This window comes from Phenylobacterium sp., from assembly GCF_030646615.1.
Classification (GTDB): Bacteria; Pseudomonadota; Alphaproteobacteria; order Caulobacterales; family Caulobacteraceae; genus Phenylobacterium.
In genome coordinates, this window is sequence record NZ_JAUSLG010000046.1 from 1 (window position 1) to 52,700 (window position 52,700).

The 52,700-nt window shown below is 68.8% G+C and carries 61 protein-coding genes and 1 pseudogene (1 of these 62 running past the window's edge); 33 read left to right on the top strand and 29 right to left on the bottom strand.

What is annotated here, in order from left to right:
- Positions 1-842, bottom strand: an 842-nt coding sequence (locus Q7S93_RS07315; protein WP_304713166.1) for an aldehyde dehydrogenase family protein, incomplete at its 3' end; no start/stop codon positions are given.
- A 394-nt stretch (positions 843-1,236) separates the two neighbouring features.
- Between Q7S93_RS07315 and Q7S93_RS07320 the strand changes: the two genes are divergently transcribed.
- The 5 genes from Q7S93_RS07320 (at position 1,237) to Q7S93_RS07340 (ending at position 4,576) form a co-directional block, all read left to right on the top strand.
- Positions 1,237-1,971: an SDR family oxidoreductase gene (locus Q7S93_RS07320; RefSeq protein WP_304713168.1), complete on the top strand. Its 735-nt coding sequence runs from the start codon at positions 1,237-1,239 to the stop codon at positions 1,969-1,971.
- Between the two features lie 31 nt (positions 1,972-2,002).
- The gene (gene folB, locus Q7S93_RS07325; RefSeq protein WP_304713170.1) at positions 2,003-2,413 is read left to right on the top strand and encodes a dihydroneopterin aldolase; all 411 of its coding nucleotides are present in this window, start codon (positions 2,003-2,005) and stop codon (positions 2,411-2,413) included.
- Positions 2,414-2,418: 5 nt separating this feature from the next.
- On the top strand, positions 2,419-2,922 hold the full coding sequence (locus tag Q7S93_RS07330) for a hypothetical protein (RefSeq protein ID WP_304713172.1): 504 nt from the start codon (positions 2,419-2,421) through the stop codon (positions 2,920-2,922).
- Between the two features lie 57 nt (positions 2,923-2,979).
- Complete coding sequence (locus tag Q7S93_RS07335) at positions 2,980-3,384, top strand: DUF4870 family protein (protein WP_304713173.1); 405 nt, start codon at positions 2,980-2,982, stop codon at positions 3,382-3,384.
- 136 nt (positions 3,385-3,520) lie between these two features.
- The gene (locus tag Q7S93_RS07340) at positions 3,521-4,576 is read left to right on the top strand and encodes a tetratricopeptide repeat protein (RefSeq protein ID WP_304713175.1); all 1,056 of its coding nucleotides are present in this window, start codon (positions 3,521-3,523) and stop codon (positions 4,574-4,576) included.
- A gap of 70 nt (positions 4,577-4,646) precedes the next feature.
- Here Q7S93_RS07340 and Q7S93_RS07345 read toward each other — a convergent pair whose 3' ends face one another.
- Positions 4,647-5,534: a branched-chain amino acid aminotransferase gene (locus Q7S93_RS07345; protein ID WP_304713176.1), complete on the bottom strand. Its 888-nt coding sequence runs from the start codon at positions 5,532-5,534 to the stop codon at positions 4,647-4,649.
- A 143-nt stretch (positions 5,535-5,677) separates the two neighbouring features.
- Between Q7S93_RS07345 and Q7S93_RS07350 the strand changes: the two genes are divergently transcribed.
- Both Q7S93_RS07350 and Q7S93_RS07355 read left to right on the top strand, forming a co-directional pair.
- Positions 5,678-6,385, top strand: coding sequence for a response regulator (locus tag Q7S93_RS07350; protein ID WP_304713178.1), 708 nt, complete (start codon positions 5,678-5,680; stop codon positions 6,383-6,385).
- Positions 6,385-7,731: an ATP-binding protein gene (locus Q7S93_RS07355; RefSeq protein WP_304713180.1), complete on the top strand. Its 1,347-nt coding sequence runs from the start codon at positions 6,385-6,387 to the stop codon at positions 7,729-7,731. Before Q7S93_RS07350 ends, Q7S93_RS07355 begins: the two co-directional genes overlap by 1 nt.
- Positions 7,732-7,734: 3 nt before the next feature.
- Here Q7S93_RS07355 and proC read toward each other — a convergent pair whose 3' ends face one another.
- The 3 genes from proC to Q7S93_RS07370 form a co-directional block, all read right to left on the bottom strand.
- Complete coding sequence (gene proC / locus Q7S93_RS07360) at positions 7,735-8,529, bottom strand: pyrroline-5-carboxylate reductase (protein ID WP_304713182.1); 795 nt, start codon at positions 8,527-8,529, stop codon at positions 7,735-7,737.
- A gap of 64 nt (positions 8,530-8,593) precedes the next feature.
- On the bottom strand, positions 8,594-9,097 hold the full coding sequence (locus Q7S93_RS07365; protein WP_304713183.1) for a YbjN domain-containing protein: 504 nt from the start codon (positions 9,095-9,097) through the stop codon (positions 8,594-8,596).
- 148 nt (positions 9,098-9,245) lie between these two features.
- Positions 9,246-9,476, bottom strand: coding sequence for an accessory factor UbiK family protein (locus tag Q7S93_RS07370; protein WP_304713185.1), 231 nt, complete (start codon positions 9,474-9,476; stop codon positions 9,246-9,248).
- A gap of 114 nt (positions 9,477-9,590) precedes the next feature.
- Here Q7S93_RS07370 and lgt point away from each other — a divergent pair.
- From lgt to Q7S93_RS07420, 10 genes and pseudogenes are all read left to right on the top strand, one after another.
- Positions 9,591-10,418, top strand: a pseudogene (lgt, locus tag Q7S93_RS07375) (prolipoprotein diacylglyceryl transferase); the annotation flags it as partial.
- A 70-nt stretch (positions 10,419-10,488) separates the two neighbouring features.
- Complete coding sequence (locus tag Q7S93_RS07380; RefSeq protein ID WP_304713274.1) at positions 10,489-11,550, top strand: class I SAM-dependent methyltransferase; 1,062 nt, start codon at positions 10,489-10,491, stop codon at positions 11,548-11,550.
- A gap of 2 nt (positions 11,551-11,552) precedes the next feature.
- Entirely contained in the window at positions 11,553-12,335 is a 783-nt protein-coding gene (gene pgeF / locus Q7S93_RS07385) for a peptidoglycan editing factor PgeF (protein ID WP_304713186.1), read from the top strand.
- 84 nt (positions 12,336-12,419) lie between these two features.
- The gene (locus tag Q7S93_RS07390) at positions 12,420-13,355 is read left to right on the top strand and encodes a ribose-phosphate pyrophosphokinase (protein ID WP_300572532.1); all 936 of its coding nucleotides are present in this window, start codon (positions 12,420-12,422) and stop codon (positions 13,353-13,355) included.
- Positions 13,356-13,492: 137 nt separating this feature from the next.
- Entirely contained in the window at positions 13,493-14,524 is a 1,032-nt protein-coding gene (locus tag Q7S93_RS07395; protein WP_304713188.1) for a hypothetical protein, read from the top strand.
- A 123-nt stretch (positions 14,525-14,647) separates the two neighbouring features.
- Complete coding sequence (locus Q7S93_RS07400; protein WP_304713189.1) at positions 14,648-15,274, top strand: 50S ribosomal protein L25/general stress protein Ctc; 627 nt, start codon at positions 14,648-14,650, stop codon at positions 15,272-15,274.
- 107 nt (positions 15,275-15,381) lie between these two features.
- On the top strand, positions 15,382-16,008 hold the full coding sequence (pth, locus tag Q7S93_RS07405) for an aminoacyl-tRNA hydrolase (RefSeq protein ID WP_304713191.1): 627 nt from the start codon (positions 15,382-15,384) through the stop codon (positions 16,006-16,008).
- A 69-nt stretch (positions 16,009-16,077) separates the two neighbouring features.
- Complete coding sequence (gene ychF / locus Q7S93_RS07410; protein ID WP_304713193.1) at positions 16,078-17,175, top strand: redox-regulated ATPase YchF; 1,098 nt, start codon at positions 16,078-16,080, stop codon at positions 17,173-17,175.
- Between the two features lie 65 nt (positions 17,176-17,240).
- Positions 17,241-17,912, top strand: a complete 672-nt coding sequence (locus tag Q7S93_RS07415; RefSeq protein WP_304713195.1) for a dienelactone hydrolase family protein — start codon at positions 17,241-17,243, stop codon at positions 17,910-17,912.
- Complete coding sequence (locus Q7S93_RS07420) at positions 17,909-18,598, top strand: dienelactone hydrolase family protein (RefSeq protein ID WP_304713196.1); 690 nt, start codon at positions 17,909-17,911, stop codon at positions 18,596-18,598. The genes Q7S93_RS07415 and Q7S93_RS07420 overlap by 4 nt, the downstream gene beginning before the upstream one ends.
- Here Q7S93_RS07420 and Q7S93_RS07425 read toward each other — a convergent pair.
- Positions 18,595-19,083, bottom strand: a complete 489-nt coding sequence (locus Q7S93_RS07425; RefSeq protein WP_304713197.1) for a DNA-deoxyinosine glycosylase — start codon at positions 19,081-19,083, stop codon at positions 18,595-18,597. The two genes, Q7S93_RS07420 and Q7S93_RS07425, sit on opposite strands and share 4 nt — an antisense overlap.
- Positions 19,084-19,086: 3 nt before the next feature.
- A complete protein-coding gene (locus Q7S93_RS07430) occupies positions 19,087-19,614 on the bottom strand; it encodes an adenine phosphoribosyltransferase (protein ID WP_304713199.1) in 528 nt (175 codons plus the stop codon).
- 278 nt (positions 19,615-19,892) lie between these two features.
- Here Q7S93_RS07430 and Q7S93_RS07435 point away from each other — a divergent pair, with 278 nt between their 5' ends.
- A complete protein-coding gene (locus Q7S93_RS07435) occupies positions 19,893-20,621 on the top strand; it encodes a hypothetical protein (RefSeq protein WP_304713201.1) in 729 nt (242 codons plus the stop codon).
- Between the two features lie 52 nt (positions 20,622-20,673).
- Here the strand turns inward: Q7S93_RS07435 and Q7S93_RS07440 are convergent, their stop codons facing one another.
- From Q7S93_RS07440 to petA, 3 genes are read right to left on the bottom strand one after another with little or no spacing between them, the layout of a single operon-like run.
- Entirely contained in the window at positions 20,674-21,516 is an 843-nt protein-coding gene (locus tag Q7S93_RS07440; protein ID WP_304713203.1) for a cytochrome c1, read from the bottom strand.
- Positions 21,517-21,522: 6 nt separating this feature from the next.
- Positions 21,523-22,842: a cytochrome b gene (locus Q7S93_RS07445; RefSeq protein ID WP_304713205.1), complete on the bottom strand. Its 1,320-nt coding sequence runs from the start codon at positions 22,840-22,842 to the stop codon at positions 21,523-21,525.
- A 5-nt stretch (positions 22,843-22,847) separates the two neighbouring features.
- Positions 22,848-23,402, bottom strand: a complete 555-nt coding sequence (gene petA, locus Q7S93_RS07450; RefSeq protein WP_304713207.1) for a ubiquinol-cytochrome c reductase iron-sulfur subunit — start codon at positions 23,400-23,402, stop codon at positions 22,848-22,850.
- 239 nt (positions 23,403-23,641) lie between these two features.
- On the opposite strand from petA, the gene Q7S93_RS07455 reads away from it, so the two are divergent.
- From Q7S93_RS07455 to Q7S93_RS07465, 3 genes are read left to right on the top strand one after another with little or no spacing between them, the layout of a single operon-like run.
- Positions 23,642-24,112, top strand: a complete 471-nt coding sequence (locus Q7S93_RS07455) for a tRNA (cytidine(34)-2'-O)-methyltransferase (RefSeq protein ID WP_304713209.1) — start codon at positions 23,642-23,644, stop codon at positions 24,110-24,112.
- Positions 24,109-24,996 carry an oxygen-dependent coproporphyrinogen oxidase gene (gene hemF, locus Q7S93_RS07460; RefSeq protein ID WP_304713211.1) on the top strand — a complete coding sequence of 296 codons (888 nt, stop codon included), beginning with the start codon at positions 24,109-24,111 and terminating at the stop codon, positions 24,994-24,996. The genes Q7S93_RS07455 and hemF overlap by 4 nt, the downstream gene beginning before the upstream one ends.
- Before the next feature lie 55 nt (positions 24,997-25,051).
- Positions 25,052-25,657, top strand: coding sequence for a DUF1131 family protein (locus Q7S93_RS07465; RefSeq protein ID WP_304713213.1), 606 nt, complete (start codon positions 25,052-25,054; stop codon positions 25,655-25,657).
- A gap of 34 nt (positions 25,658-25,691) precedes the next feature.
- Here the strand turns inward: Q7S93_RS07465 and Q7S93_RS07470 are convergent, their stop codons facing one another.
- The 7 genes from Q7S93_RS07470 to Q7S93_RS07500 are packed head-to-tail and all read right to left on the bottom strand — an operon-like array spanning position 25,692 to position 29,891.
- Positions 25,692-25,829, bottom strand: coding sequence for a hypothetical protein (locus Q7S93_RS07470; RefSeq protein WP_304713215.1), 138 nt, complete (start codon positions 25,827-25,829; stop codon positions 25,692-25,694).
- Between the two features lie 51 nt (positions 25,830-25,880).
- Entirely contained in the window at positions 25,881-26,579 is a 699-nt protein-coding gene (locus Q7S93_RS07475; protein ID WP_304713216.1) for a glutamine amidotransferase-related protein, read from the bottom strand.
- A gap of 6 nt (positions 26,580-26,585) precedes the next feature.
- Positions 26,586-27,836 (bottom strand): CCA tRNA nucleotidyltransferase, encoded by a 1,251-nt coding sequence (locus tag Q7S93_RS07480; RefSeq protein ID WP_304713218.1) that lies wholly within the window; start codon positions 27,834-27,836, stop codon positions 26,586-26,588.
- Positions 27,833-28,111, bottom strand: coding sequence for a hypothetical protein (locus tag Q7S93_RS07485; RefSeq protein WP_304713219.1), 279 nt, complete (start codon positions 28,109-28,111; stop codon positions 27,833-27,835). Before Q7S93_RS07485 ends, Q7S93_RS07480 begins: the two co-directional genes overlap by 4 nt.
- Positions 28,104-28,748 (bottom strand): CoA pyrophosphatase, encoded by a 645-nt coding sequence (locus tag Q7S93_RS07490; protein WP_304713221.1) that lies wholly within the window; start codon positions 28,746-28,748, stop codon positions 28,104-28,106. Before Q7S93_RS07490 ends, Q7S93_RS07485 begins: the two co-directional genes overlap by 8 nt.
- Positions 28,745-29,323: a DUF1285 domain-containing protein gene (locus tag Q7S93_RS07495; protein WP_304713222.1), complete on the bottom strand. Its 579-nt coding sequence runs from the start codon at positions 29,321-29,323 to the stop codon at positions 28,745-28,747. The genes Q7S93_RS07490 and Q7S93_RS07495 overlap by 4 nt, the downstream gene beginning before the upstream one ends.
- 31 nt (positions 29,324-29,354) lie before the next feature.
- On the bottom strand, positions 29,355-29,891 hold the full coding sequence (locus tag Q7S93_RS07500) for a GNAT family N-acetyltransferase (protein WP_304713224.1): 537 nt from the start codon (positions 29,889-29,891) through the stop codon (positions 29,355-29,357).
- A 258-nt stretch (positions 29,892-30,149) separates the two neighbouring features.
- On the opposite strand from Q7S93_RS07500, the gene Q7S93_RS07505 reads away from it, so the two are divergent.
- Both Q7S93_RS07505 and Q7S93_RS07510 read left to right on the top strand, forming a co-directional pair.
- Positions 30,150-31,427, top strand: a complete 1,278-nt coding sequence (locus Q7S93_RS07505; protein WP_304713226.1) for an MFS transporter — start codon at positions 30,150-30,152, stop codon at positions 31,425-31,427.
- A 35-nt stretch (positions 31,428-31,462) separates the two neighbouring features.
- The gene (locus tag Q7S93_RS07510; RefSeq protein ID WP_304713228.1) at positions 31,463-32,395 is read left to right on the top strand and encodes an SDR family NAD(P)-dependent oxidoreductase; all 933 of its coding nucleotides are present in this window, start codon (positions 31,463-31,465) and stop codon (positions 32,393-32,395) included.
- A gap of 83 nt (positions 32,396-32,478) precedes the next feature.
- Here Q7S93_RS07510 and Q7S93_RS07515 read toward each other — a convergent pair whose 3' ends face one another.
- Positions 32,479-32,901 (bottom strand): MarR family winged helix-turn-helix transcriptional regulator, encoded by a 423-nt coding sequence (locus tag Q7S93_RS07515; protein ID WP_304713229.1) that lies wholly within the window; start codon positions 32,899-32,901, stop codon positions 32,479-32,481.
- Between the two features lie 140 nt (positions 32,902-33,041).
- On the opposite strand from Q7S93_RS07515, the gene Q7S93_RS07520 reads away from it, so the two are divergent.
- Entirely contained in the window at positions 33,042-34,010 is a 969-nt protein-coding gene (locus tag Q7S93_RS07520) for an alpha/beta fold hydrolase (protein WP_304713231.1), read from the top strand.
- A gap of 69 nt (positions 34,011-34,079) precedes the next feature.
- On the opposite strand, the gene Q7S93_RS07525 is transcribed toward Q7S93_RS07520, so the two are convergent.
- The gene (locus tag Q7S93_RS07525; protein WP_304713232.1) at positions 34,080-34,664 is read right to left on the bottom strand and encodes a GNAT family N-acetyltransferase; all 585 of its coding nucleotides are present in this window, start codon (positions 34,662-34,664) and stop codon (positions 34,080-34,082) included.
- A 264-nt stretch (positions 34,665-34,928) separates the two neighbouring features.
- Positions 34,929-35,216 carry a DUF3175 domain-containing protein gene (locus Q7S93_RS07530; RefSeq protein WP_304713234.1) on the bottom strand — a complete coding sequence of 96 codons (288 nt, stop codon included), beginning with the start codon at positions 35,214-35,216 and terminating at the stop codon, positions 34,929-34,931.
- A 107-nt stretch (positions 35,217-35,323) separates the two neighbouring features.
- Here Q7S93_RS07530 and Q7S93_RS07535 point away from each other — a divergent pair, with 107 nt between their 5' ends.
- From Q7S93_RS07535 to Q7S93_RS07550, 4 genes are all read left to right on the top strand, one after another.
- Complete coding sequence (locus Q7S93_RS07535) at positions 35,324-35,665, top strand: ArsR/SmtB family transcription factor (RefSeq protein ID WP_304713236.1); 342 nt, start codon at positions 35,324-35,326, stop codon at positions 35,663-35,665.
- Positions 35,662-36,138 (top strand): SRPBCC domain-containing protein, encoded by a 477-nt coding sequence (locus Q7S93_RS07540; RefSeq protein WP_304713238.1) that lies wholly within the window; start codon positions 35,662-35,664, stop codon positions 36,136-36,138. Before Q7S93_RS07535 ends, Q7S93_RS07540 begins: the two co-directional genes overlap by 4 nt.
- Entirely contained in the window at positions 36,135-36,788 is a 654-nt protein-coding gene (locus Q7S93_RS07545) for a glutathione S-transferase family protein (protein ID WP_304713239.1), read from the top strand. Before Q7S93_RS07540 ends, Q7S93_RS07545 begins: the two co-directional genes overlap by 4 nt.
- 61 nt (positions 36,789-36,849) lie before the next feature.
- Positions 36,850-37,209 carry a hypothetical protein gene (locus Q7S93_RS07550; RefSeq protein ID WP_304713241.1) on the top strand — a complete coding sequence of 120 codons (360 nt, stop codon included), beginning with the start codon at positions 36,850-36,852 and terminating at the stop codon, positions 37,207-37,209.
- Between the two features lie 103 nt (positions 37,210-37,312).
- Here Q7S93_RS07550 and Q7S93_RS07555 read toward each other — a convergent pair whose 3' ends face one another.
- Genes Q7S93_RS07555 through Q7S93_RS07570 form a run of 4 tightly spaced genes read right to left on the bottom strand, consistent with a single transcriptional unit; the run spans position 37,313 to position 40,518 of the window.
- Positions 37,313-37,909: a GNAT family N-acetyltransferase gene (locus tag Q7S93_RS07555; RefSeq protein ID WP_304713243.1), complete on the bottom strand. Its 597-nt coding sequence runs from the start codon at positions 37,907-37,909 to the stop codon at positions 37,313-37,315.
- Positions 37,910-37,922: 13 nt separating this feature from the next.
- Positions 37,923-38,780: an SDR family oxidoreductase gene (locus Q7S93_RS07560; RefSeq protein WP_304713245.1), complete on the bottom strand. Its 858-nt coding sequence runs from the start codon at positions 38,778-38,780 to the stop codon at positions 37,923-37,925.
- Positions 38,777-39,739: an oxidoreductase gene (locus Q7S93_RS07565; RefSeq protein WP_304713247.1), complete on the bottom strand. Its 963-nt coding sequence runs from the start codon at positions 39,737-39,739 to the stop codon at positions 38,777-38,779. Before Q7S93_RS07565 ends, Q7S93_RS07560 begins: the two co-directional genes overlap by 4 nt.
- On the bottom strand, positions 39,736-40,518 hold the full coding sequence (locus Q7S93_RS07570) for an enoyl-CoA hydratase-related protein (protein ID WP_304713248.1): 783 nt from the start codon (positions 40,516-40,518) through the stop codon (positions 39,736-39,738). The genes Q7S93_RS07565 and Q7S93_RS07570 overlap by 4 nt, the downstream gene beginning before the upstream one ends.
- A gap of 331 nt (positions 40,519-40,849) precedes the next feature.
- Between Q7S93_RS07570 and Q7S93_RS07575 the strand changes: the two genes are divergently transcribed.
- Positions 40,850-42,181 (top strand): hypothetical protein, encoded by a 1,332-nt coding sequence (locus Q7S93_RS07575; RefSeq protein WP_304713250.1) that lies wholly within the window; start codon positions 40,850-40,852, stop codon positions 42,179-42,181.
- Between the two features lie 72 nt (positions 42,182-42,253).
- On the opposite strand, the gene Q7S93_RS07580 is transcribed toward Q7S93_RS07575, so the two are convergent.
- Genes Q7S93_RS07580 through Q7S93_RS07595 form a run of 4 tightly spaced genes read right to left on the bottom strand, consistent with a single transcriptional unit; the run spans position 42,254 to position 47,937 of the window.
- Positions 42,254-43,798 (bottom strand): acetolactate synthase large subunit, encoded by a 1,545-nt coding sequence (locus tag Q7S93_RS07580; protein WP_304713252.1) that lies wholly within the window; start codon positions 43,796-43,798, stop codon positions 42,254-42,256.
- The gene (locus Q7S93_RS07585) at positions 43,798-45,570 is read right to left on the bottom strand and encodes a feruloyl-CoA synthase (protein ID WP_304713254.1); all 1,773 of its coding nucleotides are present in this window, start codon (positions 45,568-45,570) and stop codon (positions 43,798-43,800) included. The genes Q7S93_RS07580 and Q7S93_RS07585 overlap by 1 nt, the downstream gene beginning before the upstream one ends.
- A 59-nt stretch (positions 45,571-45,629) precedes the next feature.
- Positions 45,630-46,964, bottom strand: coding sequence for a dihydroorotase (locus tag Q7S93_RS07590; protein ID WP_304713256.1), 1,335 nt, complete (start codon positions 46,962-46,964; stop codon positions 45,630-45,632).
- On the bottom strand, positions 46,957-47,937 hold the full coding sequence (locus tag Q7S93_RS07595; protein ID WP_304713258.1) for a glycosyltransferase family 9 protein: 981 nt from the start codon (positions 47,935-47,937) through the stop codon (positions 46,957-46,959). The genes Q7S93_RS07590 and Q7S93_RS07595 overlap by 8 nt, the downstream gene beginning before the upstream one ends.
- A 61-nt stretch (positions 47,938-47,998) precedes the next feature.
- Between Q7S93_RS07595 and ygfZ the strand changes: the two genes are divergently transcribed.
- From ygfZ to Q7S93_RS07615, 4 genes are all read left to right on the top strand, one after another.
- On the top strand, positions 47,999-48,823 hold the full coding sequence (ygfZ, locus tag Q7S93_RS07600) for a CAF17-like 4Fe-4S cluster assembly/insertion protein YgfZ (RefSeq protein ID WP_304713259.1): 825 nt from the start codon (positions 47,999-48,001) through the stop codon (positions 48,821-48,823).
- Positions 48,824-48,984: 161 nt separating this feature from the next.
- Positions 48,985-49,575, top strand: a complete 591-nt coding sequence (locus tag Q7S93_RS07605; RefSeq protein ID WP_304713261.1) for a DNA-3-methyladenine glycosylase I — start codon at positions 48,985-48,987, stop codon at positions 49,573-49,575.
- A complete protein-coding gene (locus Q7S93_RS07610; RefSeq protein ID WP_304713263.1) occupies positions 49,575-50,267 on the top strand; it encodes a ribonuclease HII in 693 nt (230 codons plus the stop codon). The genes Q7S93_RS07605 and Q7S93_RS07610 overlap by 1 nt, the downstream gene beginning before the upstream one ends.
- 79 nt (positions 50,268-50,346) lie before the next feature.
- Complete coding sequence (locus Q7S93_RS07615) at positions 50,347-51,435, top strand: site-specific DNA-methyltransferase (protein WP_304713265.1); 1,089 nt, start codon at positions 50,347-50,349, stop codon at positions 51,433-51,435.
- A gap of 287 nt (positions 51,436-51,722) precedes the next feature.
- Here the strand turns inward: Q7S93_RS07615 and mutY are convergent, their stop codons facing one another.
- On the bottom strand, positions 51,723-52,700 hold the 3' portion of the coding sequence (gene mutY / locus Q7S93_RS07620) for an A/G-specific adenine glycosylase (RefSeq protein ID WP_304713266.1). It continues 69 nt past the right edge of the window; only the last 978 of its 1,047 coding nucleotides appear in the window; the start codon falls outside the window, past its right edge — the gene reads right to left on this strand; its stop codon occupies positions 51,723-51,725.

Below are 52,700 nucleotides of genomic sequence, written 5' to 3' on the forward strand. Positions count from 1 at the left end.
GCAGTGCAGGTCTGCCCCGAGTTGATCATCACGTCCTGCACGCCGTAGCGCACGGCGGCAGCCAGATCGGCATCCTCGGCAATCAACAGCGGCGACTTGCCGCCCAGTTCCAGGCACACGCGCTTCACCGAAGGCGCCGCCGCTTGTGCCACGCGAACCCCGGCGCCGGTGGAGCCGGTGAACGACACCATGTCCACTTCCGGATGGGTCGAGAGCGGCACGCCCACGCCCAGGCCGTCCCCATGGACCATGTTGAACACGCCAGCCGGCACGCCGGCCTCATGCATGATCTCGGCGAAGATCTGGCCGGTGAAGGGGGCGACCTCAGACGGCTTGAGCACCATGGTGCAGCCGGTGGCCAGGGCCGGGGCGACCTTGCACATGATCTGGTTCAGCGGCCAGTTCCACGGGGTGATGAAGCTGCAGACGCCGATCGGCTCCTTGACGATCATGGTCGCGCCGCGATCTTCCTCGAACTTGAAGTCCTTGAGGATGCCGATGGCGGTGGCCAGGTGGCCCATGCCGGACGGCACCTGGGCGCGCTGGGCCAGCGACGCCGGGGCGCCCATTTCCTCGGTGACCGCATTGGCCAGGTCGCCGAAGCGCTTCTGGTACTCGGCCAGCACCCGCTGCATGACGTCCAGGCGCTCTTCGCGGGTGGTCTGCGACCAGGTGGCGAACGCCTTGCGGGCGGCCTTCACGGCCTTGTCCACATCGGCCTCGCCGCCGAGCGCGATCTTGCCGGCGACCTCTTCATTGGCCGGATTGATGACGTCCAGGGTCTTGAGCGCCACCGGCTCGACCCACTGACCGTCGATATAGAATTTGAGATATTCGCGCATGCCGTCCTCCTGGACCCTAGATTTATCAGGCGCCGGCTCCGCGGCGCGCCGTTTCAAACAAGCATTTTAGTGATCGACGTTCACCAAGGGAACATCAATCCGGCTGCGCGGGGTCCGCGCCTCGCCTGCAGACCCAAGGTGGCCCGCCTGAGGCCCGCCCGCAACCATGGCCGACGCCTTTCGCGATCTCATCTGCGTCGCCGCAGCTTGCGAGGGGGCGTGGGCCTCGTTAAAGCCCAAGGGTCTTGGTCCTTGCGGACCCTTATCGTTTCCGGAGCTGTTCGATGGTCGCCATCTTCACCATCCTGGTCTTCCTGGTCGTCATTGGCGCGATCAACTTCTACGAGTTCGGCCGGCTGGACTGATCGGATGATCCGCGCCGGAGCATCGGGACTTGGTTGAGCCCCCCCGCGGGGCGGCCCTGGTCACCGGGGCGGCGCGCCGCATCGGGCGGGTCCTGGCGCTGAGCTGCGCCGACGCCGGCTTCGACGTGGCCATCCACTGCCGGGTGATCGACGACGACGCCGAAACCGTCGCCGCCCAGGTGCGCGCCAAGGGCCGCAAGGCCGCCCTGTTCACCAGCGATCTGCGCAAGGAGTCCGAGACCGCGCCCCTGATCAGCGCCGTCGAGGCCGAGCTTGGCCCGGTGACCCTGCTGGTCAACTGCGCCTCGGTCTTCGAGGAGGACGCCTTCGCCTCCATGAACCGCCATTCCTGGGACCTGCACATGGAGACCAATCTCCGCGGGCCCCTGGTGCTGGCCCAGGCCTTCGCCCGGCGGATCACCGGCGCGCGCCGGGGGCTGATCGTCAATATCCTGGACCAGCGGGTGCTGCGCACCCGGCCAGCCTTCTTCTCCTATTCCCTCAGCAAGGCCGCGCTGTGGGAGGCGACCCGCATGATGGCCCAGGCCCTGGCGCCGCAGATCCGGGTGAACGGGATCGGCCCGGGGCCGGTCCTGCCCTCCATCCACCAGGACGGCGACGACTTTGCCCAGGAAGCGGCCGCCACCCTGCTCGCGCGGGCTGTCGATCCCGCCGAGATCGCCCAGGCCCTGCGCTACCTCATTGACGCTCCGTCAGTGACGGGCCAGATGATCGCCATAGATTCCGGTCAGCATCTGGTCTGACCATCGCTGCAAAGCCCCGGAGGGCGCGCCCTTGGCCCTGTCGCCCGTCACCGAACCCGACCAGTCCCTGGACGCCGGAGTCACCCGTGTGGTGGCCAGCAAGATCTTCGTCTCCGGCCTCAAGGTGGACGCCTTTGTCGGCATCTACGCCCACGAGCGCGGCCGCAGCCAGCCGCTGATCATCGATGTGGAGCTGGACGCCGCCATCGCCGGCGCCGAGCACCTGTCGGAGACGGTGAATTACGAACTGGTGGCCGAGGCCGCCCGCGCCCTGGTCGCCACCGGCCATATCGGCCTGGTCGAGACCTTCGCCGAACAACTGGCCCGCGCCTGCCTGGCCGATCCGCGGGTCAGCCGCGCCCGGGTGCGGGTGGACAAGCCCATGGCGCTGGCCCCGCATGCCGCCAGCGCCGGGGTCGAGGTCGTCCTCGTCCGGTCCTGAACCCCATGGCCACGGTCCACAGGGCGCGCATCTCCCCGCTCCTGCCGCCGACCGAATGGGCGCTTGAAGATGGCGAGCTGGTGGAGCGCCGCGGGTCGCGCGTGCGCCGCTTTCGGCTTTCGGAGCTGCGACGCCTGACCATCGCCGACGGCCTGGCGCGGGCGGACTTCCCCCGGGGCCGGGTCCGTATTCCGGCCCGCAGCTTCGTCTCCGGCCTGAGGCTGGAGCGCCACGACGACACCTTCATGGCGCTGACCGAGGCCCTGGCCGCGCAGGGGGCGGCTGCGCCGCAGGTCCGCCTGGGCCAGGTCCGTCCTCAGGTGGGCGAAATGGTGGTCTGGACCATCGCCCTCTGCGGGGCCGGCGCGGTGGCGGTGATCGGGGCGGCCGGCCTGATCGGCGCCTGGGCGCTTGGCCTGGCGCTCGCCGCACGTCTGGTCTTCGTGCTGATCCTGGCCGCGGCGGTCCTGCCCTGGATCACGCGAGGACGCCGCATAACGCCGAATTAAGGTGCTCCCGAGCGCCGGGCGCCCCAAGATCGTCGCCAACGCTTCAAGGAGCCCGCGATGAGCGACATCATGACCCCGGCCCCGGCCGCCCCCAGCGAGGACCGCACCATGCCGGCGGTGGTCTATGGGCTCTATCTGCTTGGTCTGGCCAACGGGCTCACCATCCTGATCGGCCTGATCATCGCCTACGCCAACCGCTCGGGCGCCGGGCCGATGATGGCCAGCCACTACACCTTCCAGATCCGCACCTTCTGGCTGTCGATCGGCTGGTTTGTGATCGGCTTGGTGATGATGCTGTTCGGTATTCCCCTCTCCATCGTGCTGATCGGCATTCCCGCCGTCATGCTCGGCGTCTTCATCATGGGCGCAGTCGGCGTCTGGTTCGCCGTGCGCTGCGTGCTCGGCGTCATCTATCTGGCCCGGGGCGAGGCCTATCCGCGCCCCAACAACTGGCTCATCTGAGGGCGCCCCACGCCCAGGGACGCGGCGGCCGTCGCCCTGGCCGCCGCCTTTGGTCCCCTGCGGGTTGCAACGACTTGAGCCCTGCGCCGGCGGCCGGGCAAGCTTGACCTTGACGAAGCGCGGCCGGGGAAAACGCATGCTGGGTCGGATCATCGGACTTGTCCTGGCGCTCGCCCTCGGGGGCGGCGCCTATGTGATCCTCAATCCCGGCGGCCTCGACGGACAGGTCCCGGCCTTGGGCCTGGGCGCCTTCGAGAGCGTTCGCCTGGGGCTGGGGATCGCGGCTGGTCTGCTGGGCATGGCCCTGGCCGCCGCAGCCCTGATGCGCGCGCCGGAACAGCCCCAAGCCCGGGACCGGCTGGCGCCGCTGATCGACCTGCACGGGGGCGAGACCGCCGGGCTCGAGACGTCGGACGAGCCCCTGCCCTTTGCGACGCCGAGCGCGACGACCGTCCTTCAGGCGCCGGCCCTTGAGGCTGAACCCGCGCCCTTCCCCCTGGCGCTGGACTCAGGCGTGCAGCCTGCGCCGCCGGTCCACGCCCAGCCCGACCTCGCGCCGGCGCCCGAACCCGAGGTCATCGCCATCCCGGCCAAGCTCGAAATCGTCGCCGAAACCCCACCGCCTGAGGACTTCGATGCGGCCCGGGACGCCCTGCGGCGGCATGCTCAGGACGAGGCCTGGGGTCCAGCGGCCCTGGCCCTGCAGCGCCTCGGCGCCCTGGCGGAGGACGATCGCCAACATGCCCTGGCCGCCCAGGACGCCGGTGACTTCGCCCGCGCCCAGGGCAAGACCGACGACGCCATCGAGGCCTATGACCTGGCCCTGGCCCATGCCCGGATGACCGCTCAGCAAGACCTGATCGCCGACGCCCTGATCAATGTGGGCGACATGGCCTATGAGGAGCATCGCCTGGACGCCGCCGTGGAGAACTACGAGGCCGCCGTCGCCCTGCGTCGTGACCTCGCCCAGGCGGGCGGAACAGCCGAGGCGCGCCGCGGCCTCTCGGTGGCCCTGGAGCGCCTGGCCGACGCCCGCGAAGACCGCGGCCACCGCAGCCGCGCCCTGGACCTCTATCGGGAAAGCGAGGCCCTGGCCGCCGAACTGGCCCAGGGCGACGCCGCCCGCTATGGCGCCGACCTGGCCGCCACCCGCCAGCGCCTGGAGGAGCTGGAAGCGCGCATCCTGGCCTGAGCTGACCACGAAAAACGCCCCCATCGCGCGGGCGAAGGGGGCGTGGGTTTCGGTGTCGACATCTCGATGGTCAGGCGGGCTGAAGTTCCCGGCGGACCATCTTGGCGTAGTCATCCATCAGGCTGAGCGAGATATCGCCCGGGGTGAAGCTGTACTCGCCGATCTGCGAGACCGGGGTCACCTCGGCGGCCGTGCCCACCACGAAGCACTCGGTGAAGCCGGCCAGCTCCTCGGGCTTGATGTGGCGCTCGACCACCTCGAGGCCCTTGGCCTTGGCCAGCGCGATCACCGACTGCCGGGTGATGCCGTTCAGGAAGCAGTCGGGGGTGGGCGTATGCAGCACCCCGTCCTTCACGAAGAACACGTTCGAGCCGGTGCTCTCGGCCACATAGCCGCGATAGTCGAGCATCATGGCGTCGGTGAATCCGTCCTTCTCCGCCGCGTGCTTGGAGATGGTGCAGATCATGTAGAGGCCGGTGGCCTTGGCATGGACCGGCTCGGTCTCCGGCGAAGGCCGCTTGTACTTGGCCCAGCACATGCGAATGCCCTTGGCCTTTTCAGCGGGGCTGAAATAGCTGGGCCACTCCCACACCGCGACGGCCACATGGATCTTGGTTTCCTGGGCCGAGACCCCGATCATCTCCGAGCCCCGCCAGGCGATGGGGCGGACATAGGCGTCGGTCAGGCCGTTCCTGGCGCAGGTGTCCTTGCAGGCCTGGTCGATCTCGGCCACCGTGAACGGGATCTCGAAGTCGAGGATCTCCGCCGACTTGAACAGGCGCTCGGTATGTTCGGTAAGCTTGTAGATCTCTCCGCCATACATCCGCTCGCCTTCGAACACCGCCGAGGCGTAGTGGAGGCCATGGGTCAATACGTGCACCTTCGCCTCGCGCCAGGCCACGAACTGGCCATCCAGCCAGATCCATCCATCGCGATCGTCAAAGGGAACGAGAGACATAGGCGTAGAGCCTCCTTTCAATGCGCCCCCCTTACAACGCTCCAGGCGCCGCTCGTCAAACGAAATGGCCACGCCTCGGCATGGCGGCGCGGCTGGGGGCGGCGTATCCTGTTCGCCGCCTTCAACCGGGAGCCCGCCTGCGCATGAGCCTCGCCGAAGCCTCCGGCCCCGCCCGCCATCTGCTGGTGGTCGATGACGATGATCGCATCCGCGATCTCTTGAAGGCCTTCCTCAGCCGGGAGGGCTATCGCGTGACCACGGCCTCCGGCGGGGAGGGCGCGCGGCGGCTGCTGGAGAGCCTGGATTTCGACCTGGCGGTGTTCGACGTGATGATGCCCGGCGAAGACGGCATGTCCCTGACCCGCTGGCTGCGCGGCCGCAGCGGCGCGGCCGGCCGCATCCCGGTCCTGATGCTGACCGCCCGCGGCGAGGCCGAGCACCGGATCGAGGGCCTGCAGATCGGCGCCGACGACTATCTGGGCAAGCCCTTCGAGCCTCAGGAACTGCTGCTGCGCATCGGCGCCATCCTGCGGCGCACCGCCGAGCGGGCGCCGGGCGGCGGGACCCTGTCGCTGGGCCTCTGCAGCTTCGACCCCACCCGCGGCGAGCTCAGCCAGGACGGCGCGCCGGTCCGCCTGACCGAGGGCGAGGCCGCCCTGCTCAAGCGCCTGGCCCAGACCCCGCACGAGCCGGTGGATCGCCTCGAGCTCGCCCGCGACACCGTCGATCCCTCCGGCCGGGCCGTGGACGTGCAGGTCACCCGCCTGCGCCGCAAGATCGAGACCGACCCCAAGGCCCCTCGCTATCTGCAGACCGTTCGCGGCGTGGGTTACATGCTGGCGCCCGACTGATGCGCCTCCGGGTCACGCCCCGCTATCTGGGCCGGCTGATCAAGCGCCGGCTGCCGACCAGCCTGTTCGGCCGTTCCCTGTTGATCATCGTCCTGCCGGTGGCCCTGATGCAGGTGGCGGTCACCTGGATCTTCTTCGACGCCCATTGGGACACCGTCACCAGCCGCCTGTCCGATGGCCTGGCCGGCGAGGTGGCCTGGGCCGTGGAGGGCTATCAGGACGACAAGAGCCCCGAGGCCTTCGCCGTCCTGGCCAGGCGGGCCGAGGAGTCGCTGAGCCTCTCCATCGCCCTGCAGGAAGGGCGGGTCCTGCCGCAGAACCGGCGCTATTCCTTCTTCGCGCCCGTGGACCGCGCTCTCAAGCGGGCCCTGTCGGAGCGGCTGGACGCCCCCTTCTGGTTCGACACCACCCGGTACCCCGCCTATGTGGACATCCGGGTGCAGGTGGACGAGGGCGTGCTGCGGGTGCTGGCGCCACGGGACCGCGCCTTCGCCACCCAGGGGCATATCTTCATCCTCTGGATGACGGTGGCGACCCTGCTGCTGACCGCCGTGGCCATCCTGTTCATCCGCAACCAGACCCGGGCCATCGAACGCCTGGCCGCAGCCGCCGACGCCTTTGGCCGGGGCGTGGACGACACCGGCTTCAAGCCTCACGGCGCCCGCGAGGTCCGGCAGGCGGCGCATGCCTTCCTGTCCATGAAGTCGCGCATCCAGCGCCATATCGAACAGCGCACCGCCCTGCTGGCCTCGGTCAGTCACGATCTGCGCACGCCGCTCACCCGCCTGAAGCTGGAGCTGGCCCTGGCGCCGCCCGGGACGCGCACCGCCGAGATGAAGCGGGACCTGGCCGAGATGGAGCACATGATCGACGAGTACCTGGCCTTCGCCCGCGGCGAGGGTGGCGAGGCGGTGGAGGATGTGGCGCTGGCCCCCCTGCTGGCCGAGGTCGCCGAGGGCGCGATCCGCGCCGGCGCCCAGGTTCGGGTCGAGGCGCCCGACGATCTGACCGCCCGGGTGCGGCCCAGCGCCCTGAGGCGGGCGGTCTCCAACCTGGTGATGAACGCCGCCGTCCATGGCGAGACGGTCGAGGTGGTGGCGCGGCGCCTGCCCTCGGGCGGGGTGGAGATCGCCGTGGACGACGACGGCCCGGGCATTCCCGCAGCCCAGTACGAGGACGCTTTCAAGGCCTTCAACCGGCTGGACGAGGCGCGCAATCAGAACATCAAGGGGGTGGGCCTCGGCCTGGCCATCGCCCGCGACGTGGCCCGCGGCCATGGGGGCGAGGTCCTGCTGGACCGTTCGCCCCTGGGGGGCCTGCGGGCGGCGATCCGGCTGCCGGCCTGAGACTCAGGCGCCCAGTTCGCGCGAGCGACGGGCTGCGGCGGCGACGGCGGTCTCCAGGAGAGGGCCAAGGCCGCCTTCGCCCATCAACACCTCCAGCGCGGCCTGGGTCGTGCCGCCGGGCGAAGTGACCTGCTTGCGCAGCTCGGCAGGCTCCTCGCCGCTGTCGGCCAGCAGGGCCGCGGCGCCGGCGATGGTCGCCCGGGCCAGGCGCTGGGCGGACTCCGCCGGCAGGCCCGCCGCAGCGCCGGCGGCCTCCAGGGCCTCCACGAAGGCGTAGAGATAGGCCGGCGCCGAGCCCGACACCGCGGTGGCGGCGTGCATCAGCTCTTCGTCCTCCAGTTCGACCACCGCCCCGACGGCGGCGAACAGGACCTGCGCCCGCGCCGCGGCCGTTGAATCTGTGGCGTACAGACTGGCCGTGCCCTGGCCGATGGCCGCCGCCGTGGTCGGCATGATCCGGGCGACGGCGCGTCCGCCAAAGGCCTTGGAGATCTCGGCAGCCGGCACGCCCGCAGCGATGGAGACGATGATGGCGTCGGCCGCCAGGGTCTGGCTCACCTCGCCCGCCGCCTCGCGCCACAGCTGGGGCTTCACCGCCAGCAGCACCGTTTTGGCCCGGCCCATGGCCGCAGGATCAGGATCGTGGCGCGCGCCATCGGCGATCGCCGTCTTGGCCTCGTCGCCGGGATAGGGATCGCGGATCATCAGATCAGCGGGCGACAGCAGGCCCGCGCGCCGCCAGCCGGAGATCAGCGCCCCGCCCATACGGCCGGCGCCCAGCATCAGCAATGGCCCCATCGGATTCTCCCCCAGGCTTGAGACCGGAGGGTTCTAGCGAAGGGGGCGCGTCAGGGCGAGGCCTTCAGGCCTCGCCGACGGTCTCGAACATGCAGGCGGCCATGGCTTCGGCCGGGGTCTTGGCGCCGCGGACCATGAAGTCGAAGGCCGGGAAGAAGCGGTCGGCGCCTTCCACCGCGATGTCGATCATGGCGGCGGCCTGCGACAGGCTGGGCCGCTCGGCGCTGGTCAGGGCCATGGCGTGACGGAAGACGATCTCGCCCTCGTCCCACAGCTCGAAATGACCGAGCCACAGACGCTGGTTCACCAGGCCGACGAGTTCGTGGGCGGGCGCCCGCGCGGCGGTCTCGACCGTATGGCCAAGCGCCAGGCAGAGCTGCAGGCAGTCGGCCTCCGGCCGCCAGGCGAACCAGAGTTCGTAGTCTTTCCACTCGCCGGCCAGGGTGAAGGCCAGGTCGCCGTCTTCGGTGCGGTCGAACTCCAGGTTCTCGGCCGTAAGCACATGTTCGACGACGTCCAGGGGATCGAGGCCGAGGACGACGTCTTCGTCAGGCTGGGGCATATCCATGGAACCCACGGTCCTTTCGCTGCGGTGGATCAGGCTCTGGGCCCGACCGACTCACCGACAGTCATGAAACTAATCTGCTTCGCGGGCTTGCTGTCACCGGCTTCTTCCCGGGCGCGAGCCTCGTTCGCGTATTCGTGAACGCCGGTTTTCAGGCGTTTGGCGCCTGTCCGCGCAGGGCGTCGAGTTCGCCGCGCAGGGCGGCCACCTCGGCCTTCAAGGCCTCGAACTCCTCGCGTCGGATCAGATCCAGTTCGGCCGCGGCGCGGTCGGCCTGGGCGCGGAAGGCCGACTTGGCCTCCTCGCTCGCAGCCTGGGCCATGCCCATGGCCGCCGTGGTCAGCTTGGCGATCTCGTCGAGGAAAGGATTTTGGGTCTGCATCGTCGGCTCTAAAGCGCGGGACAGGCCGCCGCGCCCCCTTAATATGGGGCGCCGGGGGATGAATGCGAAGGGCTTCTCAGCTAAACAGGCGCGAATTGGCTGGAGAACTTGCCGGTGCCCTTCCCCGAATTCGACCCCATTCTGATCCAGATCGGGCCGTTCGCCATCCGCTGGTACGCCCTGGCCTATGTGGCCGGGATCCTGATCGGCTGGCGCTATGTCGTCACCATGGTGCGCAATCCGCGCCTGGCGCCGGCCCGTGGTCCCGCGGCCACGCCCGTCCAGATCGACGACCTGATCCTGTGGGTCACCCTGGGGATCATCCTCGGCGGCCGGCTGGGCTACATTCTGTTCTACAGCCCGGCGGTGATCTGGACGAATCCCGTAGAGATCCTGCAGGTCTGGCACGGGGGCATGAGCTTCCACGGCGGGGCGATCGGCGTGATGCTCGCCATTGTCGGTTTCGCCCGGGCCAATCAGCTGGATCTTCTGAGGTTGGGCGACCTGGTGGCGGCCTGCGTGCCCATCGGCCTGTTCTTCGGGCGCATCGCCAACTTCATCAACGGCGAGCTCTGGGGCCGGCCCACCGAAGCGCCCTGGGGGGTGATCTTCCCCGGCGCCGGACCCTATCCCCGCCACCCCAGCCAGCTCTACGAAGCCCTGCTCGAGGGGGTCGTCCTCTTCATCATCCTGCGGATCGCCACCCACAGGGCGCACTGGCTGGAGCGCCGCGGCGCGGTGGCCGGCCTGTTCCTGATCGGCTATGCGGTGTTCCGCACCCTGGTGGAGCAGGTGCGCGAGCCTGACAGCTACATGCCCGACTTCCCGCTGGGCCTGACCATGGGGATGATGCTCAGCCTGCCCATGCTGCTGGGCGGCGCCTATCTGATCTGGCGCGGCCTGCGCGAACCGGTTCCTGAGCCGGTCGCCGCCGCGCCCGCGGTCGCGCCGCCGCCGGCGGGGCAGGACCCCAAGGATGATCCCTTCCGTATCCGCCCGGCCCCCGGCGCCGATGGACCTGCGTGAACGCCTGGCGGCCCAGATCGCCGCCACCGGACCGCTGAGCCTGGCCCAGTACATGACCATCTGCCTGCACGACCCGCAGGCGGGCTACTACGCCACGCGGCCAGGGCTTGGGGCGGCTGGCGACTTCATCACCGCCCCCCTGGTCAGCCAGATGTTCGGGGAACTGATCGGATTGTGGGCGGCCGCCGCCTGGCGGGCCATGGGGTCGCCCACGCGGTTCCGGCTGGTGGAGATGGGACCCGGCGACGGAACCCTGATGGCCGATCTGCTGCGGGCCGGCCGCGCCGTGCCCGGCTTTGTCGAGGCCGCAGATCTCTGGCTGGTCGAGGTTTCCCCGCCCTTGAAAGCCCTTCAGGCCGAACGCCTGTCACAGGCTTCGCCGCAGTGGGCCGACAACCTGGACGCCGTGCCGGCCGGGGCGCCGATGATCCTGGCGGCCAATGAACTGCTAGACTGCCTGCCGACCCAACAGTTCGTGCGCACCGAGCGGGGCTGGGCCGAGCGGATGGTCGGCCTGAACGCGGCCGGCGAGCTCGTCTTCGGCCTCTCCGGCGCCCTGCCCCCCGACGGTCGCGAGGGCGAGGTGGGGCAGGTCTTCGAGACCTCGCCGGCCCAGGCGGCCCTGGGCGCGCAGATCGGCGCCCGGCTGGGGGCCGAGGGCGGCGCGGCCCTGCTGATCGACTATGGCCCGGCGGCGGGCGAGGCCGGCGGCGACACCTTTCAGGCGCTCAAGGGCCATGAAAAGGTCGACCCCCTGGCCTGTCCTGGCCAGGCGGACCTGACCTTCCACGCCGATTTCCCCGCCGTCGCGCAGGCGGCCCAGGCCGAGGGCGCCACGGCCGCCGCCCTGCTGACCCAGGCGGAGTTCCTGCGCCGCATGGGAATCGAGGCGCGGGCCCAGGCCCTGGCCGACGCCCGTCCTGACCAGGCCGCCCAGATCGGGCGGCAGTTCGACCGCCTGACCGCCCACGACCAGATGGGCGTCCTCTTCAAGGTCCTGTGCCTGCATGGGCCAGGCCTTGTCCCTCCAGCCTTCGAGGCGGACTGATCATGACCGACGTCGTTTCATCCCTGCCGGTGATCACCTCGCCCCTGCTGGCGCACGCGGGCGTTCGCCACGCCTTCTTCACCCGCCAGGGGGGAGCCTCCACCGGACTCTATACGTCCCTGAATGTAGGGCCGGGCTCAGGCGACTCGCCGGAGGACGTGGCCGAGAATCGCCGCCGGACCGCCGCCCATTTCGGTCTTCCCCACGAGGCGCTCAACACCTGCCATCAGATCCATTCCGCCCGCGCCGAGATCGCCGAGCGGCCCTGGGGCGCGGCCCGGCCGGAGGCTGACGCCGTGGCGACCCGGACCCCTGGACTGATCTGCGGCGCCCTGGCCGCCGACTGCGCCCCCATCCTGATGGCCGACAAGACCGCCGGCGTGGTGGCCGCGGCCCATGCCGGTTGGAAGGGCGCCCTGGGCGGGGTGGTGGCCGATACGGTCGCCAAGATGGAAAGCCTGGGCGCGCGGCGGGAAAACATCCTGGCCGCCGTCGGTCCTTGCATCGGCCCCAAATCCTATGAGGTGGGGCTGGAATTTCTCGAACAGTTCACCGCTGTCGACGGCGCCAATGAACGCTTCTTTCGCCCGGGCAGGACATCGGACAAGCGCATGTTCGATCTGCCCGCCTTCGTCCTGGCCCAGATCGCCGCCACAGGCGTCGTCGAGAAGGAGTGGATCGGCCGCGACACCTGCGCCGAGCCCGACCATTTCTTCTCCAATCGGCGCGCCTTCCACCGGGGCGAGCGCGACTATGGGCGGCTGCTATCGGCCATCGTTCTATAGAGCCGCGTCGCCAGGGGTTGCCGCGGGTCCGCCCCCTGGATTAAAGCCCCGCCTGACCGACGCGGACCGACCTCGGGAGAATCCATGAAGCTGCTGGCGGGCAATTCAAACCAGGCTCTCGCCCAGGCCGTCTCCGACCACCTCGACATCCCCTTGACCAAGGCCCAGGTGAAGCGGTTCGCCGACAATGAGGTCTGGGTGACCATCGATGAGAATGTCCGCGGTGAGGACGTCTTCGTCATCCAGTCCACCAGCTACCCCACTAACGACAATCTGATGGAGCTGCTGATCTGCATCGATGCGCTGAAACGCGCCTCGGCCCGGCGGATCACCGCGGTGATGCCCTATTTTGGCTATGCCCGTCAGGATCGGAAGACCGGCGGCCGCACGCCGATCTCCGCCAAGCTGGTCTCCAATCTGATCACCCGCGCCGGCGCCGACCGGGTCCTGACCATGGACCTGCACTCGGGCCAGATTCAGGGCTTCTTCGACATCCCCACCGACAACCTGCTGTCGGCGCCGCTGCTGGCCAACGACATGAAGGCCCACTACCCCAAGCCAGACGAACTGATGATCGTTTCGCCCGATGTGGGCGGGGTGGTCCGCGCCCTGGCCGTCGCCAGCCGCCTGAACGCCGAACTGGCCATTGTCGACAAGCGTCGCTCGGGCCCCGGCAAGAGCGAAGTGGCCAATATCATCGGGGATGTCGAAGGTCGCCGCTGCGTGCTGTTCGACGATATCATCGACGGGGGCGGCACCCTCTGCAACGCCGCCCAGGCCCTGGTGGATGGCGGCGCCTCCGAGGTTTCGGCCTATGTCACCCACGGGGTGCTGTCGGGCGCGGCCATCGAGCGCGTCGGCGCCTCGGTGCTGAAGGAGCTGGTGATGACCGACTCCATCAGCTCGCCGGAACGGGCGGCCTCGGCTGACAAGATCCGCTATGTGAGCTGCGCGGCCCTGATCGGCGAGGCCATCCGGCGGATCGCCAACGAGGAGTCGGTCTCCAAACTCTTCGACTAAACGGCCCCGACGCGCTCGCCTGAGGCGGGAGGCCACTGGTAGAGCTTGGTAAACAGTAGTTTACCAAGTCCGGGCCATGATCTCGCCCGACCGAACATGCTATGTTCGGCGGCGTTTCGTTGAGGGAAGATCCACCCATGAGCTCGGCTTACAGCTTCCGCGGCGCGCTCACCGCGTTCGCTCTGATCGGCGCCGCCGCCCTGGCGGGTTGTGCGGACCCCAAGCCTGAGCCGGTGGCGGCCCCGCCGCCGCCCGTGGCCCTCGCCCCGTCCCTGATCGAGCAGGCCAGCGCCTACCGCTTCTATATGGCCCGGTCCTCGGCCATCTCGCCGGTCTTCGATGACGGCGCCGAGATCGCCACATCGCTCAAGACAGGCGTCGCCTATGAGCCGATCCAGTTCCTGAAGGGCGCCGTAGCCTATGGCGCCGTGGCCGCCCTGCAGCACGAAGAATTCGTCGCCGCGGTCCGCACCTATTCCATCAATCCCGAGACGCGGAACAAGATGTTCGCCGACCTCGTCGCCGATCCCAACTATGCCGCCAGCCTGCCGGGCGCCAAGGGCGCAGCCGGCCTGGTGATCGCGGCCTATGGCGCCGAGGGCAAGCGCCTGTTCGAGACCGGCTCCGCCGTCAAGCAGGCGGCCTATGAGGTCCAGAAGGCCAACTGGTCCAAGGCCAGTGTCGAGAACCCCGCCCTGCGGCTCTCCCAGGCCAAGGCGCTCTCGGCCACCCCGATCGTCGGCGAGTTGGAAGAGACCGCCCGCCTGCAGCAGGCCGCGCTGGGCGCCGGCGTTCTGGAACTCTCCGCCGAGCCGGCCGAGCCGCCCTATAGCCGGATGGTGGCGCGCAGCCTGGCCGTCGCCGCCCTGGCCGTCCTGGGCGAGGCCGGTGAGAATCGCGCCGACCTGCTGACCGCCGTCATGGTCGAGCCGACCTCGGCCTCCTGCCTCAACATGGCCAAGCTGAACCTCTATCAGTGCCTGGCGGTGTCCAAGCCGCACTATGAGGACGTGTTCTGCCTGGGCCAGCACGCCCTGATGGACACCGGCCAATGCCTGATGAAGGGCGCGGGCCTGGCTGATCCCGCCAAGGTCGCAGCCGTGGTCCAGGTGGCCGAAACCGGGGCGATGTCACAGACGGCGGCCGTCGCCGGGGCGAAAAAGCACTGAAGGCCGCCGCCGCCGTTGCAAGACGGTCAACTTCTGTGTAATTACGCCCACCTTCCGATCCCCCCCAGGGATCGCGCCCTCGCCGCGCGGGTTCGCGCGGCGGTTTCGTTTTGAGGCAAGGCGATGGCCGATATCGTATTGAACGTTGAAGTTCGTGAGCAAACCGGCACCGGCGCCGCGCGCACCGTGCGTCGCAGCGGCAAGGTCCCTGGCGTGCTCTATGGCGGCGGCCAGGATCCTGTGGCGATCTCCGTTCCGGCCAACGAGTTCCGCAAGGCGCTCTACACCGGCAAGCTGCTGGGCCACCTGGTGACCCTGAAGTACGGCAAGGAAACCCAGCCGGTCATCGCCAAGGCGATCGACATGCATCCGGTGACCGACGAGCCGTGGCACTTCGACCTCTACCGCGTCGATGCGCACCAGCAGATCAAGATTTCGGTGCCCGTGCACTTCATCAACCATGAAGAGTCGCCCGGCCTGAAGCGTGGCGGCACCCTCAATGTCGTGCGTCACGACGTCGAACTGTCCTGCCCGGCCGACGCCATCCCCGAAGAGCTGATCTTCGACCTGACCGGCCTCGAAATCGGCGACACCATCCGCATCTCGGGCTTCGACCTGCCCAAGGGCGTGGAAGCCACCGTGGACCGCGACTTCGTCATCGCCACCCTGGCCGGCTCCTCGGCCCAGGCGGCGCAGGACGCGGCGGCTGACGCCGAGAGCTCGGGTCCGACCGGCGAAACCGCGGCCTAATTCCTTTCCGGTTCAGATGGCCTCATCTGAACCGGGCGAGGCCCGCCCTTGACGCTGCTCCGCTCCCGGATTCGTCCACCGAGCGCCCATCTGTCGCGGGGGATTGCATGCTGATCCTTGCCGGCCTGGGCAATCCTGGCGCCCGCTACGCCGGCAACCGGCACAATGTGGGCGCCATGGCTGTCGATGAGATCGCCCGGCGCTGGAGCTTCGGCCCCGAACGCTCCCGCTTCCAGAGCCTTACCCGCGAGGGCGCCATCGAGACCCCGCAGGGTCCGGTTCGCATCCTGATTCTCAAGCCCCAGACCTATTACAACGACAGCGGCAACGCCGTGGGCGAGGCGCTGAAGTTCTACAAGCTGACGCCCTCAGACCTCATTGTCTTCCATGATGAGATCGACCTGGCGCCGGGGCGTTTCCGCATGAAGGCCGGCGGCGGCGCGGCCGGCAACAATGGGATCCGTTCCATCACCGGCCAGGTCGGCCCCGACTTCCGCCGCGCCCGGCTGGGCGTCGGCCATCCCGGCCACAAGGAGCTGGTCCAGGGTCATGTCCTGTCGGACTTCCACAAGGTGGAGCAGGCCTGGCTGAGCGATCTCCTGCGGGCCTGCGCCGACGCCGCGCCGTTGCTGGCGGCCGGCGAGGACGAGAAGTACCAGGCCGAGGTCATGCGCCTGGCGCCGGCCGACAAGGCCGACACCCGCCAGCAGCGCCAGGGCCGCGACGCCCCATAGGCGTAGCGCTGACGACATTTCCAGCCGGCTCGGCTAAGACGGCGCCGGCTCCATTTCTCCGAGGACTCCATGGCTCTCAAAGTCGCCATCGTCGGCCTGCCCAATGTCGGCAAGTCCACCCTGTTCAACGCGCTGACCCAGACCGCGGCGGCCCAGGCGGCCAATTACCCGTTCTGCACGATCGAGCCCAACGTCGGCGACGTGGCGGTGCCCGAGCCGCGCCTGGAAGCCCTGGCCAAGGTGGCCGGCTCCAATGAGATCATTCCGGCCCGCATCAATTTCGTCGATGTGGCGGGCCTCGTCCGCGGCGCCTCCAAGGGCGAGGGCCTGGGCAACCAGTTCCTGGCCAATATCCGCGACTGCGACGCCGTGGCCTTCGTCGCGCGCTGCTTCGTCAATGACGACATCACGCACGTGGAGGGCCGCATCGACCCCCTCGCCGACCTGGAGATCATCGAGACCGAGCTGATGCTGGCCGATCTGGAGAGCCTGGAGAAGCGGGTCGCCAATCTCGATAAGCGCGCCAAGACCGGCGACAAGGAGAGCGCCAACACCCTGCGTCTGGTGAAGCTGGCCCTCGAAGAACTGAACGCCGGCCGCCCGGCCCGCACCGCCAAGATCGCCGAGGATGACGAGAAGGCCTGGCGGATGCTGCAACTGCTGACCGCCAAGCCGACCCTCTATGTCTGCAATGTGGACGAGGGCGCGGCCGGGACCGGCAACGAGATGTCGGCCGCCGTCGCCGAGCGGGCCAAGCGCGACGACGCCGAGAGCGTGGTCATCTCCGCCCAGATCGAGAGCGAGATCGCCATGCTGGACGCCGCCGAACGGGCGGAATTCCTGGAGACCCTCGGCCTCGAAGAACCCGGCCTGAACCGGATGATCCGCGAGGCCTTCAAGCTGCTGGGCCTGCAGAGCTATTTCACCTGCGGTCCCAAGGAGACACGGGCCTGGACGATTCCCGTGGGCGCCACGGCGCCCCAGGCGGCCGGCGTGATCCATACCGACTTTGAGAAGGGCTTCATCCGGGCCGAAACCATCGCCTTCGAGGACTACATCAAGTTCAACGGCGAAGCCGGGGCCCGGGACGCCGGCAAGCTGCGCCAGGAGGGCAAGGAATATGTCGTCCAGGACGGGGACGTGATGAACTTCCGGTTCAACGTCTAGATGTCTCAGGGGGCGTGACAGGCGCCCGCCCCTGGCCCTAGGCTTCGCGCCAAGGGAGAACACCAATGGGCGACACCATTACGCTGAAGAGCGCGGCCGATGGCTATGAGCTGTCGGCCTATCACGAGGCCCCCTTCACCCCGCGCAAGGGCGGGGTGATCGTGCTGCAGGAGATCTTCGGCATCGACAAATACGTCCGCGCCGATGTCGAGCGCTGGGCCAAGGCCGGCTACGAAGCCATCGCCCCATCTCTGTTTGATCGCCGCGAGCGCGGCTTTTCGGTGGGTCACGACGCCGAGGGCATGGCCGCCGGCATCGCCCACGCCAGGGCCACGCCGATGGACCAGGCCCTGGCCGACATCGCCGCGGCCCGCGACTTCCTGGCGCCCCGGGGCAAGGTCTGCGTGGTGGGCTATTGCTATGGCGGCTCGCTCGCCTGGCTGAGCGCCGCCAAGGTCGAAGGTATCGCCGCAGCCTCCAGCTATTATGGCAGCATGGTCAAGGCCAATGCCGAACTGCCGTTGGCCTGTCCCGTCATCGTCCACCTCGGCCACACCGATCCCGGCATCAAGGCCGACGAGGTGGAGGCCGCCGTAAAGGCCGCCCATCCCGAGGTTCCGGTCTATATCTATGAGGGCGCCGGCCACGGCTTCAACAATGAGAGCCCCGAGCGCTATCACGAGGAGGCCGCCGACCTCGCCCGCCTGCGCACCCGCGAACTGTTCGAAAGCGTATGAGCCGGGCCGGCGAGAGAATCCGGCTGGAGAGCCGCGCCGATGGCTTTTCTTTCGACGCCTATCATGTGAAGCCCGGCGACGCCCGGCGGGGCGGACTGGTGCTGATCCAGGAGATCTTCGGCGTCACCGACCATATTCGCGAGGTGGCCGACGGCTTCGCCGAGGATGGCTATGAGGTGATCGCCCCGGCCTTCTTCGACCGCCAGCAGCGAGGCTTCGAGGCGAGCTATGCCCCCGACGACATGGCCAGGGCCGTGGCCCTCTCACAGGCCGCCCCCTGGAACGAGGTGGCCGGCGACGCCCAGAGCGCCATAGACGCCCTCTCAGGCCCGGTCTTCGTGGCCGGCTTCTGCTGGGGCGGGGCGGCAAGCTGGGCCGTGGCGGCCCGCTGTGAGGGCGTGGCGGCGGCCTCCTGCTTCTATGGCCGGCGGATCAGCGAACTGATCGACGAGACGCCCCGCTGCCCGACCATCCTGCACTTCGGCAAGACCGATGCGTCCATACCGCTCGAGCAGGTGGAGGAGATCCGGGCGCGTCATCCGGACATCCCGGTGCACCTCTACGACGCCGGCCACGGCTTCGCCTCTGACCGGCGGAAGGACTACCACCCCGACGCCGCGCGTCTGGCCCGCCTGCGCACCCTGCAGCTCTTCACCCGCAGCGGCGGCCGGGGCGAAGGCGCCTAGAGATACGATCTCAGCTGCAACCAGGCCGTAGCCTTGGTCTCGAACGGCAGGGTGAAGGCCGGGCTGCTGGAGGGCAGGGTCACCAGGGCGAGGCCGGCGGCTTCAGTCAGTTGCGCCTGGCCCATGCGGGCCGCCGTACCGCCGTTGAAGCCGATGGCGGCAAGCTTCGGCAGGGCGCCCACCAGATCCTGCAGGGCGTTGGGCTGGGCGGCCTGGATGGCGCCGTCCAGGCTTCCGATCCGGCGGGCCGTCTTCACCGTATCCCAGAGACCGACCCCGTGACGACGCAGATGGGCCAGCCGATCCTCATAGGCGTCCGGCATCGGTCCTTCCGTCACCGCAGCCATCAGCCGCCAGAACTGGTTTCGGGGATTGGCGTAGTACTGGCCCCGCTGAAGGGAGATTTCGCCCGGCAGACTGCCGAGGATCAGCAGCCGGGTGTCTGCGTCGACGACCGGGGGAAAGGACGACTTCAGCGCCGTCACCGCCTATTCGCCTTCAAAGGCCACCAGGGTCGAGACGGGCACCCCCGCTGCGGCCAGACGCGCCGCCCCGCCCAGGTCCGGCAGGTCCACCACGAAGGCCGCGGCGACGATCTCCGCCCCGCCCTGCCGCAGCAGCTCCGCCGCCGCCAGGGCGGTGCCGCCCGTCGCGATCAGATCATCCACCAGCATGATGCGCTCCCCGCTCACAAAGGCGTCCAGATGGACCTCCAGGGCGTCGGAGCCATACTCCAGGGCGTACTCCACCCAGCGGGTCTTGTGCGGCAGCTTGCCCTTCTTGCGCAGGGGTACGAAGCCGGCCGACAGCTGATGCGCCACGGCTCCGCCCAGGATGAAGCCACGGGCCTCGATCCCGGCCACCTTGTCGATCTTCAGGCCGGCGAAGGGCTGGACCAGTTCATCCACCGCCTGACGAAAGGCCCGCGCATCGGCCAGCAGGGTGGTGATGTCGCGAAACTGGATCCCCGGCTTCGGATAGTCCGCAATGGTGCGGATCGTAGATCTCAGGTCCATGGTCGCGCCTCCCAGAGCGCGTTCCGATAAGTGAACAGGTTATCGGATGAAACGCGCTCAAGACTTAAAGTTTAAGAGCGTGAGGATCAGACGATTCCGTGTGATCCCGTCACGCACTGTCCCGCGGCCGCCAGTGGCGACGATGGTCGCTTATCGCCGAGGCGACCGCCCTTGGCTATGGTCGGCGCCCAGCCGCAGGGCTTGGCCTTGTATGAGACGCCTCGATGATCCCCCCGCGTTCGCTAGCCTTGACCCTTTGCCTCGCCATGGCCCCGGCGATGGGCGCCGCAGCCCCCCTGGCCTGCTGGTACGAACACGGGGTGATCGTGGTGCCGGCGAACGTCGCGGGCGCCGCCGGCGACTACATCCTGGACACCGGCGCCCCCCGCACCGAGCTCCACGACACCCGCGCCCAGGGCATGGGCTTGAGCGGAGACGCCGCGCAGGGCGACGTGGAGATCGGCGGTTTCAGCTTCCCCGAGCGATCCCTGGCGATCGTCAGTCAGGACGCCCGCACCTACGCCTTCCCCACTCCGATCGCCGGGGTCATCGGCGCCGATGTGCTGAAGGCCGTCATCGTCGATGTCGATTTCCGACCCTGCCGAGTGGAGCTGCACGCGCCGGCCGAGGCGCCTGCGTCCAAGACCCGGTCGCAGGTTCAGGACCTGCACTGGATGGCGGGGCGGCCCGTGGTGTGGGCGGCGCTCAGCGATGGGGCGACCGCGCGGCGCATCCAGCTCGCACCCTCCACCGGCCTCGACGCGGCCGTTCGCCTGGCGCCTGGCGAGGTCAGCAGCATGGCCGCCCCGGCGTCCCTCGCCCCCTACGAAACCGGACGCGCAGAGCTTCGGGCCCTGTCCATGAGCGGCGCGCTGTTTGAAAATCTGAAAGCGGGCCTGAGCGGCGACGAGGTCAGCGCTGTGGGGCCGGGCGTTCTGGAGCGCTGGCGCCTGCGTTTCGATTTCCCCGCCGGGCGGCTTCTGCTGATCGCCGAAGATCACCCATGAAAAAGCCCGCCGGATCGCTCCGGCGGGCTGATCATGGTCTGACGACGCGGCCCTAGTGGGCGACGTTGCGCCAGATGCGGCGGTAGCTCGCATAGAGCAGGCCGGCGAAGATGATCAGATAGATCATCGCCCCGAAGCCGAAGGCCTTGCGCTCCTCCATCTTGGGCTCCGACGCCCAGGTCAGGAAGGCGGCCACGTCCTTGGCCTGCTGGTCGATGGTGGATGGCGTGCCGTCGTCAAAGGTCACCTTGTCGGCCGCCAGTTGCGGCGGCATGGCGATGAAGCCCCCTGGGGGCGCATGGCCCTCACCCGTCCAGAACGGCGTCGTGTCGCCGGCCATATAGGGGTTGTAGTACTGGCCCGCGGCCACCTGCAGCCCGGCCGGCGGTTCGCGGTAGCCCGACATCAGCGAGTAGATGTAGTCGGCGCCATGGTGGCGGGCCTTGGCCATCACCGACAGGTCCGGCGGCAGGGCGCCGCCGTTGCTGGCCCGCGCCGCCGCCTCGTTGGGGAAGGGGCTCGGGAAGCTGTCTGCCGAGGTGCCGGGGCGCTGGATCACGTCGCCGGTCTCGGAGTCGATGTCGTTGATCTGATATTCCGCCGCGATGGTCTTCACGTACGGGTTGTCGTTGGGATTGCTGTAGTCCGGATCGTAGAAGGGCCCGCCCTTCTGGCCGAGGTTCCGGAACGAGAGCAGCTCCATGCTGTGGCAGGCCGCGCAGACCTCCCGATAGACCTTGTAGCCGCGCTGCAGCTGGGCCTGGTCGAACTTGCCGAACGGGCCCTTGAAGCTGAAGTCCACGTGCTTGGGGGGGGCGGCTTCCCCGGCGGCGAGCGCCGGGCCGCCCACGAGGGCCAGCCCAAGCGCGGCCAGAGCGATACCTTTACGCAGCATCTGGGCTCAACCCTTCTTTTCAGGCGCAGCCGTCGCGCCGGCCGGCGTGCTCGCCGGATGGGACAGGACAGGCGTGGAGATCGATTCCGGCTGGGGCAGCGGCGTCTCGGTGAGCCCAAGGATCGGCAGGATCACCAGGAAGTAGCCGAAGTAGTAGAGGGTGGCCAAGCGCGACAGCCAGACCATGCTGTTCAGGTCCGCGTCGATCAGGGTGAAGGTCGAGAGCCCCGGGATCACGTGGTTGTCGGGCAACTGACCGCCGCAATAGCCGAGCACCAGGCAGGCCAGGACGAAGATCAGGAAGTAGAGCTTGCCCGTCGGCCGATAGCGCATGGACCGCACCTTGGAGGTGTCGAGCCAGGGCAGGACGAACAGCACCGCGATGGCGCCGAACATCAGGATCACGCCGCCCAGCTTGTCCGGCACCGCCCGCAGGATCGCGTAGAACGGCAGGAAGTACCATTCGGGAACGATGTGCGACGGTGTGACCAGCGGGTTGGCCGGGATGTAGTTGTCGGCATGGCCGAGCGCGTTCGGATTGTAGAACAGGAAGCTGGCGAACAGGATCAGGAACAGCACGATCGCGAAGCCATCCTTCACCGTATAGTACGGATGGAAGGGCACGGTGTCGGCCTTGGACTTCACGTTCACGCCGGTCGGGTTGTTGTTCCCCGGCACGTGCAGGGCCCAGATGTGCAGGCCGACGACGCCGGCGATCATGTACGGCAGCAGGAAGTGCAGCGAGAAGAAGCGGTTCAGCGTGGCGTTGTCCACGGCGAACCCGCCCCACAGCCAGGTGGTGATGGCCTCGCCCACGATCGGCAGGGCGCCGAACAGGTTGGTGATCACGACCGCGCCGTGGAAGCTCATCTGACCCCAGGGCAGGACGTAGCCCATGAAGGCCGTGGCCATCATCAGCAGGTAGATGATGCAGCCCAGGATCCACAGCACCTCGCGGGGCGCCTTGTAGGACCCGTAATAGAGGCCGCGGAACATGTGGATGTAGACCGCGATGAAGAACATCGAGGCCCCGTTGGCGTGCATGTAGCGCACCAGCCAGCCGTAGTTCACGTCGCGCATGATGCGCTCGACCGAGGCGAAGGCGTGGTCGATGTGCGGCACATAGTGCATGGCCAGCACGACGCCGGTGACGATCTGGATCATCAGGCAGACCGCGAGGATCCCCCCGAAGGTCCACCAGTAGTTCAGGTTCTTGGGCGTCGGGTAATCGACGACGCTGTCCCAGCCGAGTCGGATGATCGGCAGGCGCGTATCGAGCCAGCGCTCGACGCCCGTCTTGGGTTCATAGGTGGAATGTCCGCTCATCGCTGTCAGCCCACCTTGACCGTCGTGTCGGAAAGAAATTCGTAGTCCGGCACCGCCAGGTTCAGGGGCGCAGGCCCGCGACGGATACGGCCGGACGTGTCGTAGTGCGACCCATGGCAGGGGCAGAACCAGCCGCCGAAGTCCCCGCCGCCAAAGGTCGGCACGCAACCCAGATGGGTGCAGGAGCCGATCAGGATCATCCACTCGGCCTTGCCGGGCTTGTGCCGCTCGGCGTCGGTCTGCGGATCGGGCAGGTTGGCGTTGTCGTCGGCGACGGCGGAAGCGATCTCAGCCTCGGTGCGGCGACGGATGAACAGCGGCTTGCCCCGCCACTTGATCGTCACCTGCTGGCCGAGGGACACCTTCGTCAGGTCGAAATCGACCGAGGCCAGGGCCAGGGTGTCCGCCGAAGGGTTCATCTGGTCGATGAACGGCCAGGCCAGAGCGCCCACGGCGCCCACGGCCGCCGCCCCTGCGGCGATATGAATGAAGTCGCGCCGGTTCGGGTCTTCGCCCGCGGCGTGAGGATCGGGATGTTCGCCCACGACGGTGTCAGCCACCTTTAAGCTACCCTTCGGTTGAGGCGGGGGCTCCATGAAGAACCACCGCCCGTTCGGACGCTCACGACAAGTCTCGCGACGCCCCGCCTTCGGCCTGACCAGAAGCTCTGGTACAGGCCTGTTTCGGAACCCATACAGGGACGGAAGAGTTTTCGCACTGCATCGCCGCAAAACAAACGCGGCGTCGCGTCGCGATTCGTCTCACGCCCCCGACTAATCCCGTGGCTGGATCGCTTAGAATGCGTTTGGCGCTTTTTCAACCGGACATTCCGCAAAACGTCGGCGCGGCCCTTCGGCTGGCCGCCTGCCTTGATGTCGACCTGGAGGTGATCGAGCCCTGCGGATTCCCGCTATCCGATAAGGCGGTGCGCCGTGCGGCCTTGGATTACGGTCGTCTGGCCCGTTGGACACGGCGCTCGGGCTTCGCTGAATTCATGGCCGCCCCCGAGCGTGCCGAGGGCCGGCTGGTGCTATTCACCACCCGCGGCGCCCAGCCCCTGCACAGCTTCGCCTTCCAGCCGGGCGACACCCTGCTGTTCGGCCGCGAGAGCCAAGGGGTCCCGCCGGAGGTGCACGCGGCGGCCCAGGCGCGCCTGCTGATCCCGCTGGCGCCCGAGGCCCGGTCGCTCAATCTCACCGTTTCGGCGGCCATCGGTCTTTCGGAAGCGTTGCGCCAGACCGACGGATTCCCTAAGCCCCTGGTCCCATGACAGACGCCGCCGATCTTGCCGCCACGCTTGAAGACCGCAACACCCGCGCCCGGGCCTGGTTCGACGCCCTGCGCGACCAGATCGTCGCCGCCTTCGAACAGCTTGAGGACGAGGCCCCGGCCGATCTCTATCCGGGCGACGCCGGCCGCTTCGAGCTGACCCCCTGGGACCGGCCGGCCGGCGGCGGCGGGGTGATGGGCTTCATGCAGGGCGGCCGCTTCTTCGAGAAGTGCGGCGTCCATATCAGCCTGGTCCATGGGGTGTTCAGCCCGGAGATGGCCGCCACCATGCCCGGCGCCGACAAAGACCCCCGCTTCACCGCCACGGGCATCAGCCTGATTGCGCATATGCGCAATCCGCATGTGCCGGCCGTGCACATGAACACCCGCTTCCTGGCCACCAGCCAGAGCTGGTTCGGCGGCGGCGCCGACCTGACGCCGACCCAGGACTACCAGCGCAACCAGGAAAATCCCGACGCCGTCGCCTTCCATGGCGCGCTGAAGGCCGCCTGCGACCGGCACGACCCCGACTGGTATGAGCCCTACAAGGCCCGTTGCGACGAGTACTTCTTCCTGCCCCACCGCAATGAGCCCCGGGGGATCGGCGGCATCTTCTATGACCACCACAATTCCGGGGACTGGGAGCGGGACTTCGCCTTCACCCAGGATGTGGGCCGGGCCTTCGCCGAGGTCTATCCCGCCATCGCCCGGGGCCGGATGGCCACCCCCTGGACCGAGGCCGACCGCCAGGAGCAGCTGGTGCGCCGGGGCCGCTATGTGGAGTTCAACCTGCTCTACGACCGGGGCACCATGTTCGGCCTGAAGACGGGGGGAAACATCACCTCGATCCTCTCCTCCATGCCGCCCATGGTCAGCTGGCCCTGAGGCGCTGCTGCGGCCCGGGTTTGCCTCACAGACCTTGGCCGTGCGAAGGTTGGGCATGCGTAACCTGACCTTTTTGGCCCTCGCCGGCGCGCTCCTCGCCGCCTGCGGACCACAGTCCACGTCGCCGGGCGAGACTCAGGAGGCCCCCGCCCCTGCGCCCAAGCCGGCGGTTGTGGGCCCCATCCTGATCACCTTCACCGAACAGGGCGCCGGCGAGATCAATGGCGCAACGGCCATGGATGTTCGCCAGTTGGGCGGCCTGTTTCCGGAGTCCAAGGTTCAGCGGGCGCCGCCCAGCGGGGGGAATCAAACCCCGACCATCACCGTGCGGCGAGAGGACGGGCTGGAGCTTGACCTTCAGTCGGCGGCCGGCTCGCCCACGGTCGGCCGCATCTTCGGTCGCGCCGGGCCGGTCACCGGCCCACAAGGCGAGAAGATCGGCGCCTCCTGGACGGAGATGGGCTTCCAGGCCGAAACCTGCGTTCGGGGCTCCGGGGAGATGACCGCCAGCCTGGTCTGCTACCGCCAGGGCGCGCCGCGTCTGGGCTATGTGTTCGGGCTTCTGGGCTTCACCGGCCCTGCCAACGCCGTGCCGGAGCTCGACTTTCTCACCGACAATGCGCGGCTCACCACCTTCATGTGGTCGGCTCAGCCGAGCTAGCGCGTATCCCGCCAACGGCGGAAACGCGCAAACCCTAGATGATCTCATCCAGCAGGGCGACAAAGCCGTCCGGCGACAGAGGCCGGGGATTGGCCGCCTCGCTCTCGACGCTGGCCACCAGCAGGGCGGCCACGGCGCTGGCGGCGACGACGATCAACGTCGGGGGTGACATGCGAGGCTCCCTTGAACGTCCTGCGGTCTCCACCCCTAACCTCTCCCGGCCTCAGATCGTTGCGAGAAAGGCGTCGATCCAGCCGCCGACCCGCAAGGCGTCATGGGGCGCCGCATAACTGGCCACCGCCTGATCGGCCTGCGCAGGGTCATAGCGACTGCCCCGGCGCGCCTCGATCAAGGCCTTCGCATAGGCCGGCTCAAACTCCGGATGCAGCTGGATGGAGATGGCCGGCTGGTCGTCATAGGCCAGCATGCCGAAGGGCGTGAAGTCGCTGCCGGCCACCACCCGGGCGCCCGGCGGGGCCTTGACCACCTGATCCTGGTGAGAGGCGGCCACAGCGATGGGCCCGGACCTGTCCATCCAGGCCGCCGGGTCGCTCACCTCATAGGTGTGCAGGCCGACGCCCCAGCCCTTGGGGGACTTGATCACCTGGCCGCCGAAGGCCTGGGCCATGATCTGGTGGCCGAAACAGACCCCCACCAGCCCCGCCCGTCCCTTGGACGCCCGCAGGAAGTCGCTGAGGTCCTCGATCCAGGGCAGAGGGTCATAGACGCCGGCCGACGAGCCCGTGATCAGATAGGCCGCGCAGGCCTCCGGACTTGCCGGCAGCTCGCCGGCCTCGGCGTCGAACACCACATAGTCGTGCGCGTTTGGCCCCAGCAGGGCCTGGAACATGTCGGGATAGCCGCCGAACTGCGCCTCCAGCGGCGCGGGAGGCCCGCCGGTCCTGAGAATGCCGAGCTTCATGCGTCCCTAGTAGGCCATGCCCTGGGCGACGGCCTTGAGCTTCTCGATGGCCGAGAACTTGTCCTCGAGGAAGTCGTGGTCGATCCACCAGGCCTCGACCTCCTGCAGCACCTGGCCGACCATCGGCCCCTTGGGCACGCCGGCATGGACCACCTCGTCGCCGGTCAGCGGGAAGGGCGGCGGGGTCCAGCTGTCGCCGAGCGCCAGCAGGCCGCGCCATTGGGCGGCGGTCGCCGTGCGGTTCGACCGCGCCCAGGCGAGCTTGACCCGGTCGTGGAAGGTACCGGTCCCCAGGGCGTAGACCGCCCGGCGGGACTCCCGTGGGCTCATCCAGCTGGTGATCTTAGGCCCCTGCCCCTTGGCGGCGACCAGGCGGTCGCGCTCGGCGTTGGAAAGCCGCAGGCGCTCGGCGGCCTGGGCCACGGCGATCTGGTCGGCCGGCAGCAGGCAGGCCAGCCGCAGGACCGGATCGCATTCGAAGAGCATCTCGCTCTCGATCTCCACCAGGGCCTCGAAATCATGCAGGTCGCCCACGGCCGGCAGGATCACGTCCAGCACCCCGGCCTCGGCCATCAGCCGCACGCCGGCCCGCGGGTCGTCGGCGGCCAGCAGCTTCAACAGTTCCTTGGAGACCCGCTCGCCCGGCCGGTCAGCCAGGGAGTCGCGCAAGGCCTTGCAGGCGGCCAGGGCCTCGGAGTCCGGCGCGCCGCGGCCATACCAGGCGTGGAAGCGGAAGAAACGCAGGATGCGCAGATAATCCTCGGCGATCCGCGTGCGGGCCTCGCCGACAAAGACCACCTTCCCCGCCCGGGCGGCCTCGAGGCCGGTCCCCAGGGGGTCATGGATCGCGCCGTCGCGGTCGGCATAGAGGGCGTTGAGGGTGAAGTCCCGGCGCTGGGCGTCCTCCGCCCAGTCGGTGGTGAAGGCGACCACGGCGCGGCGGCCGTCGGTCTCCACGTCCCGCCGCAGGGTGGTGATCTCGAAGGTCTGGCCCTGGGCGAGCGCCGTGATGGTGCCGTGCTCGACCCCGGTGGGAATGGCCTTCAGGCCTGCGGCGACCAGGGCGGCGGTCACCTCGTCCGGCGTCAGCGTGGTGGCGATGTCGATATCGCTGACCGGCGCGCCCATGACGGCGTTGCGCACCGCGCCGCCCACCACTCGGGCGCAGCCGGGGCCGCCCCGGGCCTCCAGGGCGTCGAACACCGCGGCCGTCGCCGGCGCGCTCAACCAGGGGCGTGGACCAAGGCTCTCGCTCATGGGGCCGGCGTTTCCTTTTCCTCGAAGCGTCCTGGGCTGACCCGGCCGCCCTCATTCACTTCCGCGGGCACATAGATCTCGCCGCGGTTGTCCGATTGGAACACGACCATGAACAGCAGCGAAAGGCCAAACAGCACCGCCGAGGCCGTGCAGAGCCAGGCCCAGGGCGTCGCGCCCATGGGGCGGCCCGTGCGCTTGGCGTACTCGGCCCAGATGAACCAGATCACGAAGGGCAGCGCGATCAGCACCGACCGGAGGAGAAAGACCCTAAGCAACCGCGCCTCCATAAAGCCGATCATAGAGCGACCGGAGCATTCCGGCCGTGGCGCCCCAGATGAACCTGTTCTCGTGCGTCATGGCGTAGAAACGCCGGAGCTGGCCGGAAAACTCCCGCTCGTGTTCCTCATGGTTGGAGGGATCCATGAGAAAGCCGAAGGGCGTCTCGAACACGTCGGCCACTTCGGCGGGGTTGGGGGCGAGCGTGAAGTGGGGCTCGATGAAGCCCACCACCGGCGTCACCAGAAACCCCGTCCCCGTGCGATAGGGGGTCGAGAGCCCGCCCAGGGTGACCAGGGTTCGCGGGATGCCGACCTCTTCCTCGGTTTCCCGAAGGGCGGTCTCCCAGACGGTCTCGCCGGGGTCGCGGCGCCCGCCGGGGAAGGCGATCTGGCCGGTATGGCGGCGCAAGGTGTCGGCCCGCCTTGTCAGCAGCACCGAATAGCCGTGCTCGCGCTCGATCAGGCCCACCAGCACCGAGGCCGGGGTCAGCGGTTCAGGCGCATCGGCGAGGTCGGCCGAGCGCGGCCCGAAGTCCGAGGCCACGACGCCGTCCACTGGGTCATGGTCCTCCAGGGGATCGAGCCGCTGGGTGATCCACTCGCGCAGCGCCCCGACAGGCGAACCGGGGCTCACGAGACCGGCGCCTCCGGCCGGCCGAGGGCGAACCAGGTCCCGGCCGATTCGACGCCCAGCACCCCGTCCCGCTCCTGCGCCATCTCCACCAGTTCGTAGAAGACCGGGCGGCTGACCAGCGCCTCAAGCCCCCGGCGGACATGCAGATAGGGGCGCGGCTCCTGGGTGGCGGGGTCGATCTCGACGCGCAAGGGATTGTCGGCGCCGGCCTCGACCACATCGCCGACATTGGTGGTGAAGGTCAGGACGGGGGCGCCGTCCGGCCCGGTGACGACCTCCAGGGCGGTGGCGATGAAGGGCGCGTCCTCTACGGTGATCTTCATCTTCTCCACCGGCGTCACCAGCCAGTAGCCGTCCGGATCCTTGCGCAGGACGGTGGAGAACAGGCGCACCAGGGCCGCCCGGCTGATGGTCGCACCTTCGTGAATCCAGCGGCCATCGGCTGTGATGACGATGTCGATCTCGCCGGAATGAGCCGGATTCCACAGGTGGACAGGGGGTAGGCCCCGGCCCGGCGCCTGCTTGGCCGCTGCGATCACACCATCAAGGCCAGCCTTGGAGTCGAGCTCTGTCATGTCCAGAAGGTAGGCGTGCGCGACGGGCGCCTCAAGGCGCCGTAACGGCGCCCTGCAGCACGGTCTGATCGGCCGGCTGGCCCTGCAGGCGCTTCAGCAGCAGCCGGCGGGGGTCGACCGGCCCCGGCATCACGATCGCGGCGGTCGGCGCGGCCGAAAAGCCCAGCCGGCCGAAGAAGGGCGGATCGCCCACCAGCAGCACCTCGGCAAAGCCCGCCGCGGCCGCGGCGGCGCAGGCGACCTCCACCAGCCGGGCGCCGGCCCCCAGGCGCCGCGCCGCGGCGTCCACCGCCAGCGGGCCCAGGAAAATCAGCCGGCGGCCGCCCACGGCGACCTCGGACTGGCGGACCACGCCCACCAGACGATCGCCCTCCCAGGCGCAGAAGGACAGGTCGGTGCGAAGGGGGGCGAATTCCCTCACCCGCTCCGAAGCCTTGGCGAAGCGGCCGGGACCGAAGGCGTGGTCCAGCAACGCCTCGATGGCGGGGCCATCCTGCAGCGTCTCAGGGCGAATGTCGGGGGCGGGACTCGGGACGGAGTCCGCATGGGAAACGAAGGCGGCGGTCATGGGCGAACTTTGCGGCGAACTTTGCTGCGAACTTGGCAGGCTGCGGGACCCGGCCCGCGACTTCGGCGGCGCCAGGCGGCTCTAGAGGACGCGGATCTCGCGCCCGGTTCGTCGCAGCGCACGCATGGCGCCCCTCGCGGTCAGCCCTGGCGATCATGTCGCCGGAAGCGCGCCCGATAAGGCCCCCGCGAGCCGAGGTCAATGGAAACCGAATGGGCCGTTGCGGGGGGCGGTCCCTCGGGCCAAGTTGCGCCGCCCATGTCCCAGTCCCCGCCTGAGTCTCCGGACTCCCCGGCTTCCGAGCCCCTCCCGTCGGCCCGCGCTCTGCTGAGCCAGCGGAGCTATCTGCTGTTCTGGGGCTCGCGCTGGGCCAGCTCGATCGGCGTGCAGGTCCAGAGCGTGGCCCTGGGCTGGCAGATCTATGAGTTGGCCAGGCGCACCATGGGCGTCGCAGAAGCCGCCTTCGTGGTCGGCATGGTGGGGCTGGTCACCTTCATTCCCGTCTTCCTGCTGACCCTGCCGGCCGGCGAGGCGGTGGACCGCTATGACCGGCGCAAGATCCTGCTGGCCTGTTACGCCGTCGAGATGACCAGCGCCGGCATATTGGCCGTCGCCACCTGGCGGGACTTCGCCTCGGTGCCGCTGCTGCTGTGCGTGGCCGCCGTGTTCGGCGCCGGCCGGGCCTTCATGTCGCCGGCCGGCACGGCCCTTGGCCCCATGCTGGTGCCCCGCAGCCTGCTGCCCCGGGCCATCGCCTGGAATTCGCTGGCCTGGCAGACCGCCGCCATCGTCGGGCCGGCCATCGGCGGACTGCTGCTGGCCCGCTCCACGGCGCTCGCCTACGAGACCGCCTTCTGCCTCTACGTGGCCGGCGCCACGCTCACCTTCTTCATCAGCGGCCGCACCAAGCCCGACCTGCAGCCCGGCTCGCGCCTGGCCCTGATCAAGGAGGGCCTGGTCTATGTGTGGCGCCAGAAGATCGTGTTCGGGGCCATATCGCTCGACCTGTTCGCCGTGCTGCTGGGGGGCGCCACGGCCCTGCTGCCGGTCTTCGCCCGCGACATCCTGCATGTGGGCGAGGAGGGCTTTGGCCTGCTTCGCGCGGCCCCCGCGGCCGGCGCCACGGTGATCGCGCTCATCCTGGCCGCCCGGCCGATCCGTTCGAACGCCGGGGTGACCATGTTCGCCGGCGTGGCCGTCTTTGGCCTGGCGACCATCATCTTCGGCGTCTCGCGCTCGCTCTGGCTGTCGGTGGCGGCGCTGGCCATCCTGGGCGGGGCGGACATGCTCAGCGTCTATGTGCGCCAGACCCTGATCCAGCTGGTCATTCCCGACAATATGCGTGGCCGGGTGGCGGCGGTCTCGACCCTGTTCATTGGCGCGTCGAACGAACTGGGGGAGTTCCGGGCCGGAGTCTTCGCGCGCTTCATGGGGGTGGTGGCGGCCGCCGTGGTGGGCGGCGTGGGCACGTTGATCGTCACCGGCCTTTGGGCCAAGCTCTTTCCCGACTTGCGCAAGGCTGACCGCCTCGAATAACAATCCGCGCAATATTCTTTTAGGGAGATAGATCCATGGGCGTATTAGACGGCAAGGTTGTCCTCGTCACGGGCGGCGGCAACGGTATTGGACGTGAGTGCGCGCTGATCGCCGCGCAACAGGGCGCCAAGGTCCTGGTCAATGACCTGGGCGGCAGCCTGAAGGGCGAGGACGAGGGTTCCGCCGGACCGGCCGAGCAGGTGGCCCAGGAGATCCGCGCCGCCGGCGGCGAAGCGGCCTCCAACTCCGACAGCGTCACCAACTACAAGGCGGTTGAAGGCATGGTCGAGCAGGCCATGGACACCTTTGGCGGCCTGCATGCGGTGATCAATCCCGCCGGCATCCTGCGTGACGTGATGTTCCACAAGATGTCGGAAGACGACTGGGACAAGGTCATCGACGTGCACATGCGCGGCTCGTTCAACGTGGCCCGGGCCACCATCGAGCTGTTCCGCAACCAGAACGACGGCGCCTACATGTTCTTCACCTCGACCTCGGGGCTGCTGGGCAATATCGGCCAGGCCAATTACGGCGCGGCCAAGATGGGCATCGCCGGCCTGTCGCGGATCATCGCCATGGAAGGCGAGCGCAACAACGTCCGCTCCAACTGCCTGGCCCCCGTCGCCTGGACCCGCATGACCCAGTCGGTCCCGGTCAAGGACGAAGCGGCCGCCAAGCGCCGCGAAGCCATGGCCGCCGCCATCCGCGCCGACCAGCCGGCCCGCCTCTCGGTGGCCCTGGTCTCGCCGGCTGCGTCCCACGTGTCGGGCCAGATCTTCGGCGCCTCGGGTGAGAACATCATCCTCTACTCGCAGCCCCGTCCGATCTCGACCCAGACCAAGGAAGAGGGCTGGAGCGTCGACACCATCCTGTCCGAAGCCGTCCCGGCCATGAGCGACAAGTTCTTCCCGCTGTCGCGCGGCCCGCTGGCCAGCCAGGGCGCCGCCCCGGCCAAGCAGGGCGCCTAAGCGCTAGCGGTTGAGCTAGACCAAACGACGAGGCCCCGGTTCGAGAAGAGCCGGGGCTTTTTCGTTGGGGTAAGCATCGGCTCTCAGGCCTTGGTGATCTGGTCGCGCAGGGCCTGGATCTGCTTGTTCAGCGCCTCCAGCTGCGGGCCCGACATCTTGGACCGCTCCATCAGACGGTCGCCGAGGCAGTCGGACCGTTCGAGCAGCGCCTGGCCCTCGGGGGTTAGCTTCACCTCCACCCGTCGTTCGTCATCGAGGCTGCGCGTCCGAGTCAGCAGGCCTGCGGCTTCAAGGCGCTTCACGAGGGGCGTCACTGTGCTGGACTCCAGATCCAGGCGCGCGGCGACGCCGCCGATGGTCAGGCCGTCGGCCTCCCCCAGCACGCTCAGCACCAGGTACTGCGGATAGGTCAGGCCCAGCTCGTCGAGCAGGGGCTTGTAGGCCCGGGTGACCGCCATGCTCGTGGCGTACAATGTGAAGCAGATCTGTTGGTCCAATGGGCGCACGTCGCCTCTCCTCTGTCGCAAAATCTTCTTATCACAAAATTGGATGCCGCGATAATTATTATCTGGACAAGGCGAAATGGCGCGGCTAGGGGATTGCATATCGCGATAAACGTTATTGCGAACATCAAGGGAGATGAGCCATGACCGTATCCAACCAAGCTTCCCGTCGCGGGATCATGACCGCCGGCCTCGGCCTCGCCGCACTCTCGGCGGCCACCGTCGGGCAGGCGGCTGAGCCTGCGCCCTCGCCCACCGCAGGCGGCGCCGACCGCGCCGAAAGCGGCTATGTGACCACGAAGGACGGCGTGCAGATCTTCTACAAGGACTGGGGTCCGAAGGACGCCCAACCGATCGTCTTCCATCACGGCTGGCCGCTGTCCTCCGACGACTGGGACGCCCAGATGATGTTCTTCCGGCTGCAGGGCTATCGGGTGATCGCCCATGACCGACGGGGCCACGGCCGCTCCACCCAGACCGACAGCGGCAACGAGATGGACACCTACGCCGCCGACGTTATCGCGCTGGCCGACGCCCTCGACCTGAAGAACGCCATCCATGTCGGCCATTCCACCGGCGGCGGCGAGGTCGCCCGCTACGTGGCGCGGGCCAAGCCCGGCCGGGTCTCGAAGGCCGTGCTCATTGGCGCCGTGCCGCCGATCATGCTGAAGACGCCGGCCAATCCGGACGGCCTGCCCATGGCGCTGTTCGACGGCTTCCGCGCCTCCCTGGTCGCCAACCGCGCCCAGTTCTTCCGCGACATCCCGGAGGGCCCGTTCTTCGGCTTCAATCGCCCCGGCGCCAAGGTCAGCCAGGGTCTGATCGACAATTGGTGGCGCCAGGGCATGTCCGGCGGCGCCAAGGCGCACTACGACTGCATCAAGGCCTTCTCGGAGACCGACTTCACGGAAGATCTCCGGCAGATCGACGTCCCGGTGCTGATCCTGCATGGGGAAGACGACCAGCTCGTCCCCATCGCCAACAGCGCCCACCTGGCCATCAAGCTGGTGCGGCAGGGGACGCTGAAGACCTATCCCGGCCTGCCCCATGGCATGGCGTCGACCCACCCGGACCTGATCAACGCCGACCTGCTGGCCTTCTTCAAGGCCTAGGCCGGTCGATCAGAACGCCCGAGAAGGCCCCGGTTCGCGAGAGCCGGGGCCTTTTTGGTCCTTTGGAGCCTAGAGACTCTTCGCGCCCCCTCGCCGTGAGCGCCATGTCTCCTGAGTGAGCCGCCAGAACGCCTTTTCCCTGACCCCCTCAATGTAGTCGCCCACGCCCACATGGACGAGGGTGAAGCCTTGCTTCTCCTTGATGCGTTGCGACGCACGGTTGGCGCTGTTCGTGGTCACATCGATAAAGGGCCAGTCCAACACCTCAAAGGCATAGGCATTCACCGCATCGGCCGCTTCAGTCATCAGGCCACGACCCCAATATTCTTGGGCCAACCAGAAGCCGCGCATGGCGCCGACGTCAGCGTCTGGCCGCAAGTCTATGCGTCCGATCAGCTCATCCTCCCCATCGTTCAAGGTCAGAGCCCAGTAGAACTGCTCCCCGCGAGTTCGCTTCTCCAGGCAGTCGCGGACATTGATCTCCGCGCCATCTTCTGGATAGGGCCACGGGACCTTCGCAACGAGGTGGCGCACCATCGCCCAGTGTGGGAAGTGACGCTGGACAGCCGGAATGTCCTCTAACCTTAGGGGCCGAAGAACAAGGCGATCCGTTTTTAGGCGTGGTGTTTCCGGGAGCGGTAACTTGAAGGGCATGATGGAGGTCTCCTGAAATGGGAGGCCAGATGCATGCTATCGAAATAGGAGCCCCAGCCGTCCTCGGCGGGGCTTGGATCGGCGGCTAGGCGATGCGCACACAGCCGGCTCCGCGCCCCGCACGGGTGACGCAATTGGAGTTGGCTGAAGAATTGGCGAAGCGATGCATGCGCAGATGTTAGCCACGGCCGATTTGAAAATCTACCAGGGCCTTTGCGCCGAGATCACCTCGGATCCGCCAGGCTCGCATGAGGGGCCGTCGACCTAATCCGCCTCCCGCCCGAAGGCCTTGCGCAGTTCGTCCTTGGCCGCTTCCAGGGTCTGGCGCTGCTTGTCGGGCAGGTTGTCGCCGGCGCGGTTGATATAGAAGGTCAGCATGGACATGGCCGACTGAAAGGGCGTGCCCTTGCGGCGGTGGCTGTGCTCGGCCGAGCGCTTCAGCGAGGCGGCGATCTTGGCCGGATCGTCGAGGGTGAAGACGTCCTCTTCGAGGTCCAGGGCGTCGCTGTGTTCGGTCACGTCCTGGGACCATTTGTCGGTTTTGCGGGTCATCTGACTTCCTCCTCATCGCGATGAACTCGCCTGCCCCCCGCGTGGTTTCGGCGCCTCGGTTAAGCAGCGACTTGACTCTTTCGCCCTGCGGCTAAACACTTAAGTCAATGCTACAGTATCAGCCTCTCGACGTCGCCTTCCAGGCCCTGTCCGATCCGGGCCGCCGCGCCATGGTGGAGCGGTTGAGCCAGGGGCCGGCCTCGGTCAGCGAACTGGCCCGGCCCCTGCCCATGACGCTTTCGGCCGTGGTTCAGCACCTGCAGGTTCTGGAGGCGGCGGGACTGGTGAAGAGCCAGAAGGTGGGGCGCGTCCGCACCTGCAGCCTGGAGATCGGCGCCATCGCCCGGATCGAAGGCTGGATCGCCGAGCGCCGGCGGTTCTGGGACCAGCAATACGACCAACTGGAGGCCTATCTGGCCGAGACCGCCCCGCAGGAGCCAGACCGATGACGCTGATCAACGCCACCTTCACCATAGAGCGGATGCTGGCCGCCCCGCCGGGCCGGGTGTTCGCCGCCTATTCGAGCCTGGAGGCCAAGATGGCCTGGTTCAAGGCGCCGGCGGATATCGAGACCCTCGACCGCGACTTCGACTTCCGCGTCGGCGGCAAGGAGCGGTTCCACGCCCGCTGGCCGGACGGCAAGGTCACCGACTTCCAGGCCGCCTATCACGACATCGTCGAGAACGAACGGATCGTGCTGGTCTACGACATGTTCCAGAACGACGAGAAGTTGTCGGTTTCCCTCCAGACGCTGGAGTTCCGGGCCGTCGAGGGGGAGAAGACCCGGCTGATCCATACCGAACAGGGCTCCTATTTCACCGGCGGGGCCGAGGCGGTGAAGGGGCGCGAGCACGGCACGACCTGGCACGTCGACAACCTGGTCGCCCTGATCGAGGGGCGGCAGGCCCGGGCCTTCGCATGACCCTGGAATTCTTCGCCCACCCCTTCTCGTCCTACTGTCAGAAGGCGCTGATCGCCTTCTATGAGAACGACGTCCCCTTCACCTATCGGATGCTGGAGGACCCCGGCGTCGGCGAGGCCTTCGCCGCGCTGTGGCCGTTGAAGCGCTTCCCGATCCTGCGCGCCGACGGCCGGGTGGTGCTGGAGGCCTCGGTCATCATCGAATATCTGCAGGTCCATCACCCGGGACCTGTGAAGCTGATCCCGGAAGATCCCGACCTGGCGCTGGAGGCCCGCATGCTGGACCGGGTCTTCGACAACTACGTCATGACGCCCCAGGGCAAGTTCGTCTACGACGCCCTGCGGCCCGCCGACCAGCGCGATCCCCTGGGGGTGGACGAGGCCCGCCAGATGCTGGACACCAGCTATGCCTGGGTCGACCAGCGCATGCAGGACCGCACCTGGGCCGTGGGCGAAACCTTCACCCTGGCCGATTGCGCCGCCGCCCCGTCGCTCTTCTATGCCGACTGGACCTATCAGATCCCGGAGGCCTGCGCTGCGCTCAGGGCCTATCGCGAGCGCCTGCTGCAGCGGCCATCCTTCGCCCGCGCGGTGAACGAGGCCCGCCCCTTCCGCCACTACTTCCCGCTGGGGGCGCCGGACCGGGACTAGGATCGCCGGCTGGCGCCGATCTTGCTTAACGCCAGGCGAGATCGAGCAAGGGAGCCGACCCATGGTCGCCAGCATCGGCGCGTCCAACCCCTTCGCAGCCATGGCGGCCGCGGCGGCCAACAAGCCAGCCTCAAAAGAGGTCACGCTGGAGACGAAGTCCGCGAGCCCGCGAGATGAAATCCAGCAGGCCGGCGGTTTCTATGAGTGGCAGAAGAAGGTGAAGCGCGAGAAGCTGGAGGCGATGGTCCGCGAGCAGGTGGAGGCTCAGTTCGCCGCCCAGGGCGGGGACGACCCCCAGGCGCTGAAATCCGCCATCGCCGAGGAGATCGCCAAACGCCTGCGCGAGGCCATCGAGCAGGAAGCCAAGGCCGACGCCCAGTCCGGCGAGGCCAAGGGCGCCATCATCGACATCGCGGTCTAGGCGGGAACGGGGTTCGGCTGACCTTGAGGCGCGGCAGCGTTCCTCCATCCGTCATGGTCGGACTTGATCGAGGGTGACCGCCTAGGTCGAGGCACAGCTTCGATCAGCCCTCGCGCCTGGCCCGCCAGGCTTCGCGCGTCAGCTCCCAATAGAGGCTCCGCCGGACCGTGCCGTCGGGGCGGACGGTCTCCCGCTCACCCATGCGGACGAAGCCGGCCCCGTCGATGGCGGCGATGGAGCGGACATTGTCCAGCGCCGCGGTCAGGCCGATCAGGCGCACGCCCAGGGTCTCGAACATGAAGGCTGCGGCGTTGGACACCCCGCCTCGCCCGCGGCCGGCGTTCTGGCGATCGGCCCGGGCGGCGCCGGCGATCTCGGCCGAGGACCGGTCGGGCCAGACGCTGATCTGCGAATAGCCCGCCACCTCGCCGGCTTCGTCCAGGGTGACCGACAGGAGGCGTTCGCCCCGGTCATGGGCCGCCCGGCTCTCCTGCACCCAGGCGGCGATGGACTCCCGGGTGAAGGGGCGCGGCAGGTCGTAGATCGGGTCCGACACCCGGGGATCTGACAGCAGGGCCAGCAGGCCGTCCACATGCGCAGGGCCCGCCAGCACCCGGTCGGTCGCCCCGCGCACCGCCGCCCGGATGGCGGCCGCCTCTTCCGGGCTCGCCTGCAGCACGGTGACCGGCGGGGCGCTCATGAGCTTCCGACCCTCAGCCGATCTTGACGCCTGGCGGCGGGACCGAATCTTCCGGCACGAAGAAGTCCGGCATCAGGGGCGCGGTGGGATCGACCCGGTACTTGTCGAAGTCCCGCTCGCCCTCGCCATAGAGGAAGGTGTCGTCGATCAGGAAGTTGCCGGTGAAGTCGCGGGACCGCTTGTTGAAGATGGCGTAGGCCGCATCGGCCATGATGTCGGTGGTCCGGCAGCTCTTCATGCCCTCTTCGCCGGCCAGGGCGAACTGGATGGCGGCGGTGGCGATGCCGGTGCGGGGCCACAGGGCGTTGAAGGCGATCCCGTCCTCGCGGAACTCCTCGGCCATGCCCAGGACGCACATGCTCATGCCGAACTTGGCCATGGTGTAGGCCACATGGCCCTTGAACCAGCGGGGATTCATGTCCAGCGGCGGCGACAGCATCAGGACGTGGGGATTGGCGCTGCGCTTCAGGTGCGGGATGCAGGCCTTCGACGTCAGATAGGTCCCCCGGGCGTTGACCTGGTTCATCAGGTCATAGCGCTTCATGTCGGTGGCAAGCGTGCCAGTCAGCTGGATGGCCGAGGCGTTGTTCACGCAGATGTCGATGCCGCCGAACCTGGCGACCGCCTGCTCGACGGCGTCCATCACATTGGCCTCGTCGCGGACATCGACGATCAGCGGCAGGGCCTTGCCGCCGGCCTTCTCGATCTCTTCGGCGGCCGAATAGATGGTGCCGGGCAGGTGCTTGTGCGCCTCGGCCGTCTTGGCGGCGATGGCCACATTGGCGCCGTCCCGGGCCGCCCGCAGGGCGATGGCCAGGCCGATGCCGCGGCTGGCGCCGGTGACGAACAGGGTCTTGCCTTGCAGGCTCATAGGGTCGCTCCCACGGTTTCTTCCGACAGGATCCACAGCCGTTCGGCCGCTTCCGGATCCAGGGCGTGGTCCATCACGCCGTGATTGGGCTTGTCTTTCGTCCAGGGCATGGCCACCGAGCAGTCCTCCAGATAGAGGCCGCCCTCCCCTTCCAGCTCCTCGGCCACGGCGGCCCAGACGCTGGTGGAGGCGCCCTGTTCGGGCGTCTTGAAGCCCTCGACGGGCTTGCCGTCCTCGTCCAGCCAGCCCATGGCCGCCATCTCCTCGTGGGAGAGGTGGCGCTGCAGCGGCGTCATGATGCCGCCGGGCATGACGGCGTTGGCGTTGATCCCATGCTCGGCGAAGCGCTCGTCGAAGGCCACGGCGAACAGGGCGTTGGCGGTCTTGGACTGCCCATAGGCCTCCCACTTGTCGTAGGGCCGGTTGCGGTAGTGGATGTCGTCGAAATGGATCGGGCTACGCCGGTGGCCGATAGACGACAGGCTGACCACCCGGGCCGCCCGGTCCTCGTCGGCGGCGTTCATCAGCGCCCGGGCCAGGCCGATGCTCAGCAGGAAGTGGCCGAAGTGGTTGACCCCGATCTGCATCTCCAGCTCGTCGGAAGTGTAGTCCAGGGGACAGGCCATGACCCCGGCGTTGTTGATCAGCACGTCCAGGGGCTCATCCCCCCAGGCGTCGACGAAGGAGCTGACCGAGGACAGGCTGGTCAGGTCCAGGGTCCCGGCCACCACCTTGTCGGCGCCGATGCTCTCATTGATCTGGACGGCGGCCCGTTCGCCGGCGGAGCGGTCGCGGACGGCCAGCATGACGTCGGCCCCGGCGCCGGCCAGGGCGCGGGCGGTCTCCAGGCCGATGCCGCTGGCGCCGCCGGTGACAATGATGTTGCGGCCGTTGAGGTCATGCTCGCCGGCCACGATGCGGGCGGGGGTGAAGGCGCCGAACCTCGAGCCGAAACTCACTGGCCGCCGACCTTGGCGAAGTCCGGCGCGCGCTTTTCGGCGAAGGCGGCGAAGGCCTCCTTGGCTTCCGGCGACTTGAGCTGGTCTGAGAAGTGACGGCCCTCCCGGTCCATGCGTTCGGCCAGGCTGACGGGATCGCGCATCAGCGCCTTGGTGATGGTGACGGCGGCGGGCGGCCGGGCGGCCACGGCGAGCGCCGCGGCGCGGGCCCGGGCGCGCAGCTCGTCCCGGGGCAGGACCTCATTGGCGATGCCCCAGGCCAGCGCCTTCTGGGCGTCCACCGCCTCGCCGAGCACGAACATGGAAAAGGCCCGGGCATGGCCGATCCGCGAGGGCAGGGTCAGACTGGAGGCGGCCTCCGGCACCAGGGCCAGGTTCACGAACGGCGTGGTCAGCACCGAGTCCTCGGCCAGGTAAACCAGGTCGCAATGCAGCAGCATGGTGACGCCGACGCCGACGGCGCGGCCGTTGACGGCGGCCACCAGGGGCGTCTTGGCCCGGGCGAGCGCCGCCAGCAGCGGGTTCCCCCCGCGGCGGGCCTCATTGGCCGGCGCCTCGCCCGCATTGACGGCGGCGAAGTCCGAGAGGTCGTTGCCGGCGGTGAACATGTCGCCCTCGGCCTGGAACAGGATGCAGCGGACATCCTTGTCGAACTCGGCCGCGTCGATGGCGTCCCCCAGGGCCTGGTACATGTCCCGGGTCAGGGCGTTCTTCTTTTCCGGACGATTGAGGGTCAGGGTCAGGACCCCATCGGACGTCTCGGCGATGACATGGCTCATGTCGGGTCCTCTCAATTGATCTTACTTCGTAAATTCTAGGCCGTGACGCCGGACCCGTCGATGTCGTTCTGAACGGCGCCATGCGCGCCGCCGCATCTCCGCAGGACAATGGCGCAATCGGACCCGTGTCAGCCCCCGTTCATGTGCGGCCGGCAAGGATCAGGAACACAGATGAGAGGCGAGATTCCATACTTCGCCCGAAGCTTGACCACGTCTTGATCGAAGATCTCGGTGTTCTTCCAGTTCCGCGGTCGAAGACTCGACCTTGACCCCAATGGTTCGCGGAGGCTTATCTCCGCGCAGAGGAACCACCCCAGGAGATGAAGTAATCATGAGGCGTATGACAATTGGGCTCGCCGCAGCCCTGGCCGTGGTCGCCCTGGCGCCGGCCGCGGTGATGTCGCAGTCCCGCGACTCCGGCGTCACCGAGCAGTCGCGGACCCAGGGCATGGCCGAGGCCCCCGCCCTGGCCCAGGCCGCCGGCCTGAACTGCCAGATCGTCGACGCCCGCCTGGTGGGCAAGAACGAAGATCGCCGGGCCAAGACCTCGACCTCCTATTACGAAGTCGATTGCCAGGAAGGCATGGGCTTTGTGATGGAGGCCGTGTCCGGCGGCGCCACCAACCTGTTCACCTGCCTCGAGGCCGGCGCGCCCACTGCGGACGGCAAGCCCTCGGCCCTGGCCTGCCAGCTGCCCGGCAACCAGAACCCCGGCGCCGAGCTGGCCAAGCTGGCCGCCAAGGACGGCGTCGCCTGCACCGTGGCCAACAGCCGCGCCATCGGCCGCAGCGCCACCAACACCTTCTTCGAGATCGCCTGCGACGACGGCGTCACCGGCTACATCCTGAACACCGGCTATCCGGCCACCGCCGACACCACCGTCGATGCGACCAACTGCCTGATCTACGACCAGGCCTCGACCAATATCAGCTGCGAGCTCGGCGACGCCGCCGCCCGCCTGCAGGTGGTCGATCAGATGGCCGCCGCCGACGCCAAGAGCTGCGCCGTCACCAACCGCCGCTTCGTCGGCGCCACCACCGACGGCTCCAACTATTTCGAAGCCGCCTGTGAAGACGGCAAGGGCTACATCTACAAGGTCGCCACCACCGGCCAGCTGTCGGAGTCCTGGGACTGCGCCCGCGCTCTGGGCATCCTGGGCGGCTGCACCCTGACCGACGCCCGTGAGGCGGCCACCGAGCAGGCGGCCCTCTATACCCGTCTGGCCAAGGGTGCCGGCTTCGACTGCGATGTCGAGCGCTATGCGGCCTTCCCCGCTGCGGCCGGCAAGGACGTGGTGGAACTGGTCTGCAAGGACGGCAAGCCCGGCGGCGTCGGCGTGTTCGAAACCGGCAAGAGCGCCGTCTACAACTGCGCCTATGCGCCTATCGCGGGCTATCGCTGCGGCCTGAACGACGACTCCGCGGCCTATCCCGCCCTGACCGCCGACCTGAAAAAGCATGGCCGCGACAGCTGCGAAGTGTCGGGCCAGCGCCTGGTGGGTAAGACCGCCGACGGCTCGGCCTATATCGAAGTCGCCTGCGCCGACGGCCTGGCGGGCTACATGATCGAGTACAAGCAGAACCCGATCGTGTCGTCCGACGCCCTGGGCTGCGCCTTCGCCAAGGGGATCGCCGGCGGGTGCAAGCTGCCCGGCAACACCTGATCGATCAGATCGATCGGATCGACATCGAGGCCCGCGGGAAACCGCGGGCCTTTTTGTTGGCCAGATGAGACCTCAGCCGATGGCCGCCTCGATGAACATCGGCCCCCTGTTGCGCATGGCGCCGGCGAACGCCGTCTCGAAGGATTCCGCGGTCTCGCAGCGGACAGCCGGCAGGCCCAGGGCCTTGGCCATGTCCACCCAGGCGATGCGCGGATCGCCGAGATCCAGCAGGCGGGACGCCGAAGGCCCGGCTTCGCCCGCCCCCGTGCGACCCAGCTCGATATTGAGGATCCGGTAGGCGTGGTTGGCGAAGACCACGACCGTGACGTCGAGATTCTCCCGGGCGATCGTCCACAGGCCCTGGACCGTGTACATGGCCGCGCCGTCGCCGTTCAGCGACAGCACCTTGCGGTCGGGACAGGCCACGGCCGCGCCGATCGACAGGGGGATTGCCTGGCCGATGGCGCCGCCGGTGAGCGCCAGCACCTCGTGCGGCGCCGCCGTGCCGGTCTGGCTGGCCACGCCGCCGCCAGACGTCACCGAGTCGTCGCAGATGATGGCGCCCTCCGGCAGATGGCGGGCGATGGAGACGCCCGCCGCCTGCGGCGTCATGGGGCCCGTGGGCGCGGCCTCCGGCCGCTTCAGGGGCTGGACGGGGCCTGAGGCCGGGGCGCCCAGGGCGTCGGCCAGGGCGCGCAGGCCGGCTGCGGCGTCCTCGCTGCGGGCCGCCAGGGTCATCAGGTCGCAGCCCTCGGGCACCAGCAGGCTCGGCCGATCGGGATAGGCGAAGAAGGCCACCGGCTGGGTGGTGCCGGCCAGCAGCATCAGGTCGGTCCCGGCCAGGTCGGCCAGGGCCGCCTCGCCAAAATACTGCATCCGCCCCGGCTGGAAGAGGCCGGCGCCCCGCCCCTGCCGGGCGACGAAGGTGTCGGCCAGCACCCGCACCCCATGGGCGGCCAGCCGGGCGGCCTGGACCATGGCCTCGGCGCGGCAGGCCTGGCCGCCGATCAGCAGGACCGTCTTCTTCGCTGCGCGAACCGCCCGGGCGACGGCCTCGACCGCGTCACCGGAGGGGGCGGGGCGCTCAGGCTTCTTCGCCTTCACCGCCCCGGCCTGGGTCTCGGTCCATGCGGAGTCTGCCGGCAGGATCAGGCTGACCGGGCCGCCGGGCGGGCCAAAGCTGGCGGCGACCGCCTCGGCGGCGAGGGCCGCCACGTCATCGGCGCGATCGGCCGACTGCACCCAAAGGGAGTTGGGCCCGACGATGGTGGGGATGTCGGAGTTGAGCGGCGCATCGTACTGCCGGTGATAGGTGGCGTGATCGCCCACCACATTGACCAGGGGGGTATAGGCCCGCCGCGCATTGTGCAGGTTGGCCAGGCCGTTGCCATAGCCGGGGCCTAGGTGCAGCAGGGTGCAGGCGGGCCGATCGGCCATGCGGCCGAAACCGTCGGCGGCGCCGGTGGCCACCCCTTCGAACAGGCAGAGCACCGGCCGCATGGTCGGCTGCCGGTCCAGGGCGGCGACGAACTGCATCTCGCTGGTGCCGGGATTGGCGAAGCAGGCGTCGACCTCATTGGCCAACAGGGTCTCGATCAGGGCGTCGGCGCCGTTCATCAGTCAAACACCATCACTTCGGGGGGCGGGGGATCGGCGAAGAGGCGTTCCAGCGCCTCCCCGCGGCGGGTTCTGGCCAGGGTCTGGGCGATATAGCCCTTGTCGGTGATCTCGCCGGAAGCGCCGTCGGGGCCATCGGGCAAGACGAGCGCGCGGGCGATGCGACCACCGCCCCGGGCCTGGGCGTTGTAGGCGGCGAGGCCCGCCTGGACGGCGGCCTCCACCTCATCGCGGGGCCGGCGCGGGTCGGGATAGAACATCAGGCCGACCGCGCCCTGGCCCTCGCCGCAGACCACCGCGTCGGTGACCGCCCCGCCAATGGCTGAGAGGGCCGCGATCCGCACCTCGCCCACGGGGACGAAGGTGCCGCTGGCCAGCTTGAAGTTCTCCGAGATGCGCCCGTCGAAGGCCAGGCCCGCCTCGGGCCGCTCTGGATCGACCAGGCGGGCGGCGTCGCCGAGGATGTAGAAGCCGTCCTCGTCGAAGGCCTGCGCGGAGAGCTCTGGCCGGCCCAGATAGCCGGGCGCCACCTGTGGGCCCTTGACCCGAAACTCCAGCTTGCCGGCGACCGGGACCAGCTTCACCGCCGTGCCGGGGATGGGCAGGCCGATCAGGCCCATGCGGTCATTGGGCCAGTGGACGTTGCAGGCCGTGGGGCCGGTCTCGGTGGCGCCATAGCCGCTGGCGAAGCTGATCTTCTCGCCCACCGTACGCACGGCGACGGCCTGGATGCGGTCACTGACATCCTGGCCAAGACTGGCGCCGCCATACTGCATCAGCCGCAGTCGGGCGAAGAAGGACCGCGCCAGGGCCTCGTCCTTCTCCAGTTCGTCCACCAGCAGCATCCAGCCGGCCGGCACCATGTTGTGATAGGTGGGCGAGATCTCCCGCAGGTTGCGCACGGTCTCGGCGAACCGCGCCGCCGTGGGCTGGCCGGCGTCGATATGGAGCGTCCCGCCGCGGGTGGCGCACATGTGCAGGATGGAGTTGGCGCCCAGGCTGTGGCTCCAGGGGGCGGAGTTGACGATCACCGGCGGCTCGTCGTCATCGAAACAGGCGGTGATCTGGGCGGCGTTCAGGGCCAGGGCCTGCTGGGTGATGATCACCGCCTTGGGCAGGCCGGTGGAGCCCGAGGTCAGCAGATACTTGGCGTGGTCGTACGGATGGGCGCTGGGACCTGCCGCCGGGCCATAGAGTTCGGCCAGGGCGATGTGGCCAGGCCGGCCATGGCTGGCGGCGATCACCGGCAGGCCGGCCAGGACGTCGGCCGACAGCCCGGTGGCGAAGCGCTCGGCGTCCTCGGTGAAGACCGCCGCCGGATGCAGCGCCTCGCAGGCATGGGTCAGCCGCGCCAGGTTCGCCCCGGCCAGCCCGTACTGCGGCGAGACCGGCGCCACGGGCGTTCCCTGGCTCATGGCCGCATACATCAGCAGGGCATGATCGATGCCGTTATGGGCCAGGATGAGGATCGGCCGGGTCCCAGTGAGGCCGCGGGCGACCAGCCCTCCAGCCAGGTGCGTCACCGCATGCCAGGCCTCGCCATAGGTGAGCGTGCGCCAGCCCTCGCCCGCGCGTTCGGCCAGCCAGACCCGATCCGGCGCCGCCTCAGCCCAATAGGCCAGGGCCTCATGGGGCGCCTGGAAGGCCTGCGAAAACGGCGTGGGATTAGCCAGGACCAGGGTCCCGTCGGCCCTCTGCTCCACCTCCAGCCGCCTGGCCGCATAGCGCGGATCGCGGAAGGAGACGGTCTCGATGCGAAGTTCTGCGTCCATATGACTTTATGGACGCGCATCCCGGCGCCTGAAAAGGGGGCGTGGCCTGTGGCGGCCGCTCAGCCGGCCAGGGTCTCGGCGAAGCGGACCGGCGCGCCGGTCCCTTCGGCCACCACCTCGTCGTCGCGCATGACCACCCGGCCGCGGATGATGGTGGCCATGGGCCAGCCCTTGGCCTCCATCCCGTCGAAGGGGGTCCAGCCGGCGCGGTTGGCCATGGCCTCGTGGGTGATGGTCCGCCGGGCCTTCAGATCGACAATGGTCAGGTCGGCGTCGTAGCCCACCGCCAGCCGGCCCTTGTCGGCGAGGCCAAACAGCCGGTTGGCCCCGTGGCTGGTCAGGTCCACGAAGCGCTCGATGGACAGCCGCCCCTCGGCCACATGGGTCAGCATGATGGGCACCAGGGTCTGGACGCCCGGCATGCCCGAGGGCGAGGCCGGATAGGGCCTGGCCTTCTCCTCGCGGGTGTGGGGGGCGTGGTCGGAGCCGATGACATCGGTGACCCCGGCCGCCAGGCCCCGCCAGAGGCCGGCGCGATGGCGGGCCTCGCGGATCGGCGGGTTCATCTGGGCGAAGCCCTTCAGCCGCTCATAGGCCTCGGGCCCTTCCAGGGTCAGGTGTTGAGGCGTCATCTCGACGCTGGCTACGTCCTTGTGGCGGGCTAGGATCTCCACCTCTTCCGCCGTTGTCACGTGCAGGACGTGGATGCGCTTGCCGAGCTTGCGGGCGATGCGCAGCAGCCGTTCGGTGGACTCGATGGCGGCCTGGGCGTCGCGCACCTCCGGGTGGCTGGTCCAGTCGCCGGTGCGGGCCAGGTTCCGGCGATCGGCCAGGCGGTACTCGTCCTCGGAATGGAAGGCCGCCCGCCTGTTCACATGGCGCAGCACCTGCTCGACGCCCTCGTCGTCCTGCACCAGCAGGGTGCCGGTGGAGGCGCCCATGAAGACCTTGATCCCGCAGCATCCGGGCAGGCGCTCCAGCTCGCCCAGGAAGGTGGCGTTCTCGTGGGTGCCGCCCACATAGAAGGCGTGGTCACAGTGCATCCGCCCCTTGGCGCGGGCCAGCTTGTCGGCCAGCGCATCGGCGTCGGTGGTGGTCGGCTCGGTGTTGGGCATCTCGAAGACGGCGACCACGCCGCCGAGCACCGCCCCGCGCGAGCCGCTTTCCAGGTCTTCCTTCCACTCCAGGCCCGGCTCGCGGAAGTGGACCTGGGTGTCGATGACGCCCGGCAGGACCGTGAGCCCCGCCGCATTGAAGCGCTCGGCCGCCGAGGCCTGGGCGAGGTCGCCGATGGCTGTGATCTTGCCGCCGCGCACGCCGATGTCGGCGGCTCCGCGGCCGTCGTGATTCACCACCTCGCCCCCATGGACGATCAGGTCATAGGTCTCAGCCATGGCTCGTCTCCGTCTGCGCCAGCAGGTCGTAGGCCGCCCGCGCCACGGTGTCGACGCTGAGATCCATCATGTGACAGAAGCTCTGGTTGAGCTCCGGGTCCTGCTGGCGGATCTGTTCGAAGCTGCGCGCGCCGCGCACTACACGGGTGTTAGCGCCCCAGGGGGCGTAGAGGGTGTCGTCCGAGGGGCCAAACAGGCCCAGCGTCGGCGCGCCGGCTGCGGCGGCCATGTGCATCAGCCCCGAATCGTTGCCGACGAACAGCCGGGCATGCCTGAGCGCCGCATAGCTGGTCAGCAGGTCGGTCTTGCCCACCAGGTTGATGAACTTATGGCTGGGAACCACGTGGCGCAGCGACGCCACCACCTCCATGTCGTCGGGGGACCCCAGCACCATCAGCCGCGCCCCCTGCAGGGCGCCGCCCTGGCCGAGCAGACGGATGGCCAGCTGGGCGAATCGCTCCAGGGGCCAGGTCTTGCCCACCCAGTTGGCGGCGGGCGCCAGGGCCAGGATCGGCCCCTCGCCCCGGGTCAGGGCGGCGGCGGCGGCCTCGGTCTCGGGGCTTGTGAAAATGTGGGGGGCTGGCGGCTCGTCCTCCAGCTTCAGCAGGCGGGCGGCCTCGATCACCTTGTGGACCGGCGCGCCGGGCTGGCGGCGGAAAATGGCCCGGCGCTTCGTGCGCACAAAACTGGCCATGGCCGAGCCGCGCAGATCGACCACCAGGCCCCAGCGCCTGTGGCGGACCTTGTTCCACAGGGCCAGCCAATGGCCGCCATTGCGGGCCTTCTGGAAGACGATCACCTCGTCCAGGCCCGGCGTGTCGGCGAACAGCGGCGCGGCCGCCGGCCCGGCCACGATGGTGAAGCGGGCGTGGGGAATTTCTTCGCGCAGCTTGGCCAGAAGGCCTGAGGACAGCACCGCATCCCCGATCCGGGTCGCGGTGATGAACAGAATGGGAAAGGACCCTTGCGTCATCGGCCGGTTATAGAGGGCCTCTGGCTGGCGCGCGAGCCGCCGCGATCCTAAGTGCCCTACCATGGTCCAGACCCGAACCTATGCTCCCCTCGCCAGCCGCGCCGTGATCACCCTGGGCGGGGCCGACTGGCGGGACTTCCTGCACAATCTGATCAGCCAGAATGTCGAAACCCTGGCCGTCGGCGAGATTCGCTTCGGCGCGCTCCTGACGCCGCAGGGCAAGGTGTTCTACGATCTGTTCGTGATCGGCCGGGAGGACGGCTGCTGGCTGGATGTGGCCGCCGAGCATCGTGACGCCATCCTGCAGCGGCTGATGATCTATCGCCTGCGGGCCAAGGTGACGATCGCCCCGGACGAGGCCGAGGTCTCCGTGCTGTTTGGCGCGGGTGCGGCGCCTGGCGAGGATTGGCTGGCCGACCCACGGCTGCCGGACCTGGGCTGGCGGGGCTATGGCCTGCCCGCCCCGCAGGGCGCAGCCCACGGGGACGAGGCCGACTACGCCGCCTTCGCCCGGTCCCTGGGCGTGCCCGGTCCCGCCGACTGGGGGATCGAGCAGACCTATCCCATCGAGGCCAATTTCGACCTGCTGAACGGCATCGATTTCAAGAAGGGCTGCTTCGTCGGCCAGGAGACCACCTCGCGCATGAAGCGGCGCGGCACGGTGAAGACCCGGTTCCTGCCGATCAGTTTCGAAGGCGAGGCGCCGGCGCATGGCGCCGAGGTGCTGGCCGGCGACCTGCGGGCCGGCGCGGTGCTGAGCGGGGCGGACGGCCTGGCCATGGCCTCCCTGCGCCTGGACCGGATCGAGGGCGTAGAGCTGACGGTGGACGGGCGGCTGGTGCGGGTGGTGCGGCCCGACTGGTTTGAGCGGGCGCTCAACCCATAATCACCGTCGCCCTCGGGCCCGACCCGAGGGCCCATGCACACGGCCGTTCGCCGGTGTTCATGGATGGCCGGGTCAAGCCCGACCATGGCGGAAAAGGGTGTTTGGCATGAGGGGGAACCTCGTCACTTGCGAGCCCGGAAAGCCCCGACGACACTCCGCCCATGAGCAGCGAGCTGATTCGATGCGGGTGGCGCGGCATGGCGGGGGACCCGCTGTACGAGGCCTATCACGACACCGACTGGGGCGTGCCGGAGTACGATCCCCGGGCGCTGTGGGAGAAGCTAGTGCTCGACGGCTTCCAGGCCGGGCTCTCCTGGATCACCATCCTGCGCAAGCGCGAGGCCTTCCGCGAAGCCTTCGCCGGCTTTGATCCGGAGATCGTCGCCCGCTTCGGCGAGGCCGACCGCGCCCGGCTGATGGAGAACGCCGGCATCGTGCGCTCCAACGCCAAGATCGACGCGGCGATCTCCAGCGCGCGAATCTACCTGGACATGCGCGAGCGCGGCCAGGACCTGTCGAGCTTCCTCTGGGCCTTCACCGACGGCAAGCCGATCCAGAACCGCTGGAGCGAGATCGGCCAGGTCCCGGCCCAGACGCCGCTGGCCGTGGAGGTGTCCAAGGCGCTGAAGGCGCAGGGCTACAAGTTCGTCGGCCCGGTGATCGTCTACGCCTTCATGCAGGCGGTCGGCATGGTCAATGATCACCTCACCTGCTGCTTCCGTCACGACGACGTCGCGGCTATGAGCGCCTGATGGCCCGCAAGCCCGCCCCCCTGCGCGTTGTCCCCCAGCTCGCTGTCCCCGACCTGCTGCTGGAGACCGCCTGTCCGTCGCCCGTCTGCGGCGTGGACGAGGCCGGGCGCGGGCCCTGGGCTGGCCCGGTCAGCGCCGGGGCGGTGATCCTGGATCCGGCGCGCATTCCCGCGGGCCTGAACGATTCCAAGAAGCTGACCGCCAAGGCCCGCCAGGGCCTGGAGATCGAGATCAAGGCCAGCGCCATCGCCTGGGGCGTCGGCTTCGCCTCGGTGGACGAGATCGGCGAGCTCAATATCCTGCACGCCGCGGGCCTGGCCATGTGCCGGGCCATTGAGGCCCTGGAGGTGACGCCGGTCTTCGCCCTGGTGGACGGCAACTATCCCTTCAAGCTGCCCTGCCCGATCAAGACGGTGGTCGGCGGCGACGGCAAGTCCCTGTCCATCGCCGCGGCCTCGATCCTGGCCAAGGTGGCCCGGGACCGGCTGATGATCGAGATGGACGAACGCTATCCCGGCTACGGCTTCGCCGGCCACAAGGGCTATGGGGCGCCGGTCCATATCGACGCCCTGGAACGCCTGGGTCCCTGCGAGATCCATCGCGCCAGCTGGTCGCCGGTGCAGAAGGTGCTGCGCGGCGAGCGCATCACCGGCGACCCTGCCGGACTGGATCTCGCAGCCTCCGAGCCTTAACCCCTCGTTCACCACGTTTCGCAACGGCCCCTTCACCACGATGGGGGAAGATTCCCTTCTGTAGATCCGAGGGGCGTCCATGAACTTTCCCGCCGAAACCATCATCCAGGGCGATTGCATCGAGGAGCTGAAGAAGCTCCCGACGGGGTCGGTGGACCTGGTCTTCGCCGATCCGCCCTACAATCTGCAGCTGGGCGGCGACCTGCTGCGGCCGGACAATTCCAAGGTCGACGCGGTCGATGACGACTGGGACCAGTTCGAGAGCTTTGCGGCCTATGACGCCTTCACCAAGGCCTGGATGGCCGAGTGCCGCCGGGTGCTGAAGGACGACGGCGCCCTGTGGGTGATCGGCAGCTATCACAACATCTTCCGCGTCGGCGCGACGCTGCAGGACCTGGGCTTCTGGATCCTGAACGATGTGGTGTGGCGCAAGTCCAACCCCATGCCGAACTTCAAGGGCACCCGCTTCACCAATGCCCATGAGACGCTGATCTGGGCGGCCAAGTCCCGCGGGGGCCGGCGCTACACCTTCAACTACGACGCCATGAAGATGGCCAATGACGAGCTGCAGATGCGCTCGGACTGGACCTTCCCCCTGTGCACCGGCGAGGAGCGGATCAAGGACGCCACCGGCGCCAAGGCTCATCCGACCCAGAAGCCCGAAGCGCTGCTGCACCGGCTGATCCTGGCCTCGACCAAGCCCGGCGACCTGATCCTCGATCCCTTCTTCGGCACCGGCACCACCGGGGCGGCCGCCAAGCGCCTGGGCCGGCGCTTCATCGGCCTGGAGCGGGAGGACGACTATGTGGCCGTCGCCAAGACCCGCATCTCCAAGGTGATCCCCGTCTCGCCCGAGGACGTCCAGGTGACGGGCTCCAAGCGTTCCGAACCCCGCGTGCCCTTCGGCCAGATCGTCGAGGCCGGCCTCCTGCGTCCCGGCGACGTGCTCTATTGCCCCAAGGGCGAGCGGGCCGCCCGGGTCCGCGCCGATGGCAGCCTGGCCGTGGGCGAGATGACCGGCTCGATCCACAAGGTCGGCGCCATGGTGCAGTCGGCGCCGGCCTGCAACGGCTGGACCTACTGGCACTTCAAGACCGACGCCGGCCTCGCCCCCATCGACGTCCTGCGGATCAAGATGCGCAAGGACGCCCCGGCGGTGGCGGCCTAGGGGCGGCCCTCTTCTCGTCCGTCACCCCTCCGGCTCGACCGGAGGGTCCATGGACACCTTGTCTGGCCCTGTGTGCATGGATGGTCGGGTCAAGCCCGACCATGACGGTAGGTGTGGAGAGCGTCGCCCGGGTCGGCAGCGGTCACGTCCACACTCACCCCTACCACCATCACCGTCATGCTCGGCCTTGTGCCGAGTATCCCTGTCGATGGGGGCGCAAGCGTCACGAAGGATCCTGGGCGCAAGGCCAGGATGACGGTGGAGGGGGGGTGGGCGTGGCTCACGCCCTACAGCAGGTTCGACAGTCCTGCCCGGGCGGCCTTCAGGAACACGCTCGGCAGGGCGTCGAGGTCCCGCCTCAGTGTCCAGATCACATCGTCCGCCTCCCCCTCGGCCCGCAGCAGCCGCAGGGTCAGGGAGAAGTGGGTGAAGACGTGCTCCACCTCGCCGACGCTGCGCCAGTCGGCCTGGACAGGCGCATCGGCTTGCGCCTCCTCATCGGACCAGGGCGGCGCACGCCAGTCGCTGGTGGGCAGGGCCAGCATGCCCCCCAGCAGGCCCTTGGGCGGGCGGCGCACCAGGGCGACCTCGTCCCCGCGGGTCAGGATGTAGGCCACGCCGTGGCGATGGGGACGGATCGCTTTGGCGGTCTTGCGCGGATAGGTCTCAGGCGCCCCGGTGGCCAGGCCCGCGCAGGCGCCGGTCAGGGGGCAGCGGTCGCACAGGGGCGACTTGGGCCGGCAGACCGTGGCGCCTAGGTCCATCAGCGCCTGGGCCCAGTCGCCGGGGCGCTCGTCGCGCACCAGGGCGGCGGCCAATGACTTCAGTTCCGGCTTGGCGGCCGGCAGGGGCGTCTCCACGGCGAACAGCCGCGCCATCACCCGCTCCACATTGCCGTCGACCACATTGGTCGCCTCATCGAAGGCGATCGCCGCCACCGCCGCGGCCGTATAGGGGCCAAGCCCCGGCAGGGCGCGTAAGGCGGCCTCGGTGTCGGGGAACACGCCGCCATGGTCGTTCGCCACCGCCCGGGCGCAGGCCAGCAGGTTGCGGGCCCGCGCGTAGTAGCCAAGCCCCGCCCAGGCGGCCATCACCTCGTCGTCCGGCGCGGCGGCCAGGTCGGACACGGTGGGCCAGCGGGCGGTGAACTTCAGGAAGTAGGGCGCCGCATGCGGCACCGTCGTCTGCTGCAGCATCACCTCCGACAGCCAGACCCGATAGGGATCCGACCTCAGGCCAGAACGCCCCTGCGCCGGCCCCGTCCG

Bases quoted from the DNA above. Each gene is read 5' to 3' on its own strand.
- Q7S93_RS07330 (WP_304713172.1), top strand. From the start codon at position 2,419: ATGGCCACGGTCCACAGGGCGCGCATCTCCCCGCTCCTGCCGCCGACC.
- Q7S93_RS07335 (WP_304713173.1), top strand. From the start codon at position 2,980: ATGAGCGACATCATGACCCCGGCCCCGGCCGCCCCCAGCGAGGACCGC.
- Q7S93_RS07340 (WP_304713175.1), top strand. From the start codon at position 3,521: ATGCTGGGTCGGATCATCGGACTTGTCCTGGCGCTCGCCCTCGGGGGC.
- Q7S93_RS07345 (WP_304713176.1), bottom strand. From the start codon at position 5,534: ATGTCTCTCGTTCCCTTTGACGATCGCGATGGATGGATCTGGCTGGAT.
- Q7S93_RS07350 (WP_304713178.1), top strand. From the start codon at position 5,678: ATGAGCCTCGCCGAAGCCTCCGGCCCCGCCCGCCATCTGCTGGTGGTC.
- Q7S93_RS07355 (WP_304713180.1), top strand. From the start codon at position 6,385: ATGCGCCTCCGGGTCACGCCCCGCTATCTGGGCCGGCTGATCAAGCGC.
- proC (WP_304713182.1), bottom strand. From the start codon at position 8,529: ATGGGGCCATTGCTGATGCTGGGCGCCGGCCGTATGGGCGGGGCGCTG.
- Q7S93_RS07365 (WP_304713183.1), bottom strand. From the start codon at position 9,097: ATGGATATGCCCCAGCCTGACGAAGACGTCGTCCTCGGCCTCGATCCC.
- Q7S93_RS07370 (WP_304713185.1), bottom strand. From the start codon at position 9,476: ATGCAGACCCAAAATCCTTTCCTCGACGAGATCGCCAAGCTGACCACG.
- Q7S93_RS07380 (WP_304713274.1), top strand. From the start codon at position 10,489: ATGGACCTGCGTGAACGCCTGGCGGCCCAGATCGCCGCCACCGGACCG.
- pgeF (WP_304713186.1), top strand. From the start codon at position 11,553: ATGACCGACGTCGTTTCATCCCTGCCGGTGATCACCTCGCCCCTGCTG.
- Q7S93_RS07390 (WP_300572532.1), top strand. From the start codon at position 12,420: ATGAAGCTGCTGGCGGGCAATTCAAACCAGGCTCTCGCCCAGGCCGTC.
- Q7S93_RS07395 (WP_304713188.1), top strand. From the start codon at position 13,493: ATGAGCTCGGCTTACAGCTTCCGCGGCGCGCTCACCGCGTTCGCTCTG.
- Q7S93_RS07400 (WP_304713189.1), top strand. From the start codon at position 14,648: ATGGCCGATATCGTATTGAACGTTGAAGTTCGTGAGCAAACCGGCACC.
- pth (WP_304713191.1), top strand. From the start codon at position 15,382: ATGCTGATCCTTGCCGGCCTGGGCAATCCTGGCGCCCGCTACGCCGGC.
- ychF (WP_304713193.1), top strand. From the start codon at position 16,078: ATGGCTCTCAAAGTCGCCATCGTCGGCCTGCCCAATGTCGGCAAGTCC.
- Q7S93_RS07415 (WP_304713195.1), top strand. From the start codon at position 17,241: ATGGGCGACACCATTACGCTGAAGAGCGCGGCCGATGGCTATGAGCTG.
- Q7S93_RS07420 (WP_304713196.1), top strand. From the start codon at position 17,909: ATGAGCCGGGCCGGCGAGAGAATCCGGCTGGAGAGCCGCGCCGATGGC.
- Q7S93_RS07430 (WP_304713199.1), bottom strand. From the start codon at position 19,614: ATGGACCTGAGATCTACGATCCGCACCATTGCGGACTATCCGAAGCCG.
- Q7S93_RS07435 (WP_304713201.1), top strand. From the start codon at position 19,893: ATGGGCGCCGCAGCCCCCCTGGCCTGCTGGTACGAACACGGGGTGATC.
- Q7S93_RS07440 (WP_304713203.1), bottom strand. From the start codon at position 21,516: ATGCTGCGTAAAGGTATCGCTCTGGCCGCGCTTGGGCTGGCCCTCGTG.
- Q7S93_RS07445 (WP_304713205.1), bottom strand. From the start codon at position 22,842: ATGAGCGGACATTCCACCTATGAACCCAAGACGGGCGTCGAGCGCTGG.
- Q7S93_RS07455 (WP_304713209.1), top strand. From the start codon at position 23,642: ATGCGTTTGGCGCTTTTTCAACCGGACATTCCGCAAAACGTCGGCGCG.
- hemF (WP_304713211.1), top strand. From the start codon at position 24,109: ATGACAGACGCCGCCGATCTTGCCGCCACGCTTGAAGACCGCAACACC.
- Q7S93_RS07465 (WP_304713213.1), top strand. From the start codon at position 25,052: ATGCGTAACCTGACCTTTTTGGCCCTCGCCGGCGCGCTCCTCGCCGCC.
- Q7S93_RS07470 (WP_304713215.1), bottom strand. From the start codon at position 25,829: ATGTCACCCCCGACGTTGATCGTCGTCGCCGCCAGCGCCGTGGCCGCC.
- Q7S93_RS07475 (WP_304713216.1), bottom strand. From the start codon at position 26,579: ATGAAGCTCGGCATTCTCAGGACCGGCGGGCCTCCCGCGCCGCTGGAG.
- Q7S93_RS07480 (WP_304713218.1), bottom strand. From the start codon at position 27,836: ATGAGCGAGAGCCTTGGTCCACGCCCCTGGTTGAGCGCGCCGGCGACG.
- Q7S93_RS07495 (WP_304713222.1), bottom strand. From the start codon at position 29,323: ATGACAGAGCTCGACTCCAAGGCTGGCCTTGATGGTGTGATCGCAGCG.
- Q7S93_RS07500 (WP_304713224.1), bottom strand. From the start codon at position 29,891: ATGACCGCCGCCTTCGTTTCCCATGCGGACTCCGTCCCGAGTCCCGCC.
- Q7S93_RS07505 (WP_304713226.1), top strand. From the start codon at position 30,150: ATGTCCCAGTCCCCGCCTGAGTCTCCGGACTCCCCGGCTTCCGAGCCC.
- Q7S93_RS07510 (WP_304713228.1), top strand. From the start codon at position 31,463: ATGGGCGTATTAGACGGCAAGGTTGTCCTCGTCACGGGCGGCGGCAAC.
- Q7S93_RS07520 (WP_304713231.1), top strand. From the start codon at position 33,042: ATGACCGTATCCAACCAAGCTTCCCGTCGCGGGATCATGACCGCCGGC.
- Q7S93_RS07525 (WP_304713232.1), bottom strand. From the start codon at position 34,664: ATGCCCTTCAAGTTACCGCTCCCGGAAACACCACGCCTAAAAACGGAT.
- Q7S93_RS07530 (WP_304713234.1), bottom strand. From the start codon at position 35,216: ATGACCCGCAAAACCGACAAATGGTCCCAGGACGTGACCGAACACAGC.
- Q7S93_RS07535 (WP_304713236.1), top strand. From the start codon at position 35,324: ATGCTACAGTATCAGCCTCTCGACGTCGCCTTCCAGGCCCTGTCCGAT.
- Q7S93_RS07540 (WP_304713238.1), top strand. From the start codon at position 35,662: ATGACGCTGATCAACGCCACCTTCACCATAGAGCGGATGCTGGCCGCC.
- Q7S93_RS07545 (WP_304713239.1), top strand. From the start codon at position 36,135: ATGACCCTGGAATTCTTCGCCCACCCCTTCTCGTCCTACTGTCAGAAG.
- Q7S93_RS07550 (WP_304713241.1), top strand. From the start codon at position 36,850: ATGGTCGCCAGCATCGGCGCGTCCAACCCCTTCGCAGCCATGGCGGCC.
- Q7S93_RS07555 (WP_304713243.1), bottom strand. From the start codon at position 37,909: ATGAGCGCCCCGCCGGTCACCGTGCTGCAGGCGAGCCCGGAAGAGGCG.
- Q7S93_RS07560 (WP_304713245.1), bottom strand. From the start codon at position 38,780: ATGAGCCTGCAAGGCAAGACCCTGTTCGTCACCGGCGCCAGCCGCGGC.
- Q7S93_RS07570 (WP_304713248.1), bottom strand. From the start codon at position 40,518: ATGAGCCATGTCATCGCCGAGACGTCCGATGGGGTCCTGACCCTGACC.
- Q7S93_RS07575 (WP_304713250.1), top strand. From the start codon at position 40,850: ATGAGGCGTATGACAATTGGGCTCGCCGCAGCCCTGGCCGTGGTCGCC.
- Q7S93_RS07580 (WP_304713252.1), bottom strand. From the start codon at position 43,798: ATGAACGGCGCCGACGCCCTGATCGAGACCCTGTTGGCCAATGAGGTC.
- Q7S93_RS07585 (WP_304713254.1), bottom strand. From the start codon at position 45,570: ATGGACGCAGAACTTCGCATCGAGACCGTCTCCTTCCGCGATCCGCGC.
- Q7S93_RS07590 (WP_304713256.1), bottom strand. From the start codon at position 46,964: ATGGCTGAGACCTATGACCTGATCGTCCATGGGGGCGAGGTGGTGAAT.
- Q7S93_RS07595 (WP_304713258.1), bottom strand. From the start codon at position 47,937: ATGACGCAAGGGTCCTTTCCCATTCTGTTCATCACCGCGACCCGGATC.
- ygfZ (WP_304713259.1), top strand. From the start codon at position 47,999: ATGGTCCAGACCCGAACCTATGCTCCCCTCGCCAGCCGCGCCGTGATC.
- Q7S93_RS07605 (WP_304713261.1), top strand. From the start codon at position 48,985: ATGAGCAGCGAGCTGATTCGATGCGGGTGGCGCGGCATGGCGGGGGAC.
- Q7S93_RS07610 (WP_304713263.1), top strand. From the start codon at position 49,575: ATGGCCCGCAAGCCCGCCCCCCTGCGCGTTGTCCCCCAGCTCGCTGTC.
- Q7S93_RS07615 (WP_304713265.1), top strand. From the start codon at position 50,347: ATGAACTTTCCCGCCGAAACCATCATCCAGGGCGATTGCATCGAGGAG.